Source organism: Pseudomonas sp. W2I6, assembly GCF_030815935.1.
GTDB lineage: Bacteria > Pseudomonadota > Gammaproteobacteria > Pseudomonadales > Pseudomonadaceae > Aquipseudomonas.
This window is the reverse complement of record NZ_JAUSXJ010000001.1, coordinates 1-57,671: the sequence shown is the minus strand read 5'-3', so window position 1 is coordinate 57,671 and position 57,671 is coordinate 1. Positions and strand designations below refer to the sequence as shown.

Sequence of the window (57,671 nt, the reverse complement as noted above, 5' to 3'; positions counted from 1 at the left end):
GATTTCATTGACGTCCAACTCAAAAGAAAGGGAGCGTGATAAAGATGCGGAAGCCCGTGCAGCTTCCGCTTCGCAGGACCCTCTCGCTTAGAAGCGAGGGTTCGGATCTTTTCGGCTTCTCGTCTATGGCTGCCTTGGGTGTAAGTCCGCACTCAGCTAAAAGCTGACGTGTTTCTGCGAGGGACTGAAATTCACTGTTCAGTTGCCCACGTTGTTTGCCCTGTAAATCGAGAATGGGCCAAAAATAGCTCGCAAGGTTGGAGAAATTGTGCGCTAAACACCGAAAGTTGAGTGCAACCACTAAAACTAGACAAGAGGGAAGAATTTTTGAAAAACGCCTTGGGGCACAGCATTTTTTCAACTCGCCATTTAGTGCTGGCGAGTCGATCTGAGCCCATTTGTAGACAGATGAAGACAATTTAAAGTCACTATATTAAAAGTGGCCTTCAATATAGGTTATCGCCTGTCTTATGCCAAGCAGTTCTGTTTGAGGGCCGACTCTCAGATAAAACAGCTCATCAGCCTTACTCTGCCCTATAGCTTTCCATTTCAGAAAAACGGGCCTGTTACTAGGAAGGCAGCGTACAGAGAATATAAATTTCTCATCACTTTCTATTACTTCGGCTTTAATAAATTCCGAGTACTCTGTGCCAATTGCCTCCCTGAAAATATTCCAAAAATGAAGTTGGAACTTATCAGTATTAGGAAATAAATCCTTTTCAACTCCTAATACTATTCCCTCATCGCTAACTCCGACTAGCAAGGTTCCACCTGAAGCATTGAGAAACCCTGTTAGTGTCTTCAGTACTGAGAATTCCATTTCGCGATCTTTTAAACCTGTTCGCAAGTTTGTTCTTAGAGTTGATTTGAATTCAACAGTGTCTGTTTCTCCACCCTTAATTATAGAATACAAGCTCGCGAGTTGCTTTGCTTTTTTATCTAAAGCACGTTTGAGTTGCTGGGGAAGCTCAGTTATCAAGTTCTCTTTTGTAACATAATCGACAGCCCCCAATCGGAGTGCCTTAATCGTCTCAGCTTGGCTACCCTCCCCGGAGACCACAATTGATGGGAGGTTGAGTTTCAAATCATTAATTTTTTGAAGAAGCCATAGCCCTCCCCAGCGGCCCGGAGGCATAGCTAAGTCAATAAGTACGAGATCGTAAGCCTTATCTTGTATCTTACATAACGCATCCTCGCCATCACTTGTGAGCTCGAAGCTTATGTCGTCCATTCCTAGAACTCGCACTATGCTAGCAATGACATCTTTTTGGTCGTCAGCCCAGAGAATATTTATCACAAAAAGTCCTCACCACTTTGATCTTCATAACTATATATCGAAGGCACCCAGATTTTCACAGTGGCCCCTACATTCTCGCCATTTGAAAAAGCTATGTTTCCACCTAGTTCCTTGGAAATTAACATCACGGCCATCAGGCCAATACCATGCCCAGTGTCTTTAGATGTTTTTAGTGGAGCGCCAGATTCAAGCGCGACAAGCTGTTCATTAGTAAAGCCAGTGCCGGTATCAGATACAATGAATTCCATTCCTTCAAGCTCCATATCTATATCATATGATATATAAATACTTCCATCGCCACTCATTGCCTCTACTGAATTTTTTACCACATTGGTAATTAACGAGCGCAATCGATGCTCATCAGTAAAGATTTCAATTTGCGAGTCACAAGGTGAAAAAATTAAATTGACCGAGTTTGGGATCCATGACCAAAGCTCGCTGATCAATGATTTAATAAATGTACTGACTTTCATTGAGGATATATTTGCTGAGCCAGTTTCTTCAGACAGGCTTTTTACGATGCGCAGCGTAGCTATAGCTGTATCTAAATGACGGCTAGCATCAGCAGCAAGTAAATAACGCTCACGCCCTGAGCTTTTGTTTCTAGCGTGCTCTGAAGTAAAGCAATAACCCAAAATGCTGTTTTTGACGTCGTGCAATATTGAAGCTATTCGGTCATTTGCTGCGGCTTCATAGGGATCTTTGAAATGATATCGCCACCAGAGCTCTAAAGATATTTTTCTAGTGGCGCTTTTTATAACGGAGCTCATGCAGATTTTAAAAGTTGTTTTAGATGCGATTATATTTGTTATAGGCAGTATTACCTTTAAGTAACTCCATGATGAGGACGCAAGGATAGCCTCTAGCTTTTCCTCTGTAAAATCTCTAACGGTTAAACATAGCTCGCTATTCTCAACGTCCACTTCAATATTTATAGTGCCATCCTGAGGGAATGCATCTTTCAATACATCAAGTAAGCACAGATGTGCCCCATCAACTTCTATAATTTTTTCAATGAGATCAGCTCGGCAAACTATGTTTGCCGAGCCGCGCTGAAGAAGATCGAACTCTTCAAGAACGCCCCCAAGGCTAGTAAGGGTAATGTCTCCACCCTTTAAACGATAAGTAGTTGCTTCGGAGATAAAGCTTTTGAAAGCAGCCGTATCTCGTAAATCGTGTGACTCTTGGAGCGGATCTGCTTTAGATAGTTCTGCTTCAAGATAATTAATGGTTTTGGATAAGCTTTTGAGTTTTTTTGACGTTACGTTCCTGCCAGCATGACCATAGTACTTTAGAAGGTCTGACTTGTTTCTGTCGGCTTTAAGATCAATAAGTTTACTAGTGGAGCAAATGAAGCTTTCGAAGGCTCTGAAGTTTAACTCTCTGACAAGACCAACTCCTAGAAAGTTTTTATTTATTAGCTTCGAAAGTCTGAGCGTTCCACTTTTCTCGCCAGCATTTCCCGCCAATCTAATGGCGTGCTCGAAAATCCACTTAACGTAGTTTTCCTGATTAAGCTCGAACGTGGGAAATGGTTCACTAAACAGAACCGCTTCGAACATGCTTTTGTTTTTCAATGCGAGCTCAGATTCCAGCACAACATTTGGCTTTCCATCGTTATTTCTGGATGACTGTACTTCCCCTTGCATTTTTAGTGCGTAATCCAGGTATTCTGACTCGAGTGTTATGGTAGGCGTTGCAATACGCTGCTGGTTACGATTATATACATCGGTTAGAAACTTTACTTTCAACCCTAATAGTTGACATTTTTCTTGAAATACCGTTTTTATTGGCACAATCTCATCGCGAGACAAATCCATACTTTTAGGTTTATTTATAAAGTAATCTATAAATATAGGAATTTCATGAATTAGGCTTGCTGCGTGCTCTAAGTTTTTCTCCTTGACCAAGAACAACACGCCGAATAATGCTTGAACAAACTCGCTTTTAATCGCCCGAGTTAAATTCTTTTCACCAGGCCCTAGCAAAAGCGCGTCTTGCGAAAGTAACTCCTCGTAAATTGTACTAATACTAGACTCGTTAACTAGCGCTCTAACTACTTCTCGAACCCCACCTGCTTTTGATAGATTATCCAAACTTAGATTTCTAATAACTGTATCAAATGCTATCCATTCCAAGACGCTCGCCCCTAAAAAGGCCAAAACACTATTGTTTTTGCCCAGGATAGAGTTTGACTTGCTAAGATTGTAGCTTCGATGAGTTAGGGCTAGGCCAACCAGTGTTACAGACCAATGGGGAAGCATAAGCTTTTCTACAATCAACCCAACCTTTCGGGAGTTAGGTGGAAGCGGCATCAATTTCGCTGCTGAAATGTAATCAATTTTATTATTTGCATTTACTGGTTTTTTTTTGCTCGGCACCCTTATTGAGTACTTTTCAATAAATTTTCCAGCCGCTTCAAGCTCTGCTAATCGTTTAGACGGCCCAGCACCTTCACAACTTATGTTCAAAGCATCCACCCGAACTTTGAAAGTTCGTGAGTGTGCGGGCCCTATCTCCTCAAGCAAACTATAACTGGGTAACAGCTTCTTAACACTCTGACAGTACTCTTGCAGTTGTGTTTTGCTATCTTTTTCGGGCACTATATCTATTGAGTCTAGGGATATATATTTTTGTATGAAATCTGTATTTAGCCTAGTAAAACCTAGATTGTGTTGGATTGCCCCTAACAACTGGTTTGTCAGGGAGTTTGTAATTTCAGTTGAGATTTTTTCTTTAGCAGGAACGCCACTACCAAATGTTTCTTTGTTTGTCGATCTTATCTTTTTACCTAGCTGCTCATATATATGAACCTTTACCTTACGTTCTACTAAGGAGCACGCGCCGGAGGTTTTTTCAGCTATATCTACAGACCGACAGGCTGAGTACAAGCTTATTACAGATTTCCCTAAAGACTCCCATGCATCGATTATTCTATCGTCCTTGTGGTACTCTCTTAACTTCGCCGAAGCAGATTTCCTGGCTGATTTATGATGCAGCGCAGCCAACATAAAATTATTCCGTTCAATTTCCTCAGCCAGACTCTTAGTGTCATCCATGCGCATTTTGCCCCCTTTTGATGAATTATGTCGGCGATATCGTTATAGTTCCAATAGAGCCTTAATCAAAGAGCCCGTCGGAGGTATCCTGAAAATCAGGGCCGATTCAGTCAATTGCTTCGAATACCCCACAGGCAACTGCTATTTAATGGAAGTCTGGATCGTAGCTGTCTTCATTATATTCCTGAATGAGTGACTGAGACGGCCTTACGCCAACCTCAACATTAGCCCAATCCCTTACGCTTTTTGCCACACCATGGAATCCGGGAAAGAGCGTTGAGCCATCAACGCCAAGTCGCGAGCAAAGGTCTAATAAAGCGGGGGCTTCCTCAATCGGCAAGGTCATTTTGACAAGTGGTGTGTGGCTCCCTGTAATGCTGTAAATCTCTTCAACATCCTCTAGCGCTTCTACTTGGTACAAATCGTCTGGGTTATATCCTTTAACCTCATGCGTGGTGAATAAACCAGACTGAGCCGCCTGATTTTTGCTCGTCCCCCCCGGAGTCTTGATCACCTTCACTGTTTTCCAGTGCACCGCATGAGTGGTGTCCAGAGCCCAGATAGCCAGCCTCGGCATTTCCCTGGTATCAATCTCCAGGTTTGCCGATGAGGCAGCGAAGTAACAGGCAACAAAGCTTCTCTCAGTCCAATCTAGGAGGCGAGTGGGAACATCGTAGTGTTGAGCTACTGCCATGATTTCGTATAATTGGGTAGACGGCCAAGGGATATGCGGACTTTGGAACGCCCCCCAACCATCGGCAAGTATTCCGCTCAACTGTTCGGTGTAACCCGGAACATTTAGCCCTGAGCGATCACAGCCACTCAGAAATCTCCTCAATATTTCCAGCTCAAAGGCCACTTGCCCAGCCGTCGAGGCATCAAAAATCCTCCTTGGCGAGCCATAGGCGAATGAGCCTGGTCCACGCCTGCACACTGACGGTGTCAGCTTGTAACCATCACTTGGCTGACCTCTAAAGATGAATCTTCCAACATCCCAAATAGGGTTTAGAGGGGATAAGTAGTCCAGCAACTGGCGTGCAGTATGAAAAGGTACCTCTGTTGGATTTGCCATCGTTCCTTGACTCCGCTTCCGCTTGGCGATTTCCAGTGTAATGACCTTTTGATAGGCAGGCTATGCAGTTTATTCGGGGCTATGGAACCCCTTGAACGGACGTTAAGAGCGGCACAGCACGCATGTCTATCCCTTCAGAGTTGATTGCGGCCCCTTGAAGCGCAACGGATTCAGAAGAAACCTCCACACCTCAAGGTAGACCTGATAGGTCATTACCGAACGGTCTGCTTTTGGCTAGCTGCCCTTTTCGCCCTGGTCATCATAAACCGCTCCTCGTAGAGCAGTGATTGATGTAACACCTGCTTGCCATGTAACACGCCTATCGGCAATCGAAGCACAGCTGTGTAACACCACATAAACCATTTAAAATCATATAGTTATAAACAAACGTAACACACGTAACACGCGTAACACGCGTAACACGGTTTTATTAGGCTCCCCCCCCGAGCCCCATTAGTGTTGCTCCTCCAGCGAATGGAGACCGATCATGCTCTAAGCGTTGGCTAGATAGCGGGCCCCTTCGAATTGAGTTGGCACGGGATAGAAAACCCGCGTTATCATGTCAGCGAAAAGGCCCCCAGCGTAATGAACCGGGGCGAACTGCTATTTGCACTATGTATAGAAACCTTGCTGGGGACCCTAGGTCTTTCGGGAAGACACGGGGCATAAAACCCGCAGGATCGTGTTAGCAGAAAGTCACCCAGCTTAGTGAACAGGTGAACCCGGTGAACTCCAGTTCACCCGTGCATTTGCCCTACCGTTTGGACCCTCCGCGTGCACCATTACCAATGCGGTAACGATGCCCTCTTTTCTTCAAGATCCTTTCAATTTCAACATTGAAATTTCAGTAAGCTGGCACGGCTGCCGCTAACGCGGTCCCGCGGGTTTCATGCCCCGTGTCGATGCCAACGCTACAGGGGCCCCGGCACGATTCCTGTAGCATAAGATCCACAAGCGACCACAACTCAAGGACCATCACATTGGAAGTCAGCCATTTCTGCAGCAAAGGAAACTCTTTGACACTTGCTCGTCGCCTCGGAGACATGCTCTATAAGGCTGAGGAAGAATACGGCCAACGGGATCAATCCTGGACAGTGCTTGGAGTAGAGTTCGAGGGAGTGACCCCCTGCCTCTGGTTCACCAAACCAGGTAAAGGCATCGTGATCAGGCTCAGTGAGAGTGCACTCAACAATACGGTCACTGCTTGCTATCAACTGGCGCACGAATGCATACATCTGCTGTCCCCCTGCGGGTCGCCCGTAGTGCCCGTTATTGAGGAAGGACTTGCAACTGTCTACTCAGAGCGCTACATCGCGCATGCTTTAAGCTACTCATACAATACTCCAGAGGTTCCGTACGCAAACGCAGCGGCTTTGGTTCGTGAGCTTCTTAGCATTGCTCCAGACGCCATTGCTAAACTCAGATCAGTTGAACCTGCCTTTACAAAGATGACCGAACAGACATTCATTGAGGCCGGTGTAGAAGCCCCTACTCCGCTGATAGAACAACTCCTCTCTCCATTCAGGAACAGCTGATCAATTTCAGTTGAACCCGACCTGATTGCTCACCATGAAATACACCGCCAACCATCTGGTGGCGCCTTACAAAGCCGGATTACCAAGAAAGCAGTAGCCAGCAAAATGCGGCGTGTATGCCCACATGTATGCCCAAATGAACATCAAAAAATAAAACCTTTATATACATAAGGTTACGCAATCAGTTCAAATGAATGTGTACCACCAAGTACTAAAAACGGCTTACCGAAAGGTAGGCCGTTTTTTTATGCCTGAAGAAAAGTAAACCGCCCTATTGCCCCACAGACGTCAGTGTTTATGCCGATGGTGCACATCGGGAAAATGCGCATGACTGTGCTGGATCGGTGCGTGCTCATGGGCATGACTATGTGGCTCGGTACCGTCCCACGCAAAGTTATGCACATGCTGGTGGTGCTCATCGTGTGTATGGCGATGACCGTGCATGAGGGGATCGTGCTGATGCTCGTGCGCATGATGTTCCATCAGATGAATCCACACCCCGATGGCCATCAAGGCGGCCGCGAGCAAGAACATCAGCGAAACTGACTCGCCCAGGATCAGGATCGAGATGACCGCGCCCAGGAAAGGAGCCGTGGAAAAATAGGCGCCGGTGCGCGCACTGCCAAGCCCGCGCAGAGCGAGCACAAACAGCACCAGACTCACGCCATACCCAAGCAGCCCAACCACCAAGATTGACCCCAGCGCGGCCACCGCTGGCAGTTGCGACCCGATGGCCAACGCCAAACAGCAATTGACCACCCCCGCCGCCAAGCCTTTGCTCCCGGCGATAAACAGCGCGTCCGAGGCAGAGACCTTACGGGTCAGGTTATTGTCGATGGCCCAACAAAAACAGGCGAAAGCCACGGCCAGCGGCCCCGTCCAATCATGAGCCGTCGCTGCCCCTTGCGGCCATGACAAAACGATCCCGCCCAGAACAATAGCGATCATGCCGATCACGATGCGGCGATCTGCGTTCTCTTTGAACACGACCCACGCCAGCACGGCCGTGAGCACCGACTCAAGATTGAGCATCAGCGATGCGGTGGCGCCCGCTGTGCGGGTGAGCCCGTACATGAGCGCCACAGGCGCAAGCACGCCCCCAAAGACAATGGCGCCCACCAACCAGGGCCACTCTCCGGCTGCAAGCCCGGGCCGTTTCCAGCCGTGGTCGCGAGCAAACCGAACGATGGCCAGGCCCAGGCCGCTGCCCAGATAGAGCAGCCCGGCCAACAGGATGGGCGGCGTATCCACCCCCAGGAGCTTGGCAAGCGGAGTGCTGGCGCCGAACAACGCCGCCGCCGCCAATGCGTAGAGAACGCTCACATTCATAATGGGTCGCCCTGTCAGGCTTATTGCATAAGGACGAGCATCATAGCTGTGCCCGGGTAAGAATTATGTGAATGCCAGCCTGGCTGGCGAACCACAAGAAGGTGACACATGACATTCCCCGCTACCGGCATCAGCACTGAGCGCCTCTTACTGGGGCGCTGTATGTCAAACCCCTTGCCGCACAAAACACTGCTCCACCACAGACTTGCCCCACTGCTGCCCCTCCTGTTCCGACTCCAGCACAAAGCCCGCGCTTTCATAAAGCTTGCGCGCCACATCGAGGCCCTTGAACGTCCACAGCCGCACCGCCGGGAACCGGTGCCCGTCACAGAAATCCAGCGCCTCTTGCAACAGCCGTTTGCCCAAGCCCTGGCCGTGGGCAGACGGGTCGAGGATGAAGCAGCGCAGGGTCGCCTCGCCGTTTTCGCCCTCGCCATCAATCGCGATCGAACCGACGATCTGCTCTGCGTCCAGCACTGCCCAGACTTGGTTGCGCGGGTTGGCCAGGCGCCCCATCAACTCGGCCATGTCCGCCGCCACCAGGCTTTCAAACGGCTGGCCAAAATTCGCATGCTGGGCGTAGTACTCGGCGTGCATCTGCGCGATACGCCCGATGATGCCTGGCCGGTAGCCATGGGCAATGCGGTAGTGCCTCGGCTGCCGGGCGCCGGTACGTTGGGTTTGCAGGGCTGCGGCGTACTGATCGAGCCCGCGGCTGACGGCCTGTTGCTGTTCGCTGGACAAGTCGCCAATCGCCTCGCCCACCTGGCGCCGGGCAAACGTTTCGATGTCGCGTAACGTCTTCTGGCCTCGTGTGGTGAGCCGCAGCTTTTTCGAACGGGCATCGTCCTCGTTGGCAAACTCTTCCAGCTCGCCCGCCTCGACCAGCTTGCGCACCATGCGGCTCACCGACGACTTTTCCAGCCCCAGCAACATGACCAGTTCAACCGCTGTCAGCGCGCCACGCTCGCCGATTTCAACAATCGTGTGCACCGATGACGGTGGGTAACTGCTGGCCGCCAACTTCGGCTGCATGAAGCCCAGCTCTCGCACCATAAGACGCGAGGCACAGCGGATCTGATCGATAAGGTCTGGCTTGGAACGGTTCACGGGGGGAAACCTCTTGCCCGAATGATGAGGAACATAGTTGTACCGCACAACCAAATACAGATCAATCTCCCAACCTGCAAACCACTGAGGTACATTCCCTCCCCACGGACAACAGATCATTCTCAAATGAACGGAGTCATCGCGTGTTTTCGATTTTTCACCGCCAACGCCTTTTCACCCTCTCGCTGATCACCGCCGCCCTCACCCTCGCCGCCTGCCACAGCGCCACCGCGCCGGAACTGCCGCCCGCCCCGGAGCTCGGCTCGGGCTATCGCACCGACATGAGCCCCCGCCACGCCGAGCGCCACATGGCCGCCGCCGCCAACCCGCTGGCCGCCGAAGCCGGGCGCGAGATATTGCGCAAGGGCGGCTCGGCCATCGACGCCGCGATTGCCATGCAGGCCGTGCTGACCCTGGTGGAGCCGCAGTCCTCCGGGATCGGCGGCGGTGCGTTCATCATGCTGTGGGACGGCAAGCAGGTGCACGCCTACGACGGTCGCGAAACCGCACCGGCGGGCGCTACCGAGCGGTTGTTCCTCAACGCCGATGGCACGCCGATGTCGTTCCCGCAGGCACAGATTGGCGGGCGTTCGGTGGCCACCCCGGGGGTGTTGCGCGCCCTGGAAATGGCCCATAAAAAGACCGGCCACCTGCAATGGGCCAAACTGTTTGAGCCGGCCATTCGCCTGGCCGAAGAGGGTTTCCCGATCTCTGCGCGCCTGCACAGCCTGATTGCCGCTGACCGCTACATCAGCCGCTCGCCGGAAATGACCGCGTACTTCCTGAATGCCGACGGCAGCCCGAAGGCCACCGGTACGCTGCTGAAAAACCCGGCGCTGGCCAACGTGTTCAAGCGCATCGCCAAGGAAGGGCCGGACGCGCTGTACTACGGCCCGATTGCCGACGAAATCACACGCAAGGTGCAAGGCAACAGCAACGCCGGCAGCCTGACGCTGACTGACCTCAAGGGTTACAGCGCGGTTGAGCGGGCGCCGTTGTGCACCGACTACAAGCGCTGGAAAGTCTGCGGCATGCCGCCGCCGTCGTCGGGCGGGATCGCCATTGCGCAGATCCTCGGCACGTTGCAGGCCCTGGAAGCCCGCGACCCGCGTATGACGCTTGGGCTGTTGAAGCCGGTGAAGAACGACTCCCCGGCCGGCCTGGAACCGGTGCCCGAAGCGGTGCACCTGATCGCCGAGGCCGACCGCCTGGCCTATGCCGACCGCGCCCAGTACGTGGCGGATTCCGACTACGTGCCGGTGCCGGTGGCCGGGCTAGTCGCGCCGGACTATCTGGCCGGCCGTGCCGCATTGATTGGTGAGCGCAGCATGGGCGTCGCCAAGCCGGGCAAGCCTGCGGGAATTGAAGTGGCCTACGCGCCGGATCGCTCGCCGTTGCGCATTTCCACCTCGCAAGTGGTGGCGGTGGATGACGTGGGTGGCGCGGTGTCGATGACCACCACGGTGGAGTCCGCATTCGGTTCCCATGTAATGGTCCAGGGCTTTTTGCTGAATAACCAGATGACCGACTTCTCCTTCATCCCCGAAGAGAACGGCCAGCCGGTGGCCAACCGGATCGAGCCGGGCAAGCGCCCGCGTTCGTCGATGGCACCGACCCTGGTGTTTGATCGCCAGAGCGGTGAGTGGGTGGCCACTGTGGGTTCGCCGGGCGGTTCGCAGATCATCGAATATGTGAGCAAATCCCTGGTGGCCATGCTCGACTGGAACCTCGACCCGCAAGCGGCCGTCGGCCTGCCCAACTTCGGCAGTCGCAACGGCGCGACCGAGCTGGAAGCCGGGTTGTTCAGTGCTCAGCTGAAACAGGCACTGAAGGACAAGGGCCACGCCCTGAGCGAAATCGACATGACCAGCGGCGCCCAGGCGATCGTCCGGGTGCGCGATGCGCAGGGCAAGGCGTCGTTGGTCGGCGGGGCTGATCCACGCCGTGAAGGCGAAGCACTGGGGGATTGAATTGACTCACTGGAGAGCTGCGCGTGCACAAGGCAAATAACCTCGGCGCCCTGGCTGGCGTCGACCATGGGTTTTGTACGATTGACGATCCATTGCGGCCCGACGAGGTGTTCATCTGCAAGCAGGTGCACAGCGCCACGACCATTGAATGGCACCCGCAGCTTACGCCCAACACGGTGGAGGCTGACGGGGTTTTCAGCCGGGAGGCGCAGCCGATTGCGGTGATCACCGCCGATTGCCTGCCGTTGCTGATGGCCTCGGAGAGCGGGGATTTTGTCGCGGCGATTCATGGCGGCTGGAAGGGGCTGCAAGGCGGGATCATCGCCAATGCCATGCAACGGTTTGCCGCCGAGGGAGTGGCGTTGGACCAGTTGCGGATTGCGATCGGGCCGTCGATCAAGCCTTGTTGTTATGAGGTGAGTGGCGAGTTTGTGGCGCAGTTGCAGGCGAGTCAGGGGCATTTGTGGCGGGATGGAAATGCGCCGTGGACGTTCGAGCAGCCGGGGCCTTTGTTGGCACCGGAGATTCAGCCGCCAGAACCCAGGCAGGCCTTGAGTGCGTGGTTTGATTTGAGCCGCTATGCGCTGATCTTGCTGGAGGCGGCAGGGATAAAACGTGAGCAGGTTGAGGTGAGCGAGGTGTGTACGTATTGCACCTCGCCTGCATTTGCGAGTTACCGCCGAAGGACCCATGACAGTACGGAGCGCAAGACGTTGTTGTATTCGTGGATTTCCAGGACTGCGCAAATCTAGTGTGGGAGCTGGCTTGCCTGCGATGACGGAGTGTCAGTCAATATTTTATTCACTGATCCACCGCTATCGCAGGCAAGCCAGCTCCCACATTTGATCTTTAGCGGCTGATCTTCAACCCCTTACGCCCCGCATGCCGCTCCAGCGCCAGCTCGATCAACCGGCTCACCAGCTCGCTGTAGCTCATTCCTGCCGCCTGCCACAATTTCGGGTACATGCTGATGCGCGTAAAGCCCGGCAACGAGTTGATCTCGTTGATCAGCACCTCCCCCTCATCCGTCAGAAACACATCCACCCGCGCCAGCCCGGCACAGCCCAGGGTTTCAAACGCTTCGATAGCCAACGCACGAATGCGCTCGCTGGCTTCAACACTGATGTCCGCCGGCACCACCACTTGGGCCGCCTGGTCATCGATGTATTTGCTGTCGTAGGAATAGAACCCGTCCCGCACCACGATCTCGCCGCAACCACTGGCGATAGGATTCTCGTTACCCAACACGGCGCATTCGATTTCCCGGCCTTTTACCGCCGACTCCACCAGCACCTTTTCATCAAACCCGAGGGCCAGTTCTACGGCGGCATGATATTCAGCCTCGCTGCCCACCTTGCTCACGCCCACGGACGAACCCTGGTTCGCCGGTTTCACGAACATCGGCACTCCGAGTTTCTGCCGGGCTTGTTCGAAGGTGGTTCGCGCCGCCGTGCGACGGTTGAGGGTAATGAACGGCGTCACGGCAATCCCGGCATCGCGCAGCAGGCGTTTGCTGATGTCCTTGTCCATGCACACCGCCGAGCCCAGCACGTCGGAGCCGACAAACGGCAAGTCGGCCATGCGCAGCAGGCCTTGCAGGCAGCCGTCTTCGCCGAGGGTGCCGTGGACGATCGGGAAGATCACATCGACATGTTCCAGCGAGGCCTGGCTGGCGGTTTCCACCAGTTGCTGGCTGGCCTTGCCCGGCACCACGGCCAGTTCACGATTGGATTGATTGAGGGCGATCAGCGCCGGGTTTTCTTCGTTGAGCAGAAAGCCCGAGGTGTCGTTGAGGTGCCAGTGGCCGGCCTTGTCGATGCCGATCAGGATCGGCTCAAAGCGCGAACGGTCCAGTGCATCGACGATGTTGCGCGCCGATTGCAGCGACACTTCGTGCTCGGCCGAACGGCCACCAAAAATAATCCCTACCCGCAGCTTGCTCATGATCGGCCTCACGTTTGAAAGTAAGGCTTCTTACCATGAGCCGTCAGCGATTCGCTACCAGCGTGGCCCCGAACAGCACATAACAACCACCGGCAAACCGGTCCAGCCACTTGCGCGAGCGGGCATAGACGTTGGCCATCCGCTCACTGGAAAACACCAGCGCCACGCAGGAGTACCAACTGAATGACAAGGTCGCCATGGTGATCACGGCCAGGGTCAGCAGCGTCGGCGACGGTGACTGCGGCATGGTGGATGCAAAGATCGTCGCGACGAACAGCGCCGCCTTGGGGTTGGACAGGTTGCCCAGCAAACCCAGGCGCCAGGCGGAGAACAGTGAACGCCGAGGTTCGTCGGGCAACAGGTTCTGGGCCATCGACGGTGCCGAGCGCCGGAACAGTTTCAAGCCCAGGTAAATCAGGTAGCAGCCGCCGATGATCTTGAACGCCAGGTACAACATGGGTGCTGCGGTGAACAGCGACTTGATCCCCAGCCCACCCGCCAGCCCCCAGATCACCGTGCCGGTGGCCACGCCAGCCGACGCCACCACGCCATGGCGGCGTGAACAACTGGCGGCCAGTTGCGCGGTGTTGAAGAAGTTCGGGCCGGGCGTGACGACCGCGACGGTCCAGAGCAGGGCCAGCGAGACCAGAGGAGCCGCGTAGGCCGGATTGAACAATTCCATGTGGGATTCCGCCGAGGGCAGTGCAGGAATAAGGATCATATGCCCGGTACCCGCCCTGCACAATCGTACAAGACCCCGGCAGACAGCGGATTCAGACTGGGTTACCGTATTTCCATCTCTTTGCGCGACAACTCATCATGGCGACCAATATCGACTGGCTGCACCGCGCGCCCCACGCCAGTGGCCTGGAGCGCATCGAGGCGTATTTTGCCGGGTTTGGCTTCGACCCCCATCGCCACGACACCTATGCCATCGGCCGTACCCTGTTCGGTGTGCAGAGCTTTCACTATCGCGGCGGCATGACCCACAGCCTGCCGGGGCGGACCATGGTGATCCATCCCGATGAAGTGCATGACGGCTGGGCCGGCAGCGAGGAAGGTTTCAAATACCGGATGATTTACGTGGAGCCGGCGCTGATCCAGCAGGTGCTCGGCGGCAAGCCGTTACCGTTCATCCCCGGCGGATTGTCCAGCGACCCGTGGCTGTACCGCGCCAGTGAAGTGTTGCTGCAAAGCCTGGATTGCCCGATTGACCCGCTGCAGGAACAGGACGCGATGTTTGACCTGGCCCAGGCGCTGAATAACGCGTCGGGCATCACGGTGAACCGCAAGACCTTCGACTACCGCGCCGCCGAGCGTGCGCGGGAATTTATCCACAGCGCGCTGGGCCGCCCGATCACCCTCGATGAGATGGCGGAATACGCCAACCGCGACCGCTGGGCGTTATCGCGGGATTTTCGATTGTTGTTTGGTACCAGCCCTTATCGCTACCTGACCATGCGTCGCCTGGACCTGGTGCGCAGCCTGCTGGGCCAGGGCCAGTCACTGGTGGATGCGGCACTGACCGCCGGCTTCACCGACCAGAGCCACATGACCCGCCAGTTCCGCAGCACTTTCGGCATGCCGCCGTCGCGCTGGGTGAAGATGCTCGGGCGCTGAAATCCCGCCTTGAAATGCGATCAACCTGTAGGAGCTGGCTTGCTCGCGAATGCGGTGTGTCAGCTACTGAATGCATTGACTGATCCACCGCCTTCGCGAGCAAGCCCGCTCCCACATTTGAACTATGTCGCTGCCGAAATCGTATTCGACGCTGGCGCTCGTTCTTTAAGGGCCAACGCCAGCACCGCACCTGCCAGGGCAATCGCCGCGCTCCACCACAACGCCAGTTCAATCCCGCCCGCCTGCGCCGCGCCCGTCGACCCACCGGCGTTCGCCAACGACACCAGCAACGCCAGCCCCAACGCACCGCCAATCTGCTGGCTGGTGGACGCCATGCCTGCCGCCACGCCCTGCTCGCCCGGCCGGATGCCCAGCCCGGCGGCCACCCACATCGCCGTCCAGGTCATGCCCTGGCCAATACTCAGGATGAAAATCCCCGGCAGCAACGACCAGAACCCCGCCCCCGTCGGCAACGCCACACATACCAAAGCGATACCCACCGCGCCCGCCAACTGGCCGCTGACCAGGGTGTTGCGCAACCCCAGACGCGCCAATGAACGCTCCGCCAGCCAGATACCCGCGGTGCACACCAGCGTCGCCGGCAAAAACGCCAACCCCGCCTGCAACACGCTATAGCCGTAGACCTGCTGGTAGTACACCGCCAGAAAGTAGTACTGCACGCCAAAGCTGCTCATGAACACCGCCGTCAACACCATGGCCATGCGCAACTCGCGATAGCCCAACAAGCGCAGCGGCATCAGGGGATCACGGCCCCGGTGTTCGATCCACCCAAACAATCCGAGCAGCACCAACGCCAAGGCCATGCAGCCCAGGGTCGACGGCGCCGCCCAGCCCCACTCCGGCCCCTGCACCAGCGAGAACACCAGCAAGGTGCCGCCCAGCGTCACGGTCAACGCGCCGCTGATATCAAAGTTGCGCCCGCGGGCCCGCTCGCCATCGGCGGGAATCCAGTAGCGCGCCGCCAGGGCACAGGCACCGGCCAATGGCACGTTCACCAGAAACACCGCTTCCCAGCCCCACGCCTGGGTCAGCACGCCGCCGAGCAACGCGCCCATTGCCAGGCCCGCCGCAGACGCCGCGCTCCACACGGCAAACGCCCGATTACGCGCGGGCCCTTCGGCGTAGTGGGTGTTGATCAGCGCCAGCGTGGCCGGGAACAACAGCGCCCCGCCCACGCCCTGCACCGCCCGCGCCAGCACCAGCAGCAAGGCGCTGCCACCGAGCACCGCCGCCAGGGAAGACAGCGCGTACAGCGACTGGCCGAGCATGTACAAGCGCCGCTTGCCCAACAGGTCCGCCGACCGACCGCCCAGCAACAGGAAGCCACCAAACGCCACGCTGTAGGCACTGACCACCCACTGCAATTGCTGGGCAGAAAACCCCAGGTGGCTGCCGATTTGCGGCAGCGCGACAAACACGATGGTCGCGTCGAGGGCGATGATCAGTTGCGCGGTTGCCAGCAGCAACAGCATCCAGCCAGAGGGTCGAGAAGAAGACATCACAGCGTCCTGCCTGAAAATGAGAGGCGCCAGTTTCTTTCATGCCCAACAGATGATAAATAGCCCTATCACTCTTTCAGTAATGACTTTAATCATGGATCTGAATGCTGTTCGCCTGCTGGTGCGCGTCGCCGAAACCCGCAGTTTCACTCGCGCCGCCGGAGACCTGGGGCTGACCCAATCGGGCTTGTCCCGGGCCATTTCCCGGCTGGAAAACCAGCTGGGTGTGCGCCTGCTGCAACGCAACACCCGCAGCGTCAGCCTCACGCCCGACGGGCAGATGCTGTATGAACGCAGCGCGCCGCTGCTGGCGGAACTGGCCGAAGCCGAGCGGCAAATGCTCGACCGCCGTGCCTCACCGTCCGGTTTGCTGAAGATCAGCACGCCCTCGTTGTTTGGCCGCAAGGTGGTGATGCCGGTGATCGGCGAGCTGACCCTGCAATACCCCGATCTGCGCATTGAAGCGGTAATGACCGACCGCCTGGTGGACATCGTCGACGAAGGCTTTGACGCCTTGCTGCGCACCGGCGACATCCAGGACCAACGCCTGATCGCCCGGGCACTGCCACCGCTGCGCTGGGTCACCGTCGCCGCCCCGGCTTATCTCGCGCGTTTTGGTACGCCGCAAACCGTCGATGAACTCCAGGACCACAACTGCCTGACCGTACGTAACCTGCGCACCAGCCGGCTGGTGGACTGGCAGTTCATGCTCGATGGCAGGGTGCAGGACGTGAGTGTCGAGGGGCGGTTGATCTTTGATATCGGCGATGCGCTGGTGGACGGCGCGCTGGGCGGATTCGGCATCGCCCAGGTGATGGACTTTGCGGTGCGGGAAGATCTGGCGGCCGGGCGCCTGGTGCCCTTGCTGGAGGAATTTGCCGGGCGCAGTCGGGCGATATCGCTGGTGTATCCGCCATCGCGGCAGTACTCGCCGAAGTTGATGGCGTTTGCCGAGGCGCTCAGCAAGGCGCAGTGGTAGCACAACCTTTGTGGCGAGGGAGCTTGCTCCCGCTCGGCTGCGCAGCAGTCGTATATCTACCGACCAAGTGTATTGGCAGGAAACAATGGGACCGCTTCGCGCTCCAGCGGGAGCAAGCTCCCTCGCCACAAAACCAGGCTTTACCGGAAGAATTGGCACTGGCCTTAAAGCTGTCGCCCATCAATAGGCTCACCAATCGTCAGGAAATGCCCGCCCGCCACATGGTGCAAGGTACGCAGCGCATCCTGCCCTTCGAAATGCCAGCGACCGTCGCTGAATACGCGCTCATCAGCCTGGGCGGCCACCACTTCGGCGAGGAACAAATCGTAGGTCTGCTGGTTATGCGGTTCCGGCAGCAAGCGGCATTCCAGCCACGCCACGCAGCCTTCGAGCATCGGCGCTTCGGTGTGTTCGCCGCTGAACGTCTGCAAGTCATATGCGGCGAACTTGTCGGTCTCGCTGCCGGTGGTGTTGCCCACGGTCTGCACGATATCGGCCTGGGCCGCACACGGTACGTTGAGCACGAAAGTGCCGGCGCCTTCGAGCAGTTGCCGGGTCCAGGTGGCCTTATCCAGCACGACGGCGACTTTGGGCGGTTCGAAATCCAGCGGCATCGCCCATGCCGCGGCCATGATGTTGCGCTGGCCGTTGTGCGCGGCGCTGACCAGTACGGTCGGGCCGTGGTTGAGCAAGCGGTAGGCCTTGGACAGCGGGACGGGACGGCGATGGTTAGGGCTCATGGACGAAAGGCTCGGAAAAAAAACCTACGATACCTCAAGCATGAGCCCGGGTGACTAGCTGCTCAGTTGATTGGCGAATTGCCCTACAGCGCTGACCACTTTCTGGGCGCCGTCCTGGATCTCGACGATCACCGTGCCCGCCTCGGCCGCCAATGCCAGCCCTTGCTCGGCCTGCAGGCGGCCATCGGTCATCAGCGCCACTGCATCGCGGGCCATGTCCTGGTTCTGGCGCACCACGCCGACGATTTCCTCGGTGGCCTTGCTGGTACGCGACGCCAGTTGCCGAACCTCATCGGCCACCACCGCAAAACCACGGCCTTGCTCACCGGCACGGGCGGCTTCGATGGCGGCGTTGAGCGCCAGCAGGTTGGTCTGCTCGGCGATGCCGCTGATGGTCTTGACGATGCTGCCAATCACCTGGGACTGGGCGTTCAGCGCTTCAATGCCCTCACCCGCCTGCTCCATGTGCTTGGCCAGGTCGCGCATCACCTCCACCGCCTGGGTGACCACGGTGGTGCCGCGCTGGGCGCTGCTGTCGGTGTGCAGCGAGGTGCTGTAGGCGATGTTGGCCGCGTCGGCCACGGCCTGTTCCTGGTTGACCTGGTCGGTGATCACCGTGGCGAACTTGACCACTTTGTACAGCCGCTCGTTGGCGTCGAGCACCGGGTTATACGAAGCCTCCAGCCACACCACCCGCCCGTGGCTGTCCACTCGCTTGAAGCGGCCCGCGACGAATTCACCGGCGTTCAGGCGCTTCCAGAACTGCTGGTACTCGACGCTGCCGGCATCCTGCGGCTCACAGAATATCCGGTGATGTTTGCCCTGGATCTGCGCCAGGCTGTAACCCATGCCGTTGAGAAAACGGTCGTTGGCCGTCAGTACATTACCGTTGAGGTCGAACTCGATCACTGCCGTGGAACGCACCAGCGCGGTGATCAGGTTTTCGTGCTCGCGGGACGCCTCGATGGTGCGGGTCAGGTCGCTGGAGTACATCGAAATATGCTTGATACGCCCGTCACTGCCACGCACCGGTTGCACGATGGAGCGCAGCCACGCCTCATTGCCGTTGCCGCGCATCAGGCGTACGGAACCGGCGAAGTGTTCGCCACGCACCAGGGCGTTCGTGAAGCGCAGTTGAAAGGTGTCGTGCTTGACGTGCGCCGGCACCAGATCCTCGATCAGGCGGCCTTGCAGCTGGCTTGCCTGGTAAGCCATCTCTTGAAGGAAGATGGCATTGACGGACTCGATGCGCCCTTCGGGATCCAGGGTCAGGGCCATCATTTCGCTTTCCAGGCTCTCCTTGACCTGCTGCAAACTGGATAATTCTTCGCGAAGAGCAGACAGCTCCTGCTTGAGACGGGTGTTGAACATGGAGGCACCGGTGGGCAAATGAGGGCGGGATCTGACCTGCATCGGCGCTGCCGGCATTTTCTTAAGAGAGCTTTAGCCCATTGCCCAACTATATTTTTTCAGCCACTCAACTGCCGTTGTTACGGCAGATGCCCATCACTTGGTAGTGGAGCGTGTTGAGCTTGCCGGTGGAGTCTTCGTAGGTCATGCGTGACGGCACCGCGCTGCACGAGCGGATCGGCGGCGTGACATTCACCACCTTGGCAATGTCCAGCTTCATGCCGTAGCGATACACCAGCACCTCGGGCGCAGGCTTGCCCTTTCTGGCGGCGTAGGCGGCCATGGCTTGCTCATTGTTTTGCATCAATTGGGCGAAGGTGCGGTCGCCTCCACCTTCGGCCATCGCGCTGGCGGAAACGATCAGGACCAATGCAGCGACAGTGGTTTTCAGGGTATTCATGAGGGTGTCCTCGTCTGACTTATTGAATTAAAAGTTCAGAGCAAGAATAACTAACCAAGCCTGTCGCAACGTTCACCGAAAGATTACTTATCCGTTATGTTTTATTGAAATTCCAAAATTGTAATCTGTGCGCCACCTCGCCGTTATCTCGTGTTTGCAACTATCTGCCCGGGCACCATCACAACAAGAATGCCCCATCGATAAGAAGCTGATAGCTGCCACTACCGAGGAGCGCTACATGAGCACTAACCGCACACTTTCCCTCTCCATGATTGCCGCCCTGGCGGGGCTCACCCCGCTGTCAGGCATGGCCGTGGAAGAAAAACCCGAAGGGTTTATCGAAGGCAGTACCTTGAACGTGCTGGCCCGCAACTTCTACTTCAACCGCGATGACCGCAAGGGCCAGTCGAGCCCCACCGGCAATGGCTATTCCGAAGCCTGGGCCCAGGGTTTTATCGGCAAGTTCGAATCCGGATTCACTCAGGGTCCGGTGGGTTTCGGCCTCGATGCGTTTGCGATGTATGGCCTGAAACTCGACTCCGGCACCGGTCGCAGCGGCGGCAAGGGCTCGTTCGGCGTACTGCCGGTAGACAGCGACAACCACCCCGAGGACGGCTACAGCAAGCTCGGCGGCGCGGTAAAAGTGCGCCTGCTGGATACCGTGATCAAGGCCGGTGACGTGTTCCCGCTGACCCCGGTGGTGGCCTACGGCGACTCGCGGGTGTTGCCGGAAAGCTTCCGTGGCGTCACCGTGCAAAACACCAGCATTGACGGCTTGAGCTTGCAGGCCGGGCACTTGAGCGGCATGAGCCAGCCTACTCAAAGCGGCATGGATAAAGGCTTCGCGACCTTTTATGCGGGCAAGGTGGATTCACCCTGGATCGGCTATGCCGGCGGCGACTACCAGGTGAACAAACACCTCAGCGTCAGCCTGTACACCAGCCGCCTGAAGGATGCCTGGGACCAGTACTACTTCGGCAGCGCCGCCAGCTACCCGCTGAACGATGACGTGTCGCTGTTTGGCGACTTCAACTATTACAAGGCCGTGGACGAGGGCAAGAAACGCCTTGGCGAGTTCGATAACAACATCTGGAGCGCCAGGCTTGGGGTCAAGGTCGGCGCCCACAGCCTGGCCCTGTCGCACCAGCGCAACAACGGCGATGACGACTTTGACTACCTGCGCATGTCGGACTCGATCTTCCTCAACAACTCGATCCAGTACAGCGACTTCAACTCGCCCAAGGAACGCTCGTGGATGCTCGCCTATAACCTCGACATGCAGGCCTTCGGCATTCCTGGCCTGACCTTCATGACCCGCTATGGCAAAGGTACCGGCGCCGACTACAGCAACGCCAACAGCGTGTACATGCGCCGTGACGCGGCCGGCGACCCGCTGACCGATCAACGCCGCTGGGAGCGGGATATCGAGGCGAAGTACGTGGTGCAGGGCGGTAACTTGAAAGACCTGTCGCTGCGTTTGCGCCAGGCGACCGTTCGCTCAAGTGCCTTTGAGTCGGACTTGGAAGAAGTTCGGTTGATTGTCGAATACCCATTGGCAATTCTGTAAATGAACACAACGGCAAATGCTTACATTCATTTGCCGTTGACTAACATCTGTTCACAAATTGAAGCCTGTCAGAACTGTAATATGCGCCTCACCTTCTCGTTAAGTTGCGCTTCATATACTGGTCACAACTAACGGCACACGCCTTATTTGGAGACACGTCATGAAGCCATCCCACCTGTTATTGATCAGTTTTCTCGGCGCCACTTCCACCCTCGCATTCGCCGACGACGGCGCCGACCGTTCCCGGCAGTTCCTCGCCGAGTTCCGCCAGCAACAGCAACAGGTCCACGGTGAACAGTCCGTGGCCGAGACCGCGCCCGCCGACGCACAGAAGCAGTCGATCTGAACGGCGCACACCGAGCACATTCATCTCTGAAGCTTTTGTGTAGCTCCTTTGGAAAGAGATGAATTTTTAACGCCCCGGATGGGGCGTTTTTTTTGCCCGCCCGTTCTGCAACGCAACAACCAGTCACAAACTGGCTGATTGACCCTGTAGCTACTTCAGCCTTCAGGCTTCGGAAAATTCGAATTTCAGTCTCTCTCTATCAGTAAAAGGTAAATCCCCATGCGTATCCTTGTGGTTGAGGACGAGCAAAAAACCGCCGCCTACCTGCAGCAGGGCCTGACCGAAAGCGGTTACGTGGTCGACTGCGCCGCCAGCGGCGTGGACGGCCTGCACCTGGCCGGGCAACACGCCTATGAACTGGTGATTCTCGATGTAAACCTGCCGGCCAAGGACGGCTGGGAAGTGCTTGAGCAACTGCGCCGCGACAGCAACCAACGGGTGATGATGCTCACAGCCCGTGGCCGGCTGACTGACAAGATCAAGGGCCTGGACATGGGCGCCGATGATTACCTGGTCAAACCCTTCGAATTCCCCGAATTGCTGGCCCGTGTGCGCACGCTGTTGCGCCGCAGCGAGCACATACCGGTGCCGGAAGTCTTCCGCGTGTCGGACCTTGAACTGGACCCGCGCCGCCACCGCGCCTATCGCGGCACCCGGCGCATTGACCTGACCACCAAGGAGTTCGCGCTGCTGCATGTGCTGATGCGTCAGTCCGGCGAAGTGCTGACCCGCACGCAGATTATTTCCCTGGTGTGGGACATGAATTTCGACTGCGACACCAACGTGGTGGAGGTCTCCATCAGCCGCCTGCGGGCCAAGGTCGATGACCAGAGTGACGTCAAGCTGATCCATACCATTCGCGGCGTGGGCTATGTGCTGGAGGCCCGCCAATGAAAGCCAGCAGCCTGTCGATGCGCCTCGGGCTGACGGTGAGCCTGATGGGCGCGGGCCTGGTGGTGCTGCTCGCAACACTGGCCTACCTGGCGCTGACCCACGAGCTTGAGAAACTGGCGCGCAAGGGCCTGGAAAGCAAGATGGAGCAGATCCAGCACAGCCTCGCCCTCGGCCTGGACACCCGCGACATAAAAGCCCGCCCGCATTCGCTGATGGACCTGGTGATGGGGCATGACAATTTCTACCTGACCATCGTCGGCACCGCACCCGATGAAGCGGTGCTGCTGAGCGTCGGTGCCAAGCCACAGGAACCGTTGCTGACCGACTTCGCACCACGCCAGACCCTCGGTTACCTGAACTGGGACGACAGCAACGGCAACCAGGTGCTCAGCGCCTCCAGCCTGATGCGCCTGTCCAGCGGCGAACGCGTGCGGGTGCTGCTGTCCCTGGACCGCAGGGACGATCAGGCATTGCTCAGTGCTTACCTGCGTTCCACGGTGATCGCCCTGCCGCTGCTGTTGCTGCTGATCGGCATCGGCGCGTGGTGGGTGGTGCAACGCGGGCTCGCACCGCTGCAACAGTTCAGCCGCGTCGCGGCCAAGGTCACCACACAGGATCTGACCCACCGCCTGGCTGTGGATAACTTGCCCAACGAGTTGGGCGAGTTGGCGCAGGGCATCAATTTCATGCTGCAACGCCTGGATGGCGGTGTGCAGCAGCTGTCGCAGTTCTCCGATGACCTGGCCCATGAACTGCGCGCGCCACTGACCAACTTGATGGGCAAGGCCCAGGTGACGTTGTCCCGGGAGCGCCCGCCCGAGGAGTACAAGGCGGTGCTGGAATCCAGCACTGAAGAAATGGAGCGGCTGGCGCGGATCGTTTCCGACATGCTGTTCCTGGCACAGGTCAGCCACCCGGCGGCGCGGGTTTCGTTTGCGCCCGTGTCCCTGGCCGCTGAAGCACGCCGGGTGATGGAACTGTTTGCGTTGAGTTCCGACGACAAGCAACTGAGCCTGAGCCTTCACGGTGATGCCTCGGTGCATGGCGACCGCCTGATGATTCAGCGGGCGATTTCCAACTTGTTGTCCAATGCCATCCGTCATACGCCACACGCTTCCACGGTGTCGTTGCAGGTGGAAACCCACGGGCAGCAGGTGTCGCTCTCGGTGGGCAACCCGGGGCCGGGGATTGAAGCGCACCACCTGCCGAACCTGTTCAAGCGTTTCTACCGCGTCGACAGCAGCCGCGCCCGCTCCGAAGGGGGGACCGGGCTGGGGCTGGCCATCGTGCGGTCGATCATGACCCTGCATCAAGGCCGGGCAGAAGTCAGCAGCGAGCCCGGAGATTTCACTGTGTTTCGGTTGGTGTTTCCCCTTCATACCAACACTATCTGCCAATAACCTGTGGCGAGGGAGCTTGCTCCCTCGCCACAGGTTATTGGCCAGGCATCGGGCGGTCTTCCTGTTCTTCACGCCGGTGCGCCCAGTGATACAGCGCCGGCAATACCAGCAGGGTCAGCAGCGTCGACGAGATAATCCCGCCAATCACCACCGTCGCCAACGGGCGCTGCACTTCGGCGCCGGTGCCGGTGGCCAGGGCCATGGGGATAAACCCCAGCGACGCCACCAACGCCGTCATCAACACCGGGCGCAAGCGCGTCAGGGCGCCTTCGTTGATGGCCACCGACAATGAGCGCCCCTCTTCCCGCAGGTTGCGAATGAACGCAATCATCACCAACCCGTTCAGCACCGCCACCCCCGACAGCGCGATAAAACCCACGCCCGCCGAGATCGACAACGGAATGTCCCGTAGCCACAGCGCCATGATCCCGCCGGTCAACGCGAAGGGAATCCCGGTGAACACCAGCAGCCCGTCCTTGAGGTTGTTGAACATCATGAACAGCAACCCGAACACCAGCAGCAACGCCACCGGCACCACGATGCGCAAGCGCTCGGAGGCCTCCTTCAACTGCTCGAACTGGCCGCCCCAGCTGGTCCAGTAGCCCGCGGGAATTTTCACCTGAGTGCCGATGGCCGTCCCGGCTTCCTCGACAAACGAGCCGATATCCCGCCCACGCACGTTGGCGCTGACGATCACCAGGCGCTTGCCGTTTTCGCGGCTGATCTGGTTGGGGCCGAGCACCAGGTCCAGGCTGGCGACTTCCGACAGCGCGATAAACCCCAACTGCCCCGCCGCGTTATTCGCCAATGCCGGAATCGGGATCAACAGCCGCGACAAGCCTTCGATATCGGTACGCAGGGCGTCGGACAAACGCACTACCATGTCGAAACGCCGGTCGCCTTCGTACATCGTCCCGGCCTGGCGCCCACCCACGGCGACGGCAATCGTGTCTTGCACATCACCCACGTTCAGGCCAAAGCGCGCGGCCTTGTCGCGGTCGATATTGATGGTCAGCACCGGCAAGCCGGAGGTCTGTTCCACCTTCACTTCCGAGGCGCCCTTGAGGGTTTGCAAAGTCTCGGCGATTTCCCCGGCGGTCTTGTTGAGCACCGCCATGTCGTCACCAAACACCTTCACCGCGACGTCGCTGCGCACCCCGGAAATCAGTTCGTTGAAGCGCAGCTGGATCGGTTGCGACAGTTCATACACGCTGCCCGGCACAATCGCACTGGCGCGCTGGATGTCGGCGATGATTGCCTCGCGGGACTTCTTCGGGTCGGGCCACTGGTCCTTGGGCTTGAGCATCACGTAGCTATCGGAGATGTTCGGCGGCATCGGATCGGAGGCGATTTCCGCGGTGCCGGTGCGGGCGAATACCCGCTCGATTTCCGGCACCTCGGCCATCAAGGTCTTTTCCAGCTGCTGCTGCATCTGTACCGACTGCGTCAGGCTGGTGCCCGGCACCCGCAACGCTTGTTGGGCGAAATCACCCTCGCTGAGGCTGGGGATAAATTCGCTGCCCATGCGACTGGCCACCAGGCCCGACGCAACGATGGCCAGCACCGCCAGGCCGAACACCAGCGGCCGGCGCGCCATCACCCAATCCAGCACCGGCGCGTAGACACGGCGTGCGCTGCGCATCACCAGGTTTTCCTCTTCCTTGACCTTGCCGGTGACGAACAGCGCAATGGCCGCCGGCACGAAGGTCACGGACAGAATCATCGCCCCCAGCAGCGCGATCACCACGGTGAACGCCATCGGGTGGAACATCTTCCCGGCCACCCCGGTGAGGGCGAAGATCGGCAGGTACACCACCATGATGATCAGTTGCCCGAAGATCAGCGCGCGCCGCGCTTCCTTGGCCGCCGCAAACACTTCATGCAGGCGCTCGCTGCGGGTCAGCAATCGCCCGTGGCGCTGCTGGGCGTGGGCCAGGCGGCGGATGGCGTTTTCGACGATCACCACCGCGCCATCCACGATAATCCCGAAATCCAGCGCGCCGAGGCTCATCAGGTTGGCGCTGACCTTGTTGGTAAACATCCCGGTAAAGGTGAACAACATGGCCAGGGGAATCACCATCGCGGTGATCAGCGCAGCGCGGATATTCCCCAGGAACAGGAACAACACCGCCACCACCAGCAGCGCCCCTTCGAAGAGGTTTTTCTTCACGGTGCTGATGGCTTTTTCCACCAGGTTGGTGCGGTCGTAGACGGTGACGGCCACCACACCTTCAGGCAGCGAACGGTTGATCTCTTCGAGTTTTTTCGCGACCGCCAGGGACACCGTGCGGCTGTTTTCGCCGATCAACATGAACACCGTGCCCAGCACCACTTCGCGGCCATTCTCCGTGGCGGCACCGGTACGCAGCTCGCGGCCAATGTCGACCTGGGCGACGTTGCGCACCCGAATCGGCGTACCGTCGGAAGTGGTGATGACGATGTTGGCAATGTCGTCGATGGACGCGACTTGCCCCGGCGCACGGATCAGCAATTGCTCGCCGCTGCGCTCGATGTAGCCGGCGCCGACGTTGGCGTTGTTGCGCTCCAGCGCCGTGACCAGGTCGCCCAAGGTCAGGTTGTAGGCCGCCAGGCGCTTGGGGTCCGGGGCGATCTGGTATTCCTTGGCAAAGCCGCCGATGGTATTGATCTCGGCCACCCCCGGCACGTTGCGCAGTTGCGGCTTGATGATCCAGTCCTGGATCACCCGCAGGTCGGTCGGCGTATAGGCTGAGCCGTCCTCCTTGCGGGCGCCGTCTTTCGCCTCCACGGTCCACAGGAAGATTTCCCCGAGCCCGGTGGAGATCGGCCCCATCATGCTTTCGATGCCATCGGGCAGTTGCTCGCGAGCCACCTGCAAGCGTTCGTTGACCAGCTGGCGGGCGAAGAACAGGTCGGTGCCGTCCTTGAAAATCACCGTGACCTGGGACAAGCCCGAGCGCGACAGCGAGCGGGTCTGCTGCAAGCCCGGCAGCCCGGCCATGGCGGTCTCGATGGGAAAGGTGATGCGCTGCTCGGTTTCCAGCGGCGAAAAACCCGCCGCCGCCGAGTTGATCTGCACCTGGACGTTGGTGATATCCGGCACCGCGTCGATGGGCAACTTCTGATAGCTGGCGATGCCGACACCGGCCATCAACAGCACCGCCAACAGCACGATGATGCGCTGCTCGATGGCGAATTGGATAAGGCGCTCAAACATGGGAAATCACTCGCAGGATCAATGGGCGTGCTCGGCCGAGGCCTTGCCCAACTCGGACTTGAGGATGAAGCTGCCGGCGGTGGCCACCTGCGCGCCGGCGTCGAGGCCCTGGCGCACTTCGACGAAGCCGTTTTCGCTGACGCCCAGTTCGATATGCCGGGTCATGAAGCCGTCGCTGGTGCGCACGAACACCGAGGGTTTGTCCTCGACGGTCTGGATCGCCTCCTGGGGGACGGTGACCTTGGCCGGGTAGGTGTCGGTGGCGACCTGCACGGAAACGAACAGCCCTGGACGCCACGAAGCGTCGGGGTTCGGCACCGTGACGCGTACGGTGGCGGTGCGGGTCTGCTCCCCCAGCAAGTTGCCGACATAGGCCACGGTGCCGAGTACTTCGGTGCCCATTTCCGAGGACGTGACCTTCACCGGTTTGCCGACCCGGACCTTGTTCAAATCCTTGGGGAACACGCCGAAGGTCACCCACACCTGGGACAGGTCCGACAGGGTGAAGGCGTTGCTGGTCTCGCTCACCACCTCGCCGACACCCAGGTGTTTTTCCACCACCACGCCGTCGAACGGCGCCCGCAGTTCGTAGCGATTGCCGCCGACCAATACAGCGCTGCCGCTCAGGGCGTTCATCTTTTGCCGGGCATTGTTAAGGGCGATTTCGGCCTCTTGCAGCGCCTGGCGCGCCAGCAGGTAATCCTGTTCGGCGGAGATCCTGTCCTGCCACAACTGGCGCTCGCGCTGGAAGGTGGTGCGGGCCAGTACCACCCGGCGCTCACTGGCCGCCAGTTCACTGCGCTGATCGGAAATCTGCTGGCTGGCGATCACCGCGAGCAGCTCGCCCTTCTTCACCGATTGGCCGAGGTTGACCTTCACCGACTCCACCACGCCGGCAGCACGCGGCACGATGTGGGAGGTGCGGTCTTCGTCGAAACGCACCTCGCCCGGCAGCGAAAGCACAGTGCTGATCTGCCGGGATTGCGCCGGGGCCAGTTGAATACCGGCGGCCTGGATCTGCTGTTCGGTCAGCTCGATCTTGCCTTCCTCTTCCGTCTCTGCCGCACCGCTGATGGCCGGCCACGCCAGCATCAGTGCAACGGCCAGCGCCATCCTGTGCTTGTTGTTCATGGAACGCTCCTGAAAAAATCAAAACCGGGCGAGGTCGCCGTAAATCCGTTCGATGCGCACCCAGGCTTCGGTGGCCTGGGCCGTCGCCGCGAGGTATTGGGTGCGGGCCGCAATCAAGGTGCGCTGGGCGTCGAGTACGTCGAGGAAGTTGAACTTGCCCATCTCGAAACCACGGGTGGCGCTGTCCACCGCGCTTTGGGCGGCGGGCAGGATCTGTTGGTTGAACGAGCGCACTTCGGTATTCGCGGTTTGCCAAAGGTCCAGGGCCTGGCGGGTTTCGGTGCGCAGGCGCAGTTCGGCGGCGTTGCGCAGGTCGCGGGCCTGGTCGGCACGGCGACTGGCGGCCAGCACGTTGCCCTGGTTGCGGTTGAACAGCGGGATCGGCATCGACACGCCCACCACGTTGACCCGCTCGCGCACGCTGGCGTCGTATTGGCTGCCGATGGACACGTCGAGGTCGGGAATGCGCAGGGCTTTTTCCAGGCCCAGGGCCGCTTCGCCCTGGACGATTTGCAGCTCGGCCAGGCGCAGTTCGGCGGTCTGTTCCAGGCGCCCCAGCAACTGCGTGGGCGACGGTAACGCCGGTGCGGCCTGGGCTTGGGTGGCGACGGCCTGGAAATCGGTGCTGGCCGCGCCAGTACTGGCCGCGAGGCGCCGGTAGGCATCGCTCAGGCCCATCTGCGCGCGGTTGAATTGCAGGCGGATTTCCGAGAGTTGCACCTGGGCGCGGGTGGCTTCCACCGGGGACGTTTTGCCGGCGGTGACGCGACCATTGGCCACCACCAGGCCGCGCTCGGCCAATGCCAATGAGCGCTGGGCCAGGTCGAGGCGTTCCTGGGCGCGAAGTGCACCGTAGTAACCGTCGATGACCTCCGCTCGCAGACCGTTGCGGCGCTGTTCCAGGGTGAGTGCGGCCGCCTCCTGGGCACGGGTGGCGACATCAATCCGGGCGCCGCGCTTGCCACCCAGTTCCAGGGTTTGGCTCAGTTTCACGGTGGTGGTGCGCGAGTTGCGGCGGGTGTCTTCGGCATCCCAGGAGGCCACCGGATTCGGGATCAAACCGGCCTGCTGGCGACCGCCTTGGGCGATGTCGATTTCCCACTGCGCAGCGGCCATGTCGGGGTTGTTGGCGAAGGCGGTTTGCAGGGCCGATTCGAGGGTCAGGGTTTGCGCGTTTGCGCCCTGGACCGTCATCAGCAACAGCACCGAAGCGCCGATAAACGTGCGGACAAAAGTCGGCATAACAAGAGTTCCATGCCCATGAATTAACAGGTGGACAATGTAACTTTCGGTACTTATCAGAGGAGTGGCCAGAACATTACAAATCCGTTAGCAACGGCTCTGGCGCGGGCTTTTGCTTTAAGCTCCGGGCAACTTTTCCACTGCCCAGCGGGATCCTCGACATGCGTATTCTGGTTATCGAAGACGAACCTAAAACCGCCGATTATCTGCATCAGGGATTGAGCGAAAGTGGCTATATCGTCGACTGTGCCGCCACCGGCGCCGACGGCCTGCATTTGTCTCGCCAGCACGCCTACGACCTGGTGATGCTCGACGTGAATTTGCCGTTGATGGATGGCTGGGACGTGCTGCAACGCATCCGCCAGAACAGCAGCACCCGCATCATGATGCTGACCGCCCAGGGCCGCCTCGCCGACCGGATCAAGGGCCTGGACCTGGGCGCCGATGATTACCTGGTCAAGCCGTTTGAGTTCCCCGAATTACTCGCGCGGGTGCGCACCTTGATGCGCCGCAGCGTGCATTCGCCGGTGCCGGATGTGTTGCGGGTGGCCGACCTGGAATTGGATCAGGGCCGCCACCGGGCGTTTCGCGGTTTGCAGCGCATCGACCTGACCACCAAGGAGTTCGCCCTGCTGCACCTGCTGATGCGCCAGAGCGGCGTGGTGCTGTCGCGCACGCAAATTATCTCGTTCGTGTGGGACATGAACTTTGATTGCGACACCAATGTGGTGGAAGTGTCGATCCGCCGCCTGCGGGCAAAGATTGATGACCCGTTCGAGCGCAAGTTGATCCATACCTTGCGCGGCGTGGGTTATGTGCTGGAAGACCGTGAGTGACGGTCAGGCATGCACCTCGTCATGCTCGTCATGCTGAAAACCTTCGCCCTCGATCTGGATCGTGGCGTGGGAAATATCGAATTGCTCGTGCAGTAACTCCGTCACCTGGCTGAGGATCTGTTGCTCGCTGCCTTGAGCAGAATCCGCCACCAAGTGAGTGCTCAGCACGTTCTTGCCGCTGGTGAGGGCCCAGATGTGCAGGTCGTGCACGTCCTTGACCCCGGGAACGCCGCGAATTGCCTGTTCCACCTTGTCGATATCGATGCCGTCCGGCACGCCTTGCAGCAGCACGTTCATGCTTTCCTTGAGCAGCGTCCAGGTGCGGGGCAATACCCAGAAGCCAATCGCCGCCGCCACCACCGAATCCACCCAGCCCCAGCCGGTGTACATGATCACCAGCGCCGCGATGATCACGCCGATGGAGCCGAGCATGTCGCTCCAGACCTCCAGGTAAGCGCCCTTCACATTCAGGCTTTCGCCGCTGGCCGCACTCAGCAATCGCATGGAAATCAGATTGACCACCAGCCCCAGCACCGCGATCACCAGCATGCCGGTGGACTGGATCTCGGCGGGCGCCTGCAAGCGTTGATACGCCTCATACAGGATGTAGAACGCAACGCCGAACAGCAGCAGCGCATTAAACGCTGCCGCCAGGATCTCGAAACGCGCATAGCCGAAGGTGCGCTTGCGGTCGGCGGCGCGCTTGGCGACCTGGATCGCCACCAGGGAAATCCCTAGCGCCAGGGCGTCGGTCATCATGTGCGCGGCATCGGACAACAGCGCCAGGCTGCCGGTGATAAAGGCGCCGATCACCTCGGCGATCATAAAGCTGCCGGTCAGTGCCAATGCGATCCATAACAGCCGTTCGTGGCCGGCGCGTACCTGGGCGTGGCTGTGTCCTGCGCTCATGAAATATCCTCGTGGGTGGTCGTCCGGCTGATCATAGAGCTATAGGCCAAAACCACCGGCACGAGTTGCAAAATTGTCATCTCGCCGTCAGCTGGGCGTTAAGCCATGCGCACCAAAATTGAACATGAACGCTCTGGAACCGTTGTATCAGGTATGCTTTTCGAGCAGGAAACAAAAAGAAACATATTAGCCAACCTGTTCGATAAGGAGTCCCGTTTTGGAGTTATCGACTGCCGCGTGGATGGTTCACGACACCCGCCTCATGTTCTGCGTATTACTGGCCATCGCCAGCATCATTGTGTTGATCAGCGCGACCAAGCTGCCGCCCTTCCTGTCGATCCTGATCGGTACGTTTATCGCCGGTGTCGGCGCGGGCTTGCCGCCGGAAGAAGTGGCCAAGGCCTTCAGCAAAGGCGCCGGGGCGATCCTCGGTGAAGCCGGGATCATCATTGCCCTGGGCTCGATGCTCGGCGCGTTGATGGCCGAATCCGGCGCTGCCGATCGTATCGCCACCACCCTGCTGGGGTTGGGCAAGGGCAAGTCATTGCCGTGGGTGATGGCGCTGGTGGCGATGGTGATTGGCCTGCCGCTGTTCTTCGAAGTGGGCCTGGTGATGATGGTGCCGATCATCTTTGTGATGGCCAAGCGTTCGAACCAGCCGCTGCTGAAAATCGCGATCCCGGCGCTGGCGGGGATGACCACCCTGCACGCCTTGATGCCGCCGCATCCGGGGCCGCTGATTGCGGTCAGCGCGTTGCACGCCGACCTGGGCCTGACCATGTTGCTGGGCTTCTGCCTGGCGGTACCGGCCGTGATTCTGGCCGGCCCGTTGTACGGCAACTGGCTGTCCAAGCGCATGCACGTGGATGAGCCGGCCGACATTGGCGCGCTGTTCAGTGCTCCGCCCAAGGCGCCGCGCCAGCCGAGTTTTGGTGTGTCGCTGCTGATCATCCTGTTGCCGGTGATCCTGATGCTCGGCAGCACCCTGGCCAAGGTTGCCATGTCGCCGGAAAGCCCGGTGGCACTGACCTTGAAGTTCCTCGGTGAGCCGTTGATCGCGCTGGGCCTGGCGGTGATTGCCGCGGTGATCTGCCTGGGCTGGGCCAGCGGCATGCCGCGGGCCGATGTCGGCAACACCCTGCGCAAGGCGCTGGCGCCGATCGCGGTGCTGTTGCTGACCATCGGCGCCGGTGGCGGGTTGAAGCAAACCCTGCTGGATGCCGGCGTGAGCCAGACCATCAGCAAGGTGGCCGAAGGCGCGCACATGCCGTACCTGTTGCTGGCCTGGTTGATTGCGGTGGCGCTGCGTCAGGCCACGGGGTCGGCGACCGTCGCCACCACGACAACGGCGGGCATCCTGGCGCCGATGATGGCGGGATTGGCGGCGACGCAAAGCTCACTGGTCGCCCTGGCGATTGGTGCCGGCTCGGTGTTCTTCTGCCACGTCAACGATGCCGGCTTCTGGATGGTGCGCGAATACTTCGGCTTGCAACTGAAGCAGACGATCTGGGTGTGGTCGGTGTTGCAGACCATTGTGTCGGTGGTGGGCCTGGTGGGCACGCTGCTGATGTGGCACTTCCTGACGTAATGATCGTTCCCACGCTCCGCGTGGGAATGCATCCGTGACGCTCCGCGTTACACGAGCGGACGCGGAGCGTCCAGGGAGGCATTCCCACGCAGAGCGTGGGAACGATCAGGTGGGTAGGCGCGTGCCAAAATGCGCCGCACTCACTGCGCCCACCGCGCCCATTACCACGCAATACCCCACGCAGATCCACGGGCTGGTCGGCATCAACGCGATCAACATCAGCGGCGTGGTACTCGCCCACAGCGCATAGGCAATGTTGTAGGTGAAGGAAATCCCCGAGACGCGCACCTGCGCCGGGAACAGGTTGACCATCACCGACGGCACCGCGCCCACCACCCCGCAACTCAAGCCGGCAATTGCATACGCTGCGCCCAGCCACACGCCACCGGCAATCAGGCTCGCATAGAGCACGGCAATCCCCACCGGCAGCAGCAGGCTATAGACCAACACCGCACGCCAGGCGCCGATGCGGTCCACCAGCAGCCCGGCCAACACGCAACCGATATTCAGGAACACGATGCCCAACGCGCTCAGGGCGAAGGTGTGGCTGGGGCTCATGCCGAAGGTTTTCTGCATCATGGTCGGGGTGATCACCACCAGTACGACGACGGCCGAGGTGAGCACGCAGGTGAGGATCATCGCCGGCAGCAGCGCGCTGCGATGTTCCCGCAGGACGGTACGCAGCGGCAGTTCGGCGCCGGCCTGGCGACGGGCCTGCATTTGCAGGAACACCGGGGTTTCGCTGAGCCAGCGCCGCAGCCAGACACCGATCACGCCGAACACGCCGCCGAGCAGGAACGGGAAGCGCCAGGCGTAGTCGAGGATTTCGGCCGGGGTGAAGACTTGCGCCAGCAGCGTCGCCGTCAGCGCGCCGAGCAGGTAGCCGAAGGTCAGCCCGGCCTGGAGGAAGCCCAGGGCATAACCACGATGGTTGTCCGGAGCGTGTTCGGCGACAAACACCCAGGCGCTGGGCACTTCCCCGCCCACTGCCGCACCCTGGAGGATGCGCAGCGCCAGCAGGATCAACGGTGCGAAATAACCGATGTGTGCGTAGGTGGGCATGATCCCGATCAGCAGGCACGGCAGCGCCATCATCAGGATGCTCAGGCTGAACACCCGTTTGCGCCCCAGGTGATCGGCGAAGTGCGCCATCAGGATTCCGCCCAGTGGGCGCGCGAGGTAGCCGGTGACAAAGATGCCGAAGCTTTGCAGCAGACGCAGCCACTCGGGCATTTCCGGCGGGAAGAACAGCTGGCTGAGGGTCAGCGCAAAAAATACGAAGATGATGAAGTCGTAGATTTCCAGGGCCCCGCCCAGGGCAGCCAGGCCCAGGGTTTTGTAGTCGGAGCGGGAGAAACGCTGCGCCTGTGGATAAGAGGTGGCAGTCATGGAAAAGCTCGGCAGACAAACAAAATGGCCTGCAGGTTATGAGCTGGGCCCGGTGATGGCAATCTCGCCGGATATATTTGCTTTACTCATTGATCAATGAAGATAACTACATTCCCAAATGAATAGCCGTAGAGGAACATGCAGCAAAACTGCCGCCCCCATAATAAATACAAATAGAGGTACTGAACGTGGCCGATGCTATCGAAGACAGCCGCTACGCCCGATTCGCCCTGCGTTGTTCAAACTTCGCCGAGCGCTGGTTCCCTGACTCCTGGGTGTTTGCCGCCCTCGCCGTGATCATTGTCGCCGTGGCGACCCTGGGCATGGGCGCCGCGCCGACCGAGGCCGCCAAGGCGTTTGGTGACGGTTTCTGGAGTTTGATCCCGTTCACCATGCAAATGGCGTTTGTGGTGATTGGCGGTTACGTGGTCGCCAGCTCCCCGCCCGCCGTGAAGTTGATCGACCGCCTGGCGCGCATCCCGAAGAACGGCCGTTCTGCCGTGGCCTGGGTGGCGCTGATTTCGATGGTCGCCTCGTTGCTCAACTGGGGCCTGTCCCTGGTGTTCGGTGGTTTGTTGGTGCGTGCGCTGGCCCGGCGTACGGATTTGCGCATGGATTACCGCGCGGCCGGTGCTGCGGCCTACCTCGGTCTGGGTGCCGTTTGGGCGCTGGGGCTGTCGTCGTCGGCGGCGCAGTTGCAGGCCAACCCGGCCAGTTTGCCGCCGTCGATCCTGTCGATCACCGGGATGATCCCGTTCACCGACACCATCTTTCTGTGGCAGTCCGGCGTGCTGTTGCTGGCGCTGATCGTGGTGTCGCTGATCATCGCCTACGCCACCGCGCCCGGGCCGAACTCCGCCCGTGACGCCAAGGCTTGCGGTATCGACCCGGCCTTCAACATGCCCAAGCCGCAACCGCCGACCCGTCCGGGCGAGTGGCTGGAGCACAGCCCGTTGCTGACCATCCTGCTGGCGTTGCTGGCCGCCGGTTGGTTGTTCCATGAATTCTCGACCAAGCCGGCGATCAGCGCGATCTCGGGGCTGAACACCTATAACTTCCTGTTCCTGATGGTCGGTGCCCTACTGCACTGGCGTCCGCGCAGTTTTCTCGATGCGGTGGCCCGTGCGGTACCCACCACCACCGGGGTGCTGATCCAGTTCCCGCTGTATGGCTCGATTGCCGCGCTGATGACCGTGGTGAAAGGCAGTGACGGCGCGACCCTGGCGCACCACATCTCGACCTTCTTCACCTCGATCGCGTCCCACGACACCTACGCGCTGTTGATGGGCGTGTACTCGGCGGTGCTGGGCTTCTTTATCCCGTCGGGCGGCGGCAAGTGGATCATCGAGGCGCCGTACGTGATGCAGGTCGCCAACGACCTGGAATATCACCTGGGCTGGGCGGTGCAGATCTACAACGCCGCCGAAGCGCTGCCTAACCTGATCAACCCGTTCTATATGCTGCCGCTGCTGGGCGTGCTGGGGTTGAAGGCGCGGGACTTGATCGGCTTTTCGTTTGTGCAGTTGCTGGTGCATACGCCGCTGGTGTTGTTCCTGCTGTGGGCGTTGGGCACGACGCTTAAATATTTGCCGCCGGTGATGCCTTAATTATCTGAAGCTGCACCCGCTCTTCAGGCGGGTGCGGCTGGCAGGTTGTTCAGCAGCTCAGGTAGCGCGTGCTGAACCGTGTCCCATACCACTTCAAGATTTATGTCGAAGTAACCATGGGCAATCCGGTTGCGCACCCCGCGCATACTGCGCCAAGGCACCTGCGGTTGGGCGGCTGCAAACTCTGGATGTTGATCCATTATTTTGGTCGACGCTTCGCCGATGATGATCAAACTCATGATCACGGCTTGCTGGGTACGCTTGTCTTCAAAAAACTCAGGTTTGCTCACCCCTTCGACAAAGGTGATCGCGTCGGACGATGCCTGGCGCATGTGCTCCAGGTAGTCGCCAATCCGATTTGAGACCATACGGGCCGGGCCTCAGCCAAGACTTGAGCACGAAACTTCAGAGGCAGATCGCCAGGCGTCAGCAAATCGACGTTTACCCCGAGCAAGTCTTCCAACTCCACCTGCAGCCCACCAAGGTCAAAAAGGGTCGCTCCCGGTAGCGCATCAACCAGTAAATCGAGATCACTGCCGTCTTTATCAGTCCCCAACAAAACGGACCCAAACACCCTTGGGTTGGAGGTATGGAAACGTCCTACTACTTCACGCACGGCAGCCCTCTTGAGATCCAGGGCAGTTGAAGGTTTCATGGGGCACCTCTGCGGTATGCAATATCGGGCCAGTCTAGCAGTGCTTGGGATCAGGAAGCATGCCCACATGATCACACTGCTGTCTTCGTTCCGTCACATTCCATTGCTACCGTTCCGGCGAAACATATTGCAACAACTAACCCGCATGGACTCCCAGCAATGAGCGACGAGCACAAAGACCGCCCTTCCCAAGACATTGAAGCCAAACCGCCAGTCGACACCAGCCGGCGGCGCTTCCTGGGAGGCGCGGCCGTGCTGGGCGTGGGTGCGACCCTGAGTGCCTGCGGCAATACCAGCGAGGCACCCGGCAAGCCGGTGGAGCGGCCGCTGACCCCGCAAGAGCTGGACAAGGCCCTGCACGAACAGGTTAAAACCGTGGTGGTGATCTACGCCGAAAACCGCAGTTTCAACAACCTGTTTGCTGATTTCCCCGGGATCGAGAAACCCCTGTCGGCCCTCACCGCCGCTGAGTATCAACAACGCGACCGTGACGGCAGCCTGCTGAGCACCCTGCCCCCGACATGGGGCGGCGTGTTGCAAGTTGGCCCGCAGACCGTGGATGGCGTCACGTACCCCAGCGAAGTGCAATACCAGGAAAACCTGCCCAACGCTCCGTTCGCCCTCAAAGGCCCGAATGGCGAAGACCAGCCCCTGAGCCTGGTCACCCGGGATTTGTGGCACGTGTTCTATCAGAACCAGATGCAGATCAATGGCGGTAAAAACGATGCGTTCGTCGCCTGGGGCGACTCCGGCGGCCTGCTGATGGGCCATTACGCCCAGAGCCGTTACGCCCTGCGCTTGTGGGACGTGGCGAAGGAGTTTGTGCTCTGCGATAACTTCTTCCAGGGCGCGTTTGGCGGATCGTTCCTCAACCACCAATACCTGATCAGCGCCACCCCGCCGGTGTACCCAAACGCTGCGCAATCGGTGGCCAAGGCACAGATCGCCACGCTGCAAAGCGACGACCCGACCGACCCGCGCCTCAAGCCTCTGGACAAGTCCCCGGCCAGCGCCATGACCGGCCCGCCGCAATTCGGCCCCAGCGCACTGACCCCGGACGGTTTCGGCGTGAACACCCTGGCCCCGCCTTACTGGCCTACCTGGATTCGCGACCCCGAGCGCCCGGATTACTCCAAGCCCGACTTGCCTAACGTGCTGGTGCCACAAACCCACGAGCACATCGGCGACAAACTGTCGAAAAAGAACGTCGACTGGGCCTGGTACGCCGGTGCGTGGCAAGCAACGCTGGATCAGTTCAAGGACTCGGGCGGCATTCCGAAGATTCCGAACTTCCAGTACCACCACCAGCCCTTCAACTACTTCAAGCAGCAAGGCCCGGAAAACCCGGCTGAGCGCAATAAACGCCTGCGCGATGGCGGCCTGGGGGATGACGCCAGCACCAACAAGTTCTTCGCCGATGCCCAGGCCGGCAAGCTGCCTGCGGTGACCTTCTACAAACCCCAGGGCAACCTGAATATGCACGCCGGTTACGCCGACGTCGCTTCGGGCGACCGGCATATCACCCGCGCCTTGAAGGTGCTGCAGGAAAGCCCGCAGTGGAAGAACATGGTGGTGATCGTCACCGTCGATGAAAACGGCGGCTGGTGGGACCACGTTGCACCGCCAAAAGGCGATCGCTGGGGCCCGGGCACGCGGATTCCGGCACTGGTGGTCTCGCCGTTCGCGCGCAAGGGCACGGTGGACCATACCGTCTACGACACCGCGTCGATCCTGCGTCTGATCACCCGGGTGTTCCAGCTGGAAACCCTCGACGGGCTCAAGCAGCGTGACGACGCCATGACCGCGCGTGGCCAGAAGCCCATGGGGGATTTGAGCAACGCCCTGCACTTCAAGGTGTAGACGCACTTGCTCAAAAGCGACAAGCGCGCAGTTTTTCTACGCGCTTTTCCCGGTCAACCGCTACTGTGTGAGGGTGGGCATTCACCCCGCGCAGACGGGCTTTCGCTGACAGGGAACCATCCATGTTCAAACTCACCAGGTTGTCCTTCACCCTGGCCGCACTGACCTTGAGTGCGGTCGTACAGGCTGACATCACCGTACCGCTGGGTACCCCGCAACGGGTCACCCAGTTGTTCGCGTACCCAAACAATTGCAGCGTCATCTGTTTTCGTCCCTGGACGCTGGAACAGACCGTCGAGCACTACCTGAACCAGAGCCTGCAACGCGACGGTTACAGCCGGGGCAAAGTCAGCGTCAAAACCGAGCATGACCAGGTGCTGGCCACGTTCAGCGGTGTGCCAGACGGTTATGGCCAGCCGTTGACCACCTTGCTCGATACCGCCGACCTGGCTTACCAGGGCGCCAGCAAACTCAATGGTGATGGCAAATGGCAGTTCAACTGGTACCTGTTCCTGCCGCTGGGCATGGCCCTGGAAAACCGCAAGAGCATCGAGCTGCTGCACTTCCCGCCGGATTATTCCCTGACCCACTTCCAGGACTACCTGGAGTCGGCCACCACCGACCGCTGGGCGACCTTGCTCACGGCCAACGGCATCCCGGCGACCCAGACGCCGGAATACCAGACCATCATCGACATCGCCCCGATCGCCGCCCCTGCCACGGCGGGCAAGGACCTGGAAGGCGTGTACGGTTACTTCACCGACTATCAGACCCGGATGGTCAAGGAGCTGAGCCAGCACGCGGGCGGCGCGTTGCCGATGGTGGCCTTCGGCGCGCCGGTGCGCAGCTGGATCAAGCAGCAATACGGGCAAACCGTTGCCGTACTGGGCCTGGCGCAAATCAGCCCGGCCGTCGGGAGCCAGGTCGCCGTACTGGGTGCCAATCACCCGAGCTACATCTGGTATGCCGCCAACCCCGACACCTACGACGGTGACGAGCAAAAGGCCGACGAGGCCGGTTTGAAGGTGATGGGCCAGGACTTGAGCGCCGCCTGCTGGCAGGCCTCGATGGGCCAGAAGCCCGCCAGCGATCCGAATGTGCAGCTCAAAGGCTGCATGAACACCTGGCAGGTAACGCGCAAGGAGCAGACCTGCGAACTGTTCTACACCTCTATCCGCGAGCTGACGCCCGATCAAGCGAACGCCAAGTGTGCCCAGCCGGCGATCAAGACCCAGCTGAGGCAATTGAAAAGCGCAGTGCCAGAACCGGCGATTGAAGCACCGGCGCTCTGAAGCAGGCTGCCAGAAGGGCGTTTTCCTACATAAAAGATAGCCAATTTCTACTGTCAGATTTGACAGTAGAAATTGGCTCCCACTTAAGCGAGTCTTGAGCCGCGCCCATCCGCTGCAAGACTGGCAGTCAAGACACCACCGGCAGGTCGATGCAGCCCCTCCTGGAGAGTCATGAAAACTCAAGCCATGGACAAGGCTAAAACCGCTGTGAGCAAGTGTCTTTACCCGTTCGCGACCGCCCTCGCCGAACACGGCTACCCCCGCGCTCGCGACTATGAAGTGGTGCGTACCCGAGACGGTTCAGGCGACGGAATCAAGACCCGCGTCGCCTTTGACAGCCGCCTGTGTATCGCCAGGGTGTCCGGCTACGCATTGAATGAGCGGCGCCTGCATACGGTGCAGATGTCCTCGCGTATCCACTTGTACGACCCGTGGTTCAGCGGCTTGCTTTCGCACTCGTGCAACCCGAACGCGTTTCTCGACATGACGTACCTGGAACTGTGGTCCGTTCAGCCCATTCCCGCTGGTGCCCTGCTGACCATGGATTACGCCCACACCGAGGACGTATTGTTCCGACAGTTTCGCTGCCAGTGCGGCGAGCTCAACTGTCGGGGCTGGATCACCGGCATGAAGGAGCCGTTGAATCCCGAGGGTCAGCAATTCATGGAGCAGTGGCGCGAACGCAAAAGCCCTTAGACCGCACCCAGCGGGCGCAGGCGGTATTGCGGCGGCAATTGCTCGAAGCCACTGATGGTGGTGTTCAGGCTTTTCCAGCGGCCGTCCTTGATCCCGTAAATGCAGCCATGAACCGACAGGCTTTGCCCGCGGTGCCAGGCATTCTGCACGATGCTGGTGTGGCCGACGTTGGCCACCTGCTGGATCACGTTCAGCTCGCACAGGCGGTCTACGCGTTCCTCTTCCGTGGGCAACTGGGCCAGCACGTCGCGGTTTTCGTAGTACAGGTCACGGATGGTGCGCAGCCAGCCGTCGATCAGGCCCAACTGGTTGTCCTGCATCGAGGCGCGTACGCCACCGCAGCCATAGTGGCCGGTCACCAGGATGTGTTTGACCTTGAGCACGTCGACTGCGTACTGGATCACCGACAGGCAATTGAGGTCGGTGTGCAATACCACGTTGGCCACGTTGCGGTGCACAAACAGGTCGCCAGGCAGCATGCCGACGATCTCGTTGGCCGGCACGCGGGCGTCGGAACAGCCGATCCACAGGTATTCCGGGGTTTGCTGGCGGGCGAGCTTGGCGAAGAATTCGGGATCTTCCTGTTTGATCGCATCCGCCCAGCGTTCGTTGTTATCAAGCAAGTCTTGTAGTTCGTTCATCAGGGAAAGCCTCAGGAATGATGCGCAGTTTTGACACTCGACCGCCCGTCCGGGTCACGCCAGCAATAAAGATAGCCGGCGGCAATTACTTGAATCTTGGGGAGCCATGCCTGTCCACACACTATAAGCCCCACAGTATGAGGAATCGCCATGACTGAATCACGACGTCCCTACGGCGCTACACAGCCGGAACCGATTGATGACAACGAAGATCGCATGGGCGAAATGCGCGAGCTGGATTTTGACAAGGAGGAGCCGACTGCGGAAATCGGCGACGAAATTCCGCCTCGGGAGCGTGAGCACCTGATGCCCGACGAACGGGTGCGCGAAGCCGGGATGACCGGTGCTTCCACTGACGATCATGACTCAACCGATGATGACATGAGCCCGGAAACGCTGATCCATGAGGATGGCGCGCGGGATGCGCAGGAAGCAGGTGAAGACCATCCGGCGGATTACGATTTGAGTATCGTCGATGAAGACGAGATCGGCGGCGGCAATGGCCTGGATGAGGCCGAGTTGGCCGATATCGATCCAGTAGACGGCAACCGCTGACACCCTGCTGAACTGAATGTGGGAGCGGGCTTGCTCGCGAAGGCGGTGTGTCAGTCATTACATCTGGCGACTGGACCATCGCCTTCGCGAGCAAGCCCGCTCCCACCAAGCCCGCTCCCACATTGGGCCCTGTGTTTAGTCGACCAGGGTGCAGGCCATCACGACCGCATCTTCGCGGCCACCGACGGCGGGGTAATAATCCCGCCGACGGCCAATTTCGTTGAAACCATAACGCTCGTACAGCCGGAACGCGCCGGTGTTGCTGTCGCGCACTTCCAGAAAACATTCCCGCGCCTTGGCCTCGTAGGCCCGGGACATCAGGTGCTCCAGCAAGCTCAAGCCCAGGCCACGGCCCTGGTTTTCCGGCTTGACGGTGATGTTCAGCAAATGTGCTTCATCGAGGATGATCTGCACCACCCCGTGACCCACCTGCTGCTCGCCTTCGAACATCAGCCAGATCTGGTATTTGCCCAGCCCGTCGAGAAAAATCCCGCGGGTCCAGGGGTGGCTGAACGCTGCGTATTCGATCTTCAGTACAGCGTCGAGGTCCGCCTCGGTCATCGGGCGGAAGGATAAAGCTTCACTCATCGGTACTTTTCCAGCGCGCCATCAGCCGGCGCATAGCTTGCCAGACATCAGCCTTACGCTGTGGCTCTTCCATTAATAGTTCCAGGCCCGGCAGGGCCCAAACGGAGCCCAGGCCTTCGACCTGCAGTTCGCGGTACCAGGCCTCGGCATTCGCTTCGCCGGCAAAACGCACGGCGGGCAGGCCGATCAGCCACAGGCACACGCAGGGTTCGTCTTCCAGGCGCGCCGAGACAAAACCTTGCACAAAATCCCGTGCAGCTTCCGGGCCCTGGTCCATGGTGCCCCGGGCCAGCAGCGGCCAGCGCACCGGCTCGCCAACGATTTGCGGACTGTCGGGCAGGCCGGCGGCGCGCAACATGTCCTTGAGCAGCAGATAGGCCGGGTCGCGGGCCTGGAAGCGCTCGCCTGTGGGTAACTCCACCAGCAGCAGGCAACGCCCGGCCCGCAGCAGTTGCAGGGCAAAGCGTGGCGGCGGTACGACCGGAGCCTTGACCACGGCAGGCGCCTCTTCGGCGACGACCGGCTTCGCCACCGGCGACGGGCGCGGCACTTCGACCTTTGGCCGGACCACCGAGGTTTCTGCCACGGGCTTGACCAGCGGCACCGGCGCAGCCGCCTCCTCACCCGAAGGCTCGAAAGCCTCGAACGGTTCCGGGGCCTCCAGCAGCTCGGGCCGCGAAGGGGCGGCGAACGGTAATTCAGTGCGCGGCAGCCAGTTGACCACCTGCATGGCGGTCAAGTAAGCGCGACGTCGGGACTCGATAAGCAAAGGTCGGCCACTTGTGGATAACTAAAGAACAGGGATTCTACCGCCCTTCGACGAAGATCGCCCGCAGTTGATCGCTCCGGTGAGCGCCTCACGACCGGCTGTGGATAAATCCCGGCACCGATGCAGTACAATCGCTGCTTTTAATCGCTAACCAGCCGGCCATTCCGATGATCGAACCCAAGCGCGTCTTGCGCGCCCTCGCCGAACACTGGGCCCTGCTTGAGCCACTGTGCGAACACTTCGACCAAGGCACCCTGAGCCTCAGCGAACTGCGCGCCCAGCTGGCCGCCCAACAACTGGACAGCACGCCACAGGACATCACCAGCCTGCTGGACGTGTGGATTCGCCTGGATATCCTGGTGCCTGTCGCCAAGAGCCCGAACCGTTTCGAGCTCAACGCACAGATCCACGACTTCCTGGCGTATCTTCGCAAGGAGCACCGGCTAGGCCTGTGCCTGGAAATCGAAGCCTACCTGCGCCACCTTGAGCGCCTGGCGGGTTATATCCAGGACGCCTTCGACATCCGCGACGGCCATGACCTGGCGCGCCAATTGCGCCTGCTGGACATGCGCGTGCGCGACGTGCTGAAAAAACTCGCCAACGATGAACAGGCCCTCGCTGCCGTGGCCGATCGCGCCAAGACCAGTGACCGGCAGATCCCGTTGCGCCAGCGCTACGCCGAAGTACTGGCGACCTGGGACGAATACGTCGAGCCGATGATTCAACTGGTGAACGCCGACGGCGCCTTCGAACAAGGCGTGCGCAAGGTGGAAAACGTACTGTTACGCATGCTCACCGAGCAGCAGCGCCTCGGCCACCTGGTGGACGACGACATGCTGCTGCGCACCCACGCGCGCATCCTCGAAATGCAGACCAGCGCCCAACTGACCTTGCGTCACGCCCGGGAACTGCTGCTGCCGTTGCGGGAAGAAGCACGCCGGCACAACGCCGTGACCCGTGGCGCGGCGCTGGCCTTGTCGGCGATTCGCCGCAAGGGCCTGGACGCGGTGCCGCAAGCGGCGATGCCGATGTTCACCCGGCCGCAAAGCACCTTTCTTGGCAGTGCCAGCCAGGTCGAAGCCTACGTGTACGCCCTGGCCAACTTCGAACCGAAGCCGGCGCGTTTCCCCAAGGCGCATAAATCCCACAAGGGCGAAGCCCCTCGCGCACCGCGCACGGTCAAGGAAATGCTCGAGCGCTGTGAAGACGCACTGCCGATGCCGGACCTGATGACCTGGCTGCTGGAGCAGGAACCGGACGGCGCAACCGACGAGTTGCTGTACTGGTTCTCACGCCTGTCGCGGGAAAAACGCTTCAAGCGTGAACGTCTGGAACGACGGGATTACCACACTCACGAGCACCAGGTCAGCCTGCGCTCATTCGCCCTGCTTCCAGCCAGTATTGATACGGCCGGGAATTCTGCGAGCACCCCTCATGCATCTTGATCTATCCGAACTGTCCCAGCTGGCGCCGATCTTTCGCGAGCTGTTCAAGGGTTACCACGTCAGCCGCCGCGACCCGGAGCTGTACGCCCAACTGTCGAACTTCCAGGACCAGTACCGCACGTTGTTCAAGGCCCTGGGCTTTGAGTTGGTGTGCGACACGCGAGGTTTCTACTACTTCGTGCCGGACTCGGCCGTGGCCGCCGCGCAGGTCAACAAGACCGCCCAGCGCCTGGCGTTGTTCACCTTCATCATCGTCGAGCACCTGGCCGACCAGGGCCGCGACCCGATCGCCGTGCTCGACGGTGGCAGCCTGGGCCGTGACGAACTGCCGTCGTTGCTGGAAAAGTACCGCGACCTGTTTATCCAGGCCGAAGTGCAGACCGTCGAGGAACTGGAAGAAAAAATCATGCGCCGCATGACCCAGCTGGGTTTTGCCGGTGAAGAGAACGGCATCTACCGCTTCCTGCCGCCGATGCACCGCTTCCTCGATGTGTGCCTCTCGGTCCAGCAAGACCGCGACCTGGCCGCGAGCATCCACAGCGTATTGCCGTTGCCGGCCCCGGTGATCATCGACGAAGACAGCGATGAAAAACTGCTGAAGACCGATGACCCGCTGGACTTGAGTGACTTTGCAGAAGAAAGCGAAGAAGACGCCCTGGCCCGCGCCATTGCCGAAGAACAGGAGACCGACGCATGAGCAAGGAACGCTACGGCATTCGCCGCTTCGCCCTTTTGAACACCGCCGGTTACAGCCTGGGTTTGTTCCCGCTGGAAGAACCGCTGTCGGTGTACGGCGCGAACAACCTCGGCAAATCGGCGTCGATCAACGCCTTGCAGTTCCCGATTCTGGCGCGCATGTCGGACATGAGTTTCGGCAAGTACACCCTGGAGCAATCCCGGCGTTTCTACTTTGCCACCGACACCAGCTACATCCTCGTGGAAGTCTCGCTTCCCCATGGCCCGCACGTGATCGGCGTGGTCGGTCGCGGCCCGGGCGGTGGTTTCGGTCACCAGTTCTTTGCCTACGCCGGCAAGCTGGACCTGGCGCACTACCAGAAGAACGACACCTGCCTGCGCCAGAAAGAGCTGTTCACCAACCTTGAGCGCGAAGGCCTGAAAGCCTATGAGCTCAAGCCCGATGAGCTGCGGCGTTTGCTGGTGGGCGGCCATACGTCGATCCCGCTGGACCTGACCCTGATTCCGCTGCGCTCCACCAGCGAGCAGAGCCTGAAGACCTTCCGCGCGCTGTTTATCAATTTGCTGCACATGCGGGAAATCACCGCGGCCAAGTTGAAGCAGCTGTTTCTGGATGCGTTCGAACACAGCCTGCGTTCCGGCAGTGTCGATTACATCGCGGCGTGCGAAGAAGCCTTCCGCGATGTACGACGCATGGAGCAGGACTACAACTCGCTGGTGGCTGCCGGCCCTCTGGTAGAAGCCTTGGCCAACGGCGTGAAGCAGCGGGACATTCTGCGGGGCAAGCTGCATCGCCTGTCACCGCTGCTGGATTCGTTGCTGGGCACTTGGTCGGACTACGCCAGTGCGCGCAAGGAAGAACTGACGATCCAGGCCGAGCATTACCGCAACGAGCAGGATTCGCTGCAGAACGACCAGCGCGGCGGCACTCAGGAGCTGATGCGCCTGGAGCGGGAAATCAGCGGGATTCAGCGCTGGCTGGGTGAGCTGTCGGTGCTCAAGCACCGCTTCGCGCTGGTGGATGACGTCAAGGTGCTGGAGCAGCAACTGCTGGCCGCCAAGGATGCTCACGATGAACTGGCCGGGGCCTTGGCGCAGTCGCGTCAGTTCAGCGCCGAGGATCTGGACGAACGTCTGCGGGACCTGGAAAAACGCCTGAAGTCGGTGAAGCAGCAACTCGATCACGCCGACAACAACAGCTACGCCAAGCTGCGGGAAGAATTCTCGCAGCAGGATGTCGAGCGTCTGATGCGCCTGTTCAACAGTTCGCTGTTCAGCTTGCCGCTGGGTGAGCATGGCATCACGCTGGACGAGGACGGCCTGTGGGTGAAATCCCTGGAGCAGATCCTTGATGGCTTCAAGGGCGAGCGTTTTGAAGTGCCGGGGGCTGGCCATCGACATCTCGCACATTGAACCACCAGCGTTGCAGGCACTGGCTGACCGCGCCGCGTTGCGCGACCAGAAAGAGCGTCTGGAAAAAGAACTCAAGCAACTGAAAACCCAGCAAGCCGTGGCGGCCGACCGCGCGGCGAGCAAGACCCAGACTGAAGCGCTGTACCAACAGGTACTGGACGCGCAGAAGGCGCTGGAAGATTTCCGCCGTGCACAAACCCTGAGCGCCGAGGAAGGCGAGAAGCTGGAAAGCCTGGCGCAGATGGAAGCGGCCCAGGACGAATTAAAACGCTCCAGCGATGCGTTTACCGAGCGCGTCCAGCAACTGTCGGCCAAGCTGCAATTGGTAGGCAGGCAGATTGGTGATATGGAAGCCAAGCAGCGCACCCTGGATGACGCGTTGCGTCGTCGCCAGTTGCTGCCGGCAGACTTGCCGTTTGGTACGCCGTTCATGGACCCGGTCGACGATTCCATGGACAACCTGCTGCCGCTGCTCAATGACTACCAGGACAGCTGGCAAGGCCTGCTGCGCGCTGATGGCCAGATCGACGCACTGTACGCACAGGTGCGCCTCAAGGGCGTGGCCAAGTTCGACAGTGAGGACGATATGGAGCGCCGCCTGCATCTGTTGATCAACGCTTATGCGCACCGTACCGATGAAGCGCTGACCCTGGGCAAGGCCCGGCGTGCGGCCGTCACCGATATCGCACGCACCTTGCGCAATATCCGCAGCGACTACGACAGCCTTGAGCACCAGTTGGCGTTGTTCAACCGCGAGATCAACAAGCGCCAGGTGTCCAACCTGCAGAGCTTCCGCATCGTGCTCGCGCCGAACAAGGAAGCCCTCAAGCATATCGACCAGATCATCCACAGTGCCGGCCAGTATGAAGAAGGCGAAACCCTGTCGGTGTTCGATCTGAGCCAGAGCGCCGAGCAGGACAACAAGAACGAAGAGGCCAAGGAATACCTGGCGCGCCTGGTAGCGGCCAATCATAACCAGTTGGGCCTCAAGGACTTGTTCGAACTGGCGTTCGAGATCACCAAGGTCAACGGCCAGCCGATCATTCACACCGACATCGATGGCGCCGCCTCCAACGGCACCACCATGACCATCAAGGCGCTGACCAACATGTATTTGTTGCTGCACTTGATGGACCGCGACCAGGCCGGGCGCGTGCGCTTGCCGTACTACCTCGACGAGGCGGCGGATATCGATGAGAAGAACCAGGCGGCGTTGCTGGAAACCAGCTTGCAGCTGGGCTTCGTGCCGATTCTGGCCAGTGTGAAGCCGCAGGTTTCCGCCCAGGTGGCGATCGACCTGGAAGGCGGCAGCGGGCCGAACGGGATCTACATTGATGAAGCGGACTGGAAGTACATCCGTCGTCACGATGTGGTAAAGGCGACGGTGAATGTGCAGGCGGATGAGCCGGAGCTGGATGAGGTTTAATCAGTTGCGCTGAAATGCAAAAAGGCCGCGATCTTCTGGATCGCGGCCTTTTTTTGTGTTCTTGAGGGTCTCTTCGCGAGCAAGCCCGCTCCCACATTCAATCGGGTTCCTTCAATGGGAACTGGGTCAAATGTGGGAGCGGGCTTGCTCGCGAAGGCCGCGCCTCGGTCTATTTGCCGAGCGGGATTTTAGGCGCCCAGGTCAGCCATTCATCTTCAAACTTGTCGAACAGCGGGAAGGTCTGCTGGGGCCGTGCAGCGTTGCCCATACGCTCGCCGTCCGGCGTGGCAAAGGCGATGCCGCCGGCGACCAGGGTCTCCAGGGACTCCGTGCGAACAGTCGCGCCCTTGAACAAGCCGAAGTCGAGCCCGAAGCCGCTGGTGTTCCAGAACCGGCTGCCACTGCGCACCAGAGGCGCGTACTTGGGCTCGATCAGGATGTGAACCAGCACACGGTCGGCGGTCTGGCCCAGCTCGTAGCCGGTAACTTTGCCTACGGTGACTTCGCGGTAAGTGACCGGAACGCCTTCCTTCAACGAGCCACGGCGTGCGGCGCTGAGTACCAGGCTCAGGCCCTCCTCCTGATGAACGGCTTCTGGCGGCTTGTCCAGCGCGACGAAACTCTTCTGTGGGCCGATGCTTTTGGTCGCTGGCTGTACTTCGATGTACTGGCCGGTCACCAGGGTTTCCAGGTTCGACGTTTTCATCAGGCCCAGTTCAGGCTTGACCACCCAGAACTGACTGCCGGCCCGTGCGATGCGGTCGGCCACCTGGGTGATACGCGCGCTGAGCAGCACCGATTGCATGTCGGCGCTCAGGTCGACACTTTCGATCTTGCCTACGTCCAGGCCCTTGAAGCGCACTGGGGTACCCGGGCGCAGGCCATCGGCGCGGTCGACCTTGATGGTCACCAATGTACCGTGCTGGTTGGCGGCTTCGCGATCCGGGAACAGACGGAAACGTGGGATGCGCTTTTTCAGCGGCACATTCGGCTCCGGGGTTTCGAAGGCGATACCGCCCGCCATCAGGCTGGCCAGGGATTCGCTTTTCACCTGGATGCCGCCGGTAAGCCCACCGGTCAGGGTCACGCCGCTGGCATTCCAGAAACGGGTCGAGCCATTGACCAGGCCTTCGTATTCTTTCTCGATATGGACGCCGATCACCAGTTGCTTGTTCTTGCGGGAGAACTGGTAGCTCTGCACGGAACCGACCTTGACCTGCTTGTAGAGGATCGGGCTGCCGACATCCAGGGAACCGAGGTTGTCGGTGAAGAGCACCATGTGCAGGCCGGGGGAACGCAGGTCCAGTGGCGGCGCCTTGGCGCGGGCGACGTACTCCCGTTGTGGCGCGGTGCCCTTGTCGCCGGGACGGATGGCGATGTAGTTACCTTTGACCAACGCTTCCAGCCCGGTGATGCCGGCCAGTGAGATGGACGGCTTGACTACCCAGAATTGGGTGTCCTGGACGAGGTAGTCTTCGGCCAGTGGGTCGAGGGTCAACTCGGCATTGGCGCTGGACAGGTCCGGGTCGATCTTCAGGGTCTTCAGGCTGCCGACCTGGATGCCTTTGTACATCACCGGGGTGCGGCCCGCCTGGAGGCCTTCGAAGTCGGTGAGTTTGACTTTGACCTTGATGCCCGCCGCGGCTGCATCGAAGTCTTCGTACAGGCGGAACGGCAGGCTCGGGTCCGTCGGTGGGCTGTCCTTGCGATTCTCCGGCGTGGCGAAGGCGATACCGCCGGCAACGATGCTGGCCAGGGATTCACTGCGGACTTTTACGCCGGAAAGGTTGGCGTCGATGCTGATGCCGCTGGCGTTCCAGAAACGCGTGTGTTTACGCACCAGGCTGGCGTAGGTCGGCTCGATGTAAACCTTGATTTCAACGGTGGTCTGGTCTTCGGAGAGCAGGTAGCTTTTGACCTGGCCGACCTGGATCTGCTTGTAGAACACCGGGCTGCCACGGTTCAGCGAGCCGAGTCGATCAGCTTTGATCGTCAGGTGCAGGCCGGGCTTGGCGTCGGATAAAGGCGGTTCTTCGGACAGGGCCTTGAACTTGCGCGTCGGCTCACCATCGCCTGGGCTGGCGGCGATGTAGTTACCCGAGACCAGGGTTTCCAGGCCGGTGATCCCGGCCAGGCTGACACTTGGCTTTACCAGCCAGAAGCGGGTGTTGGTCTTGAGGTATTGCTCCACATCCTTGTTCATCTCGATGGTAGCAATCACCCCGCGATTGTTACCTTCGTCATCCAGGGCCAGGGTCTTGACCTTACCCACGGACATGCCTTTGTAGACCACTTCGGTCTTGTTGGCCTGGATGCCTTCGCCGCTTTCAAAGCGTACCTGAATCTCGATACCTTGCTGGTTGTACGCACGCCATCCCAACCAGCCACCGATGATCAGGGCAATCAGGGGCAGCACCCAAATGGCCGACCAGTTGGAAGCTGGGCGGGTTTTAGCCTTAGGCAAATCACTCATGGTCGTCGTCCGACTCCGTGTTATCCCAAATCAGTCGGGGATCAAAAGTTACTGCGGCAAGCATCGTCAAGATCACCACACTGGCGAACGCTACGGCACCGAGATTGGCCTCGACACTGGCAAGTCGCCCAAAGTTTACGACTGCCACCAGGATGGCAATCACGAAGATATCCAGCATGGACCAGCGGCCAATGAACTCGATAAAGCGGTACATGATAATGCGTTGTTGCGCGGAAAGTGGCTGGTGACGCTGCACCGAGAACAGTAACAAGCCGATGCCCACCAGCTTGAAGGTGGGCACCAGGATGCTGGCGATAAACACTACAGCGGCGATGGGGAACATACCGTGCTGCATCAATTGGATCACGCCGGACATGATGGTGCTCGGATCGCCCTGCCCCAGGGAACTGACGGTCATGATCGGCAACAGATTAGCCGGGATGTACAGGATGGCCGCGGTGATCAGCAGCGCCCAGGTGCGCGTCAGGCTGTTCGGACGACGGGCGTGGACCAGCGCGCCGCAACGGGTGCAGGTTTGCTCGTCGGTGTCCGGGTCTTGTTTGTTTAGTTCGTGGCATTCGGTACAGATCAGAATGCCCGCATCAATCGCCCGCATGAGCATCCTCTCCTGACAGCGCTTCCCAGATCTGGTGAGGTGACATGACCACCTCCAGCAGTATCTGGACCATTAACAGACTGACGAAGCAGGCCAGACCGAGCCCTACGGTGATAGTGGCCATGTCAGCCAGTTTTACGATCGCCACCAGCACGCCCATCAGGTACACCTCGAGCATTCCCCAGTCCTTGAGGTGGTGGTAAATGCGATAAAACAGCAGGCCGTAGCTGCGACCGATGTTCCAGCGAATGCTCAGCAATACCGCCAGTTGGCACAGGAGCTTGAGCAACGGAATGCCCATGCTGCAGAGGAACACCACCACGGCGACTCCCTGCATGCCGGTGTCGAACAGGCCGACGACGCCGGTCCATACGGTGTCCTGCGAGGACTGCCCGAGTAGATTGAGCTGCATGATGGGTAAAAAGTTCGCGGGGACGTACAACAATAGCGCCGCAAGCACTAACGCCAGGCTTCGTTCAACGACGTTGTGGCGGTGAGCGTACAGCTCGTAGCCGCAGCGCGGGCATTGGGCCTTCTCACCGCGGGCAAGCTCCGGCTTGCGCATCAACAAGTCGCACTCATGGCATGCCACGAGTTCGTCCAGCGGTAAGTCTGACGCCTCAAGGGCATCAACCGGGTCGGGCATATAGGGCTCGGACTCTAAAAAAGGTTAGGTGCCTATTCTAGTGTTCTGGTTCAGAAATAACTGTGCAAATTTGTCGGGGTGCCGCTGTATATCGAGCATGTCGGTAAAGTTTCCGACCGCGCAAAACAAAACCCCTGACTGCATAAGCAATCAGGGGTTCTGGAATTTAATCTTGACGATGACCTACTCTCACATGGGGAAACCCCACACTACCATCGGCGATGCATCGTTTCACTGCTGAGTTCGGGATGGGATCAGGTGGTTCCAATGCTCTATGGTCGTCAAGAAATTCGGGTACTGAGTCGTGGCCAGCTGGCCTCGCTTCAGCAAATTGGGTATGTGATAGCTTTCGGTGTTTTGCAAGATCTCGAACTTTCGGTTCGTTTCGTCTTCACACACCGCAATCTGGTCTCTTCGACGCAAATTGCTTGGGTGTTATATGGTCAAGCCTCACGGGCAATTAGTATTGGTTAGCTCAACGCCTCACAGCGCTTACACACCCAACCTATCAACGTCGTAGTCTTCGACGGCCCTTCAGGGAACTCAAGGTTCCAGTGAGATCTCATCTTGAGGCTAGTTTCCCGCTTAGATGCTTTCAGCGGTTATCTATTCCGAACATAGCTACCCGGCAATGCCACTGGCGTGACAACCGGAACACCAGAGGTTCGTCCACTCCGGTCCTCTCGTACTAGGAGCAGCCCCTCTCAAATCTCAAACGTCCACGGCAGATAGGGACCGAACTGTCTCACGACGTTCTAAACCCAGCTCGCGTACCACTTTAAATGGCGAACAGCCATACCCTTGGGACCGGCTTCAGCCCCAGGATGTGATGAGCCGACATCGAGGTGCCAAACACCGCCGTCGATATGAACTCTTGGGCGGTATCAGCCTGTTATCCCCGGAGTACCTTTTATCCGTTGAGCGATGGCCCTTCCATACAGAACCACCGGATCACTAAGACCTACTTTCGTACCTGCTCGACGTGTCTGTCTCGCAGTCAAGCGCGCTTTTGCCTTTATACTCTACGACCGATTTCCGACCGGTCTGAGCGCACCTTCGTACTCCTCCGTTACTCTTTAGGAGGAGACCGCCCCAGTCAAACTACCCACCATACACTGTCCTCGATCCGGATAACGGACCTGAGTTAGAACCTCAAAGTTGCCAGGGTGGTATTTCAAGGTTGGCTCCACGCGAACTGGCGTCCACGCTTCAAAGCCTCCCACCTATCCTACACAAGCAAATTCAAAGTCCAGTGCAAAGCTATAGTAAAGGTTCACGGGGTCTTTCCGTCTAGCCGCGGATACACTGCATCTTCACAGCGATTTCAATTTCACTGAGTCTCGGGTGGAGACAGCGCCGCCATCGTTACGCCATTCGTGCAGGTCGGAACTTACCCGACAAGGAATTTCGCTACCTTAGGACCGTTATAGTTACGGCCGCCGTTTACCGGGGCTTCGATCAAGAGCTTCGCGTTAGCTAACCCCATCAATTAACCTTCCGGCACCGGGCAGGCGTCACACCCTATACGTCCACTTTCGTGTTTGCAGAGTGCTGTGTTTTTAATAAACAGTCGCAGCGGCCTGGTATCTTCGACCGGCATGAGCTTACGGAGCAAGTCCTTCACCCTCACCGGCGCACCTTCTCCCGAAGTTACGGTGCCATTTTGCCTAGTTCCTTCACCCGAGTTCTCTCAAGCGCCTTGGTATTCTCTACCCAACCACCTGTGTCGGTTTGGGGTACGGTTCCTGGTTACCTGAAGCTTAGAAGCTTTTCTTGGAAGCATGGCATCAACCACTTCGTCATCTAAAAGATAACTCGTCATCAGCTCTCGGCCTTAGAATCCCGGATTTACCTAAGATTCCAGCCTACCACCTTAAACTTGGACAACCAACGCCAAGCTGGCCTAGCCTTCTCCGTCCCTCCATCGCAATAACCAGAAGTACAGGAATATTAACCTGTTTTCCATCGACTACGCTTTTCAGCCTCGCCTTAGGGACCGACTAACCCTGCGTCGATTAACGTTGCGCAGGAAACCTTGGTCTTTCGGCGTGGGTGTTTTTCACACCCATTATCGTTACTCATGTCAGCATTCGCACTTCTGATACCTCCAGCAAGCTTCTCAACTCACCTTCACAGGCTTACAGAACGCTCCTCTACCGCATCATCCGAAGATGATACCCGTAGCTTCGGTGTATGGTTTGAGCCCCGTTACATCTTCCGCGCAGGCCGACTCGACTAGTGAGCTATTACGCTTTCTTTAAAGGGTGGCTGCTTCTAAGCCAACCTCCTAGCTGTCTAAGCCTTCCCACATCGTTTCCCACTTAACCATAACTTTGGGACCTTAGCTGACGGTCTGGGTTGTTTCCCTTTTCACGACGGACGTTAGCACCCGCCGTGTGTCTCCCATGCTCGGCACTTGTAGGTATTCGGAGTTTGCATCGGTTTGGTAAGTCGGGATGACCCCCTAGCCGAAACAGTGCTCTACCCCCTACAGTGATACATGAGGCGCTACCTAAATAGCTTTCGAGGAGAACCAGCTATCTCCGAGCTTGATTAGCCTTTCACTCCGATCCACAGGTCATCCGCTAACTTTTCAACGGTAGTCGGTTCGGTCCTCCAGTTAGTGTTACCCAACCTTCAACCTGCCCATGGATAGATCGCCCGGTTTCGGGTCTATTCCCAGCGACTAGACGCCCTATTAAGACTCGCTTTCGCTACGCCTCCCCTATTCGGTTAAGCTCGCCACTGAAAATAAGTCGCTGACCCATTATACAAAAGGTACGCAGTCACAGAACAAAGTCTGCTCCCACTGCTTGTACGCATACGGTTTCAGGATCTATTTCACTCCCCTCTCCGGGGTTCTTTTCGCCTTTCCCTCACGGTACTAGTTCACTATCGGTCAGTCAGTAGTATTTAGCCTTGGAGGATGGTCCCCCCATATTCAGACAAAGTTTCTCGTGCTCCGTCCTACTCGATTTCATGACTAAGAGATTTTCGCGTACAGGGCTATCACCCACTATGGCCGCACTTTCCAGAGCGTTCCGCTAATCTCAAAGCCACTTAAGGGCTAGTCCCCGTTCGCTCGCCACTACTAAGGGAATCTCGGTTGATTTCTTTTCCTCAGGGTACTTAGATGTTTCAGTTCCCCTGGTTCGCTCCATACACCTATGTATTCAGTGTAAGGTAACCATCTTATGATGGCTGGGTTCCCCCATTCAGACATCTCCGGATCAAAGTCTGTTTGCCGACTCCCCGAAGCTTTTCGCAGGCTACCACGTCTTTCATCGCCTCTGACTGCCAAGGCATCCACCGTATGCGCTTCTTCACTTGACCATATAACCCCAAGCAATCTGGTTATACTGTGAAGACGACATTCGCCGAAAATTCGCAATTACTTACAAATTTTACCTTAGCCTGATCCGTTACCAGTGAAAGTAACGTTCAGTCTATCTTTCTATCACATACCCAAATTTTTAAAGAACGATCTAATCAAAGACTAGAAATCAACATTCACCATCACAGTGATGGAATGCTCATTTCTAAGCTTTCAAGACAGAAGCAGTAGTGGTGGAGCCAAACGGGATCGAACCGTTGACCTCCTGCGTGCAAGGCAGGCGCTCTCCCAGCTGAGCTATGGCCCCGTATTTCTACAGGCGTTTCCCACACAAAATTGGTGGGTCTGGGCAGATTCGAACTGCCGACCTCACCCTTATCAGGGGTGCGCTCTAACCAACTGAGCTACAGACCCAATTTCGGGCTGCTTCTTTATCGTCTTCTTCAATGAATCAAGCAATTCGTGTGGGAACTTATGGAGCAACTGATGTCGTCGATTAAGGAGGTGATCCAGCCGCAGGTTCCCCTACGGCTACCTTGTTACGACTTCACCCCAGTCATGAATCACACCGTGGTAACCGTCCTCCCGAAGGTTAGACTAGCTACTTCTGGTGCAACCCACTCCCATGGTGTGACGGGCGGTGTGTACAAGGCCCGGGAACGTATTCACCGCGACATTCTGATTCGCGATTACTAGCGATTCCGACTTCACGCAGTCGAGTTGCAGACTGCGATCCGGACTACGATCGGTTTTCTGGGATTAGCTCCACCTCGCGGCTTGGCAACCCTCTGTACCGACCATTGTAGCACGTGTGTAGCCCAGGCCGTAAGGGCCATGATGACTTGACGTCATCCCCACCTTCCTCCGGTTTGTCACCGGCAGTCTCCTTAGAGTGCCCACCATAACGTGCTGGTAACTAAGGACAAGGGTTGCGCTCGTTACGGGACTTAACCCAACATCTCACGACACGAGCTGACGACAGCCATGCAGCACCTGTCTCAATGTTCCCGAAGGCACCAATCTATCTCTAGAAAGTTCATTGGATGTCAAGGCCTGGTAAGGTTCTTCGCGTTGCTTCGAATTAAACCACATGCTCCACCGCTTGTGCGGGCCCCCGTCAATTCATTTGAGTTTTAACCTTGCGGCCGTACTCCCCAGGCGGTCAACTTAATGCGTTAGCTGCGCCACTAAGAGCTCAAGGCTCCCAACGGCTAGTTGACATCGTTTACGGCGTGGACTACCAGGGTATCTAATCCTGTTTGCTCCCCACGCTTTCGCACCTCAGTGTCAGTATCAGTCCAGGTGGTCGCCTTCGCCACTGGTGTTCCTTCCTATATCTACGCATTTCACCGCTACACAGGAAATTCCACCACCCTCTACCATACTCTAGCTCGTCAGTTTTGAATGCAGTTCCCAGGTTGAGCCCGGGGATTTCACATCCAACTTAACGAACCACCTACGCGCGCTTTACGCCCAGTAATTCCGATTAACGCTTGCACCCTCTGTATTACCGCGGCTGCTGGCACAGAGTTAGCCGGTGCTTATTCTGTCGGTAACGTCAAAACAGCAAAGTATTAATTTACTGCCCTTCCTCCCAACTTAAAGTGCTTTACAATCCGAAGACCTTCTTCACACACGCGGCATGGCTGGATCAGGCTTTCGCCCATTGTCCAATATTCCCCACTGCTGCCTCCCGTAGGAGTCTGGACCGTGTCTCAGTTCCAGTGTGACTGATCATCCTCTCAGACCAGTTACGGATCGTCGCCTTGGTGAGCCATTACCCCACCAACTAGCTAATCCGACCTAGGCTCATCTGATAGCGCAAGGCCCGAAGGTCCCCTGCTTTCTCCCGTAGGACGTATGCGGTATTAGCGTCCGTTTCCGGACGTTATCCCCCACTACCAGGCAGATTCCTAGGCATTACTCACCCGTCCGCCGCTCTCAAGAGAAGCAAGCTTCTCTCTACCGCTCGACTTGCATGTGTTAGGCCTGCCGCCAGCGTTCAATCTGAGCCATGATCAAACTCTTCAGTTCAAACATCTTTGGGTTTTTAAGAAACCCTAAACTTGGCTCAGCAATCGTTGGTTACATCTTTGATTTCTCGCGGAGTAACTTGTGATGCTGATAATCTTGTTGACTATCAGTCTGACTCCACAAGCACCCACACGAATTGCTTGATTCAGTTGTTAAAGAGCGGTTGGTTAAGATCTTTCGTCTCAACCGAGGCGCGCATTCTACAGCAGCCTCATTTGCTGTCAAGTGATTATTTTCAGAAGCTTTCAAAGTTTCCTTTGTAACTTCAACCACTTGCGCTTTCGATCTCTCGTTAGCGGGAGGCGAATTCTACAGCGTTACACGCTGCTGTCAACACCTCTTTTTCTCCGCTTTCGACCGAGAAGATCGAAACGTTAACAAGGCCAAACAACACTGCCTTACTAACTCCTTCTGGGCTTCGATGATCTGAAGCTACTCGCTG

41 protein-coding genes, 2 tRNA genes, 3 rRNA genes and 4 pseudogenes (1 of these 50 running past the window's edge) are annotated in these 57,671 nt (G+C 58.7%); 20 read left to right on the top strand and 30 right to left on the bottom strand.

Going from position 1 to position 57,671, the window contains the following annotated elements; genetic code table 11:
- A protein-coding gene (locus QF039_RS00245) for a hypothetical protein (protein WP_307516490.1) crosses the window boundary here: on the top strand, positions 1-39 show its end. 171 nt of this gene lie to the left of the window's left edge; the window shows 39 of its 210 coding nt (coding positions 172-210); its start codon lies beyond the left edge, outside the window; it ends in the stop codon at positions 37-39.
- 394 nt (positions 40-433) lie between these two features.
- On the opposite strand, the gene QF039_RS00240 is transcribed toward QF039_RS00245, so the two are convergent.
- The 3 genes from QF039_RS00240 to QF039_RS00230 form a co-directional block, all read right to left on the bottom strand.
- Positions 434-1,297: a response regulator gene (locus QF039_RS00240; protein WP_307516489.1), complete on the bottom strand. Its 864-nt coding sequence runs from the start codon at positions 1,295-1,297 to the stop codon at positions 434-436.
- Complete coding sequence (locus QF039_RS00235) at positions 1,294-4,356, bottom strand: ATP-binding protein (protein WP_307516487.1); 3,063 nt, start codon at positions 4,354-4,356, stop codon at positions 1,294-1,296. Before QF039_RS00235 ends, QF039_RS00240 begins: the two co-directional genes overlap by 4 nt.
- 145 nt (positions 4,357-4,501) lie before the next feature.
- A complete protein-coding gene (locus tag QF039_RS00230; RefSeq protein WP_307516485.1) occupies positions 4,502-5,428 on the bottom strand; it encodes an FRG domain-containing protein in 927 nt (308 codons plus the stop codon).
- A gap of 980 nt (positions 5,429-6,408) precedes the next feature.
- Here QF039_RS00230 and QF039_RS00225 point away from each other — a divergent pair.
- Positions 6,409-6,963, top strand: a complete 555-nt coding sequence (locus tag QF039_RS00225; protein WP_307516484.1) for a hypothetical protein — start codon at positions 6,409-6,411, stop codon at positions 6,961-6,963.
- Positions 6,964-7,251: 288 nt separating this feature from the next.
- On the opposite strand, the gene QF039_RS00220 is transcribed toward QF039_RS00225, so the two are convergent.
- On the bottom strand, positions 7,252-8,292 hold the full coding sequence (locus tag QF039_RS00220) for a DMT family transporter (protein WP_307516483.1): 1,041 nt from the start codon (positions 8,290-8,292) through the stop codon (positions 7,252-7,254).
- A 165-nt stretch (positions 8,293-8,457) separates the two neighbouring features.
- On the bottom strand, positions 8,458-9,348 hold the full coding sequence (locus QF039_RS00215; protein WP_307522876.1) for a bifunctional helix-turn-helix transcriptional regulator/GNAT family N-acetyltransferase: 891 nt from the start codon (positions 9,346-9,348) through the stop codon (positions 8,458-8,460).
- A 197-nt stretch (positions 9,349-9,545) separates the two neighbouring features.
- Between QF039_RS00215 and ggt the strand changes: the two genes are divergently transcribed.
- The gene (gene ggt, locus QF039_RS00210) at positions 9,546-11,372 is read left to right on the top strand and encodes a gamma-glutamyltransferase (RefSeq protein ID WP_307516482.1); all 1,827 of its coding nucleotides are present in this window, start codon (positions 9,546-9,548) and stop codon (positions 11,370-11,372) included.
- A gap of 23 nt (positions 11,373-11,395) precedes the next feature.
- Positions 11,396-12,124, top strand: a complete 729-nt coding sequence (locus QF039_RS00205) for a polyphenol oxidase family protein (RefSeq protein WP_307516481.1) — start codon at positions 11,396-11,398, stop codon at positions 12,122-12,124.
- Positions 12,125-12,221: 97 nt separating this feature from the next.
- On the opposite strand, the gene ddlA is transcribed toward QF039_RS00205, so the two are convergent.
- Positions 12,222-13,316, bottom strand: a complete 1,095-nt coding sequence (gene ddlA / locus QF039_RS00200) for a D-alanine--D-alanine ligase (RefSeq protein ID WP_008437490.1) — start codon at positions 13,314-13,316, stop codon at positions 12,222-12,224.
- A gap of 43 nt (positions 13,317-13,359) precedes the next feature.
- Entirely contained in the window at positions 13,360-13,998 is a 639-nt protein-coding gene (locus QF039_RS00195) for a LysE family translocator (protein ID WP_177051842.1), read from the bottom strand.
- Positions 13,999-14,135: 137 nt separating this feature from the next.
- Between QF039_RS00195 and QF039_RS00190 the strand changes: the two genes are divergently transcribed.
- On the top strand, positions 14,136-14,936 hold the full coding sequence (locus QF039_RS00190; protein WP_003214430.1) for an AraC family transcriptional regulator: 801 nt from the start codon (positions 14,136-14,138) through the stop codon (positions 14,934-14,936).
- Positions 14,937-15,058: 122 nt separating this feature from the next.
- On the opposite strand, the gene QF039_RS00185 is transcribed toward QF039_RS00190, so the two are convergent.
- Positions 15,059-16,429: an MFS transporter gene (locus tag QF039_RS00185; protein ID WP_373462076.1), complete on the bottom strand. Its 1,371-nt coding sequence runs from the start codon at positions 16,427-16,429 to the stop codon at positions 15,059-15,061.
- Positions 16,430-16,550: 121 nt separating this feature from the next.
- Between QF039_RS00185 and QF039_RS00180 the strand changes: the two genes are divergently transcribed.
- A complete protein-coding gene (locus QF039_RS00180) occupies positions 16,551-17,435 on the top strand; it encodes a LysR family transcriptional regulator (protein WP_102368105.1) in 885 nt (294 codons plus the stop codon).
- A 164-nt stretch (positions 17,436-17,599) separates the two neighbouring features.
- Here QF039_RS00180 and QF039_RS00175 read toward each other — a convergent pair whose 3' ends face one another.
- The 4 genes and pseudogenes from QF039_RS00175 to QF039_RS00165 all read right to left on the bottom strand — a co-directional run bounded on the left by QF039_RS00175 (position 17,600) and on the right by QF039_RS00165 (position 19,985).
- Positions 17,600-18,175 (bottom strand): flavin reductase family protein, encoded by a 576-nt coding sequence (locus QF039_RS00175; protein WP_003214424.1) that lies wholly within the window; start codon positions 18,173-18,175, stop codon positions 17,600-17,602.
- A 54-nt stretch (positions 18,176-18,229) separates the two neighbouring features.
- Positions 18,230-18,658, bottom strand: a pseudogene (locus tag QF039_RS33655) (methyl-accepting chemotaxis protein); the annotation flags it as partial.
- A gap of 111 nt (positions 18,659-18,769) precedes the next feature.
- Positions 18,770-19,453, bottom strand: a pseudogene (locus QF039_RS33650) (PAS domain-containing protein); the annotation flags it as partial.
- A 199-nt stretch (positions 19,454-19,652) separates the two neighbouring features.
- Positions 19,653-19,985 (bottom strand): DUF2790 domain-containing protein, encoded by a 333-nt coding sequence (locus QF039_RS00165; RefSeq protein ID WP_307516471.1) that lies wholly within the window; start codon positions 19,983-19,985, stop codon positions 19,653-19,655.
- Between the two features lie 238 nt (positions 19,986-20,223).
- Here QF039_RS00165 and QF039_RS00160 point away from each other — a divergent pair, with 238 nt between their 5' ends.
- The 4 genes from QF039_RS00160 (at position 20,224) to QF039_RS00145 (ending at position 24,192) form a co-directional block, all read left to right on the top strand.
- Positions 20,224-21,552, top strand: coding sequence for an OprD family porin (locus QF039_RS00160; RefSeq protein ID WP_307516469.1), 1,329 nt, complete (start codon positions 20,224-20,226; stop codon positions 21,550-21,552).
- Positions 21,553-21,712: 160 nt separating this feature from the next.
- On the top strand, positions 21,713-21,898 hold the full coding sequence (locus QF039_RS00155; protein WP_008437498.1) for a hypothetical protein: 186 nt from the start codon (positions 21,713-21,715) through the stop codon (positions 21,896-21,898).
- Positions 21,899-22,117: 219 nt separating this feature from the next.
- A complete protein-coding gene (locus tag QF039_RS00150) occupies positions 22,118-22,792 on the top strand; it encodes a heavy metal response regulator transcription factor (protein ID WP_003214417.1) in 675 nt (224 codons plus the stop codon).
- Complete coding sequence (locus QF039_RS00145) at positions 22,789-24,192, top strand: heavy metal sensor histidine kinase (protein ID WP_307516468.1); 1,404 nt, start codon at positions 22,789-22,791, stop codon at positions 24,190-24,192. Before QF039_RS00150 ends, QF039_RS00145 begins: the two co-directional genes overlap by 4 nt.
- Positions 24,193-24,226: 34 nt before the next feature.
- Here QF039_RS00145 and QF039_RS00140 read toward each other — a convergent pair whose 3' ends face one another.
- The 3 genes from QF039_RS00140 to QF039_RS00130 are packed head-to-tail and all read right to left on the bottom strand — an operon-like array spanning position 24,227 to position 29,761.
- Entirely contained in the window at positions 24,227-27,388 is a 3,162-nt protein-coding gene (locus tag QF039_RS00140) for a CusA/CzcA family heavy metal efflux RND transporter (RefSeq protein WP_177009606.1), read from the bottom strand.
- Between the two features lie 18 nt (positions 27,389-27,406).
- On the bottom strand, positions 27,407-28,519 hold the full coding sequence (locus QF039_RS00135) for an efflux RND transporter periplasmic adaptor subunit (protein WP_307516467.1): 1,113 nt from the start codon (positions 28,517-28,519) through the stop codon (positions 27,407-27,409).
- An 18-nt stretch (positions 28,520-28,537) separates the two neighbouring features.
- Positions 28,538-29,761: a TolC family protein gene (locus tag QF039_RS00130; RefSeq protein ID WP_307516466.1), complete on the bottom strand. Its 1,224-nt coding sequence runs from the start codon at positions 29,759-29,761 to the stop codon at positions 28,538-28,540.
- A 161-nt stretch (positions 29,762-29,922) separates the two neighbouring features.
- Between QF039_RS00130 and QF039_RS00125 the strand changes: the two genes are divergently transcribed.
- Positions 29,923-30,597 (top strand): heavy metal response regulator transcription factor, encoded by a 675-nt coding sequence (locus tag QF039_RS00125; protein ID WP_008437506.1) that lies wholly within the window; start codon positions 29,923-29,925, stop codon positions 30,595-30,597.
- Positions 30,598-30,600: 3 nt separating this feature from the next.
- Here the strand turns inward: QF039_RS00125 and QF039_RS00120 are convergent, their stop codons facing one another.
- Positions 30,601-31,506 carry a cation diffusion facilitator family transporter gene (locus tag QF039_RS00120; protein ID WP_008437507.1) on the bottom strand — a complete coding sequence of 302 codons (906 nt, stop codon included), beginning with the start codon at positions 31,504-31,506 and terminating at the stop codon, positions 30,601-30,603.
- Between the two features lie 217 nt (positions 31,507-31,723).
- Between QF039_RS00120 and QF039_RS00115 the strand changes: the two genes are divergently transcribed.
- A complete protein-coding gene (locus QF039_RS00115) occupies positions 31,724-33,094 on the top strand; it encodes a gluconate:H+ symporter (RefSeq protein WP_008437508.1) in 1,371 nt (456 codons plus the stop codon).
- 105 nt (positions 33,095-33,199) lie between these two features.
- Here QF039_RS00115 and QF039_RS00110 read toward each other — a convergent pair whose 3' ends face one another.
- A complete protein-coding gene (locus QF039_RS00110) occupies positions 33,200-34,483 on the bottom strand; it encodes an MFS transporter (RefSeq protein WP_307516465.1) in 1,284 nt (427 codons plus the stop codon).
- Between the two features lie 188 nt (positions 34,484-34,671).
- On the opposite strand from QF039_RS00110, the gene QF039_RS00105 reads away from it, so the two are divergent.
- A complete protein-coding gene (locus tag QF039_RS00105) occupies positions 34,672-36,090 on the top strand; it encodes a short-chain fatty acid transporter (protein ID WP_008437512.1) in 1,419 nt (472 codons plus the stop codon).
- 23 nt (positions 36,091-36,113) lie between these two features.
- Here QF039_RS00105 and QF039_RS00100 read toward each other — a convergent pair whose 3' ends face one another.
- Both QF039_RS00100 and QF039_RS00095 read right to left on the bottom strand, forming a co-directional pair.
- On the bottom strand, positions 36,114-36,458 hold the full coding sequence (locus QF039_RS00100) for a DUF86 domain-containing protein (protein WP_177020523.1): 345 nt from the start codon (positions 36,456-36,458) through the stop codon (positions 36,114-36,116).
- A pseudogene (locus QF039_RS00095) lies at positions 36,458-36,745 on the bottom strand (nucleotidyltransferase family protein); the annotation flags it as partial. The gene QF039_RS00100 and the pseudogene QF039_RS00095, both read right to left, overlap by 1 nt.
- Positions 36,746-36,904: 159 nt before the next feature.
- Here QF039_RS00095 and acpA point away from each other — a divergent pair.
- From acpA to QF039_RS00080, 3 genes are all read left to right on the top strand, one after another.
- On the top strand, positions 36,905-38,605 hold the full coding sequence (gene acpA, locus QF039_RS00090; protein WP_307516462.1) for an acid phosphatase: 1,701 nt from the start codon (positions 36,905-36,907) through the stop codon (positions 38,603-38,605).
- Between the two features lie 122 nt (positions 38,606-38,727).
- Complete coding sequence (locus QF039_RS00085; protein ID WP_177047080.1) at positions 38,728-39,897, top strand: hypothetical protein; 1,170 nt, start codon at positions 38,728-38,730, stop codon at positions 39,895-39,897.
- Between the two features lie 171 nt (positions 39,898-40,068).
- Positions 40,069-40,593, top strand: coding sequence for a hypothetical protein (locus QF039_RS00080; protein WP_003214386.1), 525 nt, complete (start codon positions 40,069-40,071; stop codon positions 40,591-40,593).
- Here the strand turns inward: QF039_RS00080 and can are convergent.
- Positions 40,590-41,234 carry a carbonate dehydratase gene (gene can, locus QF039_RS00075; protein WP_003214385.1) on the bottom strand — a complete coding sequence of 215 codons (645 nt, stop codon included), beginning with the start codon at positions 41,232-41,234 and terminating at the stop codon, positions 40,590-40,592. The two genes, QF039_RS00080 and can, sit on opposite strands and share 4 nt — an antisense overlap.
- A gap of 150 nt (positions 41,235-41,384) precedes the next feature.
- Between can and QF039_RS00070 the strand changes: the two genes are divergently transcribed.
- The gene (locus QF039_RS00070; RefSeq protein ID WP_003214383.1) at positions 41,385-41,789 is read left to right on the top strand and encodes a hypothetical protein; all 405 of its coding nucleotides are present in this window, start codon (positions 41,385-41,387) and stop codon (positions 41,787-41,789) included.
- A 135-nt stretch (positions 41,790-41,924) separates the two neighbouring features.
- Here the strand turns inward: QF039_RS00070 and rimI are convergent, their stop codons facing one another.
- Together rimI and QF039_RS00060 are read right to left on the bottom strand one after the other, a co-directional pair.
- Positions 41,925-42,377 carry a ribosomal protein S18-alanine N-acetyltransferase gene (rimI, locus tag QF039_RS00065; RefSeq protein WP_003214382.1) on the bottom strand — a complete coding sequence of 151 codons (453 nt, stop codon included), beginning with the start codon at positions 42,375-42,377 and terminating at the stop codon, positions 41,925-41,927.
- A complete protein-coding gene (locus tag QF039_RS00060; protein ID WP_307522874.1) occupies positions 42,370-43,107 on the bottom strand; it encodes an energy transducer TonB in 738 nt (245 codons plus the stop codon). The genes rimI and QF039_RS00060 overlap by 8 nt, the downstream gene beginning before the upstream one ends.
- 206 nt (positions 43,108-43,313) lie before the next feature.
- Here QF039_RS00060 and mksB point away from each other — a divergent pair, with 206 nt between their 5' ends.
- From mksB to mksF, 3 genes and pseudogenes are all read left to right on the top strand, one after another.
- Positions 43,314-44,591, top strand: coding sequence for an Mks condensin complex protein MksB (gene mksB / locus QF039_RS00055; protein ID WP_003214377.1), 1,278 nt, complete (start codon positions 43,314-43,316; stop codon positions 44,589-44,591).
- Complete coding sequence (mksE, locus tag QF039_RS00050; protein WP_003214375.1) at positions 44,581-45,288, top strand: Mks condensin complex protein MksE; 708 nt, start codon at positions 44,581-44,583, stop codon at positions 45,286-45,288. Before mksB ends, mksE begins: the two co-directional genes overlap by 11 nt.
- Positions 45,285-48,126: pseudogene (gene mksF, locus QF039_RS00045) on the top strand (Mks condensin complex protein MksF). The gene mksE and the pseudogene mksF overlap by 4 nt, the downstream one beginning before the upstream one ends.
- Positions 48,127-48,295: 169 nt before the next feature.
- Here mksF and QF039_RS00040 read toward each other — a convergent pair.
- The 8 genes from QF039_RS00040 to QF039_RS00005 all read right to left on the bottom strand — a co-directional run bounded on the left by QF039_RS00040 (position 48,296) and on the right by QF039_RS00005 (position 57,229).
- A complete protein-coding gene (locus tag QF039_RS00040; RefSeq protein ID WP_003214369.1) occupies positions 48,296-50,599 on the bottom strand; it encodes a PqiB family protein in 2,304 nt (767 codons plus the stop codon).
- Positions 50,592-51,215: a paraquat-inducible protein A gene (locus tag QF039_RS00035; protein WP_003214366.1), complete on the bottom strand. Its 624-nt coding sequence runs from the start codon at positions 51,213-51,215 to the stop codon at positions 50,592-50,594. Before QF039_RS00035 ends, QF039_RS00040 begins: the two co-directional genes overlap by 8 nt.
- Positions 51,202-51,861, bottom strand: coding sequence for a paraquat-inducible protein A (locus tag QF039_RS00030; RefSeq protein ID WP_003214364.1), 660 nt, complete (start codon positions 51,859-51,861; stop codon positions 51,202-51,204). Before QF039_RS00030 ends, QF039_RS00035 begins: the two co-directional genes overlap by 14 nt.
- A gap of 170 nt (positions 51,862-52,031) precedes the next feature.
- Positions 52,032-52,147, bottom strand: a 5S ribosomal RNA gene (rrf, locus tag QF039_RS00025).
- A gap of 153 nt (positions 52,148-52,300) precedes the next feature.
- Positions 52,301-55,194, bottom strand: a 23S ribosomal RNA gene (locus QF039_RS00020).
- Positions 55,195-55,426: 232 nt separating this feature from the next.
- A tRNA-Ala gene (locus tag QF039_RS00015) sits at positions 55,427-55,502 on the bottom strand.
- A 30-nt stretch (positions 55,503-55,532) separates the two neighbouring features.
- A tRNA-Ile gene (locus QF039_RS00010) sits at positions 55,533-55,609 on the bottom strand.
- 83 nt (positions 55,610-55,692) lie between these two features.
- Positions 55,693-57,229: ribosomal RNA gene (locus QF039_RS00005) — 16S ribosomal RNA — on the bottom strand.
- Together the 16S, 23S and 5S rRNA genes with 2 tRNA genes alongside form the textbook arrangement of a ribosomal RNA operon.
- Between the last annotated feature and the right edge of the window lie 442 nt (positions 57,230-57,671).

Coding starts and splice junctions, on each gene's coding strand:
- QF039_RS00215 (WP_307522876.1), bottom strand. CDS start 9,348: ATGGTGCGAGAGCTGGGCTTCATGCAGCCGAAGTTGGCGGCCAGCAGT.
- QF039_RS00195 (WP_177051842.1), bottom strand. CDS start 13,998: ATGGAATTGTTCAATCCGGCCTACGCGGCTCCTCTGGTCTCGCTGGCC.
- QF039_RS00035 (WP_003214366.1), bottom strand. CDS start 51,215: ATGCGGGCGATTGATGCGGGCATTCTGATCTGTACCGAATGCCACGAA.
- QF039_RS00165 (WP_307516471.1), bottom strand. CDS start 19,985: ATGAATACCCTGAAAACCACTGTCGCTGCATTGGTCCTGATCGTTTCC.
- QF039_RS00130 (WP_307516466.1), bottom strand. CDS start 29,761: ATGCCGACTTTTGTCCGCACGTTTATCGGCGCTTCGGTGCTGTTGCTG.
- QF039_RS00060 (WP_307522874.1), bottom strand. CDS start 43,107: ATGCAGGTGGTCAACTGGCTGCCGCGCACTGAATTACCGTTCGCCGCC.
- QF039_RS00145 (WP_307516468.1), top strand. CDS start 22,789: ATGAAAGCCAGCAGCCTGTCGATGCGCCTCGGGCTGACGGTGAGCCTG.
- mksE (WP_003214375.1), top strand. CDS start 44,581: ATGCATCTTGATCTATCCGAACTGTCCCAGCTGGCGCCGATCTTTCGC.
- QF039_RS00085 (WP_177047080.1), top strand. CDS start 38,728: ATGTTCAAACTCACCAGGTTGTCCTTCACCCTGGCCGCACTGACCTTG.
- rimI (WP_003214382.1), bottom strand. CDS start 42,377: ATGAGTGAAGCTTTATCCTTCCGCCCGATGACCGAGGCGGACCTCGAC.
- ddlA (WP_008437490.1), bottom strand. CDS start 13,316: ATGAGCAAGCTGCGGGTAGGGATTATTTTTGGTGGCCGTTCGGCCGAG.
- QF039_RS00230 (WP_307516485.1), bottom strand. CDS start 5,428: ATGGCAAATCCAACAGAGGTACCTTTTCATACTGCACGCCAGTTGCTG.
- QF039_RS00135 (WP_307516467.1), bottom strand. CDS start 28,519: ATGAACAACAAGCACAGGATGGCGCTGGCCGTTGCACTGATGCTGGCG.
- QF039_RS00220 (WP_307516483.1), bottom strand. CDS start 8,292: ATGAATGTGAGCGTTCTCTACGCATTGGCGGCGGCGGCGTTGTTCGGC.
- acpA (WP_307516462.1), top strand. CDS start 36,905: ATGAGCGACGAGCACAAAGACCGCCCTTCCCAAGACATTGAAGCCAAA.
- mksB (WP_003214377.1), top strand. CDS start 43,314: ATGATCGAACCCAAGCGCGTCTTGCGCGCCCTCGCCGAACACTGGGCC.
- QF039_RS00030 (WP_003214364.1), bottom strand. CDS start 51,861: ATGCCCGACCCGGTTGATGCCCTTGAGGCGTCAGACTTACCGCTGGAC.
- QF039_RS00180 (WP_102368105.1), top strand. CDS start 16,551: ATGGATCTGAATGCTGTTCGCCTGCTGGTGCGCGTCGCCGAAACCCGC.
- QF039_RS00185 (WP_373462076.1), bottom strand. CDS start 16,429: ATGCTGTTGCTGCTGGCAACCGCGCAACTGATCATCGCCCTCGACGCG.
- QF039_RS00120 (WP_008437507.1), bottom strand. CDS start 31,506: ATGAGCGCAGGACACAGCCACGCCCAGGTACGCGCCGGCCACGAACGG.
- QF039_RS00100 (WP_177020523.1), bottom strand. CDS start 36,458: ATGGTCTCAAATCGGATTGGCGACTACCTGGAGCACATGCGCCAGGCA.
- QF039_RS00125 (WP_008437506.1), top strand. CDS start 29,923: ATGCGTATTCTGGTTATCGAAGACGAACCTAAAACCGCCGATTATCTG.
- QF039_RS00040 (WP_003214369.1), bottom strand. CDS start 50,599: ATGAGTGATTTGCCTAAGGCTAAAACCCGCCCAGCTTCCAACTGGTCG.
- QF039_RS00160 (WP_307516469.1), top strand. CDS start 20,224: ATGAGCACTAACCGCACACTTTCCCTCTCCATGATTGCCGCCCTGGCG.
- QF039_RS00140 (WP_177009606.1), bottom strand. CDS start 27,388: ATGTTTGAGCGCCTTATCCAATTCGCCATCGAGCAGCGCATCATCGTG.
- QF039_RS00080 (WP_003214386.1), top strand. CDS start 40,069: ATGAAAACTCAAGCCATGGACAAGGCTAAAACCGCTGTGAGCAAGTGT.
- QF039_RS00070 (WP_003214383.1), top strand. CDS start 41,385: ATGACTGAATCACGACGTCCCTACGGCGCTACACAGCCGGAACCGATT.
- can (WP_003214385.1), bottom strand. CDS start 41,234: ATGAACGAACTACAAGACTTGCTTGATAACAACGAACGCTGGGCGGAT.
- QF039_RS00235 (WP_307516487.1), bottom strand. CDS start 4,356: ATGGATGACACTAAGAGTCTGGCTGAGGAAATTGAACGGAATAATTTT.
- QF039_RS00175 (WP_003214424.1), bottom strand. CDS start 18,175: ATGAGCCCTAACCATCGCCGTCCCGTCCCGCTGTCCAAGGCCTACCGC.
- QF039_RS00110 (WP_307516465.1), bottom strand. CDS start 34,483: ATGACTGCCACCTCTTATCCACAGGCGCAGCGTTTCTCCCGCTCCGAC.
- QF039_RS00190 (WP_003214430.1), top strand. CDS start 14,136: ATGGCGACCAATATCGACTGGCTGCACCGCGCGCCCCACGCCAGTGGC.
- QF039_RS00150 (WP_003214417.1), top strand. CDS start 22,118: ATGCGTATCCTTGTGGTTGAGGACGAGCAAAAAACCGCCGCCTACCTG.
- QF039_RS00155 (WP_008437498.1), top strand. CDS start 21,713: ATGAAGCCATCCCACCTGTTATTGATCAGTTTTCTCGGCGCCACTTCC.